The organism is Nakamurella flavida, from assembly GCF_030811475.1.
GTDB classification, from domain to species: Bacteria; Actinomycetota; Actinomycetes; order Mycobacteriales; family Nakamurellaceae; genus Nakamurella; species Nakamurella flavida.
The window spans coordinates 1,207,599-1,265,269 of sequence record NZ_JAUSQV010000001.1 but is presented as its reverse complement, the minus strand read 5'-3'; the positions used below and the strand labels follow the sequence as shown (position 1 = coordinate 1,265,269).

37 protein-coding genes (2 of these 37 cut by a window edge) are annotated in these 57,671 nt (G+C 72.4%); 25 read left to right on the top strand and 12 right to left on the bottom strand.

Translation table 11 applies throughout. From position 1 onward, the window contains the following. Together dinB and J2S58_RS05570 are read left to right on the top strand one after the other, a co-directional pair. Positions 1-941, top strand: partial view of a DNA polymerase IV gene (gene dinB / locus J2S58_RS05575; protein WP_205258448.1) — the 3' portion only. 523 nt of this gene lie to the left of the window's left edge; the window shows 941 of its 1,464 coding nt (coding positions 524-1,464); its start codon lies off the left edge, out of view; its stop codon occupies positions 939-941. 107 nt (positions 942-1,048) lie between these two features. After that, positions 1,049-1,435, top strand: coding sequence for a DUF3040 domain-containing protein (locus J2S58_RS05570; protein WP_205258449.1), 387 nt, complete (start codon positions 1,049-1,051; stop codon positions 1,433-1,435). Between the two features lie 620 nt (positions 1,436-2,055). Here the strand turns inward: J2S58_RS05570 and J2S58_RS05565 are convergent. The 3 genes from J2S58_RS05565 to J2S58_RS05555 form a co-directional block, all read right to left on the bottom strand. After that, positions 2,056-4,479: a transglutaminase family protein gene (locus J2S58_RS05565; protein WP_205258450.1), complete on the bottom strand. Its 2,424-nt coding sequence runs from the start codon at positions 4,477-4,479 to the stop codon at positions 2,056-2,058. After that, on the bottom strand, positions 4,479-5,735 hold the full coding sequence (locus tag J2S58_RS05560; protein ID WP_205258451.1) for a DUF58 domain-containing protein: 1,257 nt from the start codon (positions 5,733-5,735) through the stop codon (positions 4,479-4,481). The genes J2S58_RS05565 and J2S58_RS05560 overlap by 1 nt, the downstream gene beginning before the upstream one ends. An 85-nt stretch (positions 5,736-5,820) precedes the next feature. Beyond that, positions 5,821-6,861, bottom strand: coding sequence for an AAA family ATPase (locus J2S58_RS05555; RefSeq protein ID WP_306826516.1), 1,041 nt, complete (start codon positions 6,859-6,861; stop codon positions 5,821-5,823). 238 nt (positions 6,862-7,099) lie between these two features. Between J2S58_RS05555 and J2S58_RS05550 the strand changes: the two genes are divergently transcribed. Further along, a complete protein-coding gene (locus tag J2S58_RS05550) occupies positions 7,100-7,648 on the top strand; it encodes a GtrA family protein (RefSeq protein WP_205258452.1) in 549 nt (182 codons plus the stop codon). 35 nt (positions 7,649-7,683) lie between these two features. Here the strand turns inward: J2S58_RS05550 and J2S58_RS05545 are convergent, their stop codons facing one another. From J2S58_RS05545 to J2S58_RS05520, 6 genes are all read right to left on the bottom strand, one after another. Next, positions 7,684-9,369, bottom strand: a complete 1,686-nt coding sequence (locus J2S58_RS05545; protein ID WP_205258453.1) for a hypothetical protein — start codon at positions 9,367-9,369, stop codon at positions 7,684-7,686. Between the two features lie 890 nt (positions 9,370-10,259). Then, on the bottom strand, positions 10,260-11,321 hold the full coding sequence (locus J2S58_RS05540) for an NAD-dependent epimerase/dehydratase family protein (protein WP_205258454.1): 1,062 nt from the start codon (positions 11,319-11,321) through the stop codon (positions 10,260-10,262). Continuing rightward, the gene (locus tag J2S58_RS05535) at positions 11,318-12,136 is read right to left on the bottom strand and encodes a glycosyltransferase (RefSeq protein ID WP_306826513.1); all 819 of its coding nucleotides are present in this window, start codon (positions 12,134-12,136) and stop codon (positions 11,318-11,320) included. The genes J2S58_RS05540 and J2S58_RS05535 overlap by 4 nt, the downstream gene beginning before the upstream one ends. A 26-nt stretch (positions 12,137-12,162) precedes the next feature. After that, positions 12,163-13,371 (bottom strand): nucleotide sugar dehydrogenase, encoded by a 1,209-nt coding sequence (locus tag J2S58_RS05530; protein WP_205258456.1) that lies wholly within the window; start codon positions 13,369-13,371, stop codon positions 12,163-12,165. A 285-nt stretch (positions 13,372-13,656) separates the two neighbouring features. Continuing rightward, positions 13,657-14,919 (bottom strand): hypothetical protein, encoded by a 1,263-nt coding sequence (locus J2S58_RS05525; protein ID WP_205258457.1) that lies wholly within the window; start codon positions 14,917-14,919, stop codon positions 13,657-13,659. Positions 14,920-15,400: 481 nt separating this feature from the next. Then, entirely contained in the window at positions 15,401-16,195 is a 795-nt protein-coding gene (locus J2S58_RS05520) for a polyprenol monophosphomannose synthase (RefSeq protein ID WP_306826510.1), read from the bottom strand. A 504-nt stretch (positions 16,196-16,699) separates the two neighbouring features. Between J2S58_RS05520 and mraZ the strand changes: the two genes are divergently transcribed. From mraZ to J2S58_RS05440, 16 genes are all read left to right on the top strand, one after another. Then, a complete protein-coding gene (gene mraZ, locus J2S58_RS05515) occupies positions 16,700-17,131 on the top strand; it encodes a division/cell wall cluster transcriptional repressor MraZ (protein WP_205257631.1) in 432 nt (143 codons plus the stop codon). A 463-nt stretch (positions 17,132-17,594) separates the two neighbouring features. After that, entirely contained in the window at positions 17,595-18,596 is a 1,002-nt protein-coding gene (rsmH, locus tag J2S58_RS05510) for a 16S rRNA (cytosine(1402)-N(4))-methyltransferase RsmH (protein WP_205257630.1), read from the top strand. A 97-nt stretch (positions 18,597-18,693) separates the two neighbouring features. Continuing rightward, complete coding sequence (locus tag J2S58_RS05505; RefSeq protein WP_205257629.1) at positions 18,694-19,593, top strand: hypothetical protein; 900 nt, start codon at positions 18,694-18,696, stop codon at positions 19,591-19,593. Further along, complete coding sequence (locus J2S58_RS05500) at positions 19,590-21,752, top strand: peptidoglycan D,D-transpeptidase FtsI family protein (protein WP_205257628.1); 2,163 nt, start codon at positions 19,590-19,592, stop codon at positions 21,750-21,752. Before J2S58_RS05505 ends, J2S58_RS05500 begins: the two co-directional genes overlap by 4 nt. Positions 21,753-21,763: 11 nt before the next feature. Then, complete coding sequence (locus tag J2S58_RS05495; protein ID WP_205257627.1) at positions 21,764-23,398, top strand: UDP-N-acetylmuramoyl-L-alanyl-D-glutamate--2,6-diaminopimelate ligase; 1,635 nt, start codon at positions 21,764-21,766, stop codon at positions 23,396-23,398. Beyond that, positions 23,395-25,020 (top strand): UDP-N-acetylmuramoyl-tripeptide--D-alanyl-D-alanine ligase, encoded by a 1,626-nt coding sequence (locus J2S58_RS05490; RefSeq protein WP_205257626.1) that lies wholly within the window; start codon positions 23,395-23,397, stop codon positions 25,018-25,020. Before J2S58_RS05495 ends, J2S58_RS05490 begins: the two co-directional genes overlap by 4 nt. Continuing rightward, positions 25,017-26,111 carry a phospho-N-acetylmuramoyl-pentapeptide-transferase gene (gene mraY / locus J2S58_RS05485; protein ID WP_205257625.1) on the top strand — a complete coding sequence of 365 codons (1,095 nt, stop codon included), beginning with the start codon at positions 25,017-25,019 and terminating at the stop codon, positions 26,109-26,111. The genes J2S58_RS05490 and mraY overlap by 4 nt, the downstream gene beginning before the upstream one ends. A gap of 1 nt (position 26,112) precedes the next feature. Next, the gene (gene murD, locus J2S58_RS05480; protein ID WP_205257624.1) at positions 26,113-27,702 is read left to right on the top strand and encodes a UDP-N-acetylmuramoyl-L-alanine--D-glutamate ligase; all 1,590 of its coding nucleotides are present in this window, start codon (positions 26,113-26,115) and stop codon (positions 27,700-27,702) included. Then, on the top strand, positions 27,699-29,543 hold the full coding sequence (ftsW, locus tag J2S58_RS05475; protein WP_205257623.1) for a putative lipid II flippase FtsW: 1,845 nt from the start codon (positions 27,699-27,701) through the stop codon (positions 29,541-29,543). Before murD ends, ftsW begins: the two co-directional genes overlap by 4 nt. Beyond that, a complete protein-coding gene (gene murG / locus J2S58_RS05470; RefSeq protein WP_205257622.1) occupies positions 29,540-30,637 on the top strand; it encodes an undecaprenyldiphospho-muramoylpentapeptide beta-N-acetylglucosaminyltransferase in 1,098 nt (365 codons plus the stop codon). The genes ftsW and murG overlap by 4 nt, the downstream gene beginning before the upstream one ends. Continuing rightward, positions 30,634-32,115 (top strand): UDP-N-acetylmuramate--L-alanine ligase, encoded by a 1,482-nt coding sequence (murC, locus tag J2S58_RS05465; protein ID WP_205257621.1) that lies wholly within the window; start codon positions 30,634-30,636, stop codon positions 32,113-32,115. The genes murG and murC overlap by 4 nt, the downstream gene beginning before the upstream one ends. 89 nt (positions 32,116-32,204) lie before the next feature. Further along, positions 32,205-33,074: a cell division protein FtsQ/DivIB gene (locus tag J2S58_RS05460; RefSeq protein ID WP_205257620.1), complete on the top strand. Its 870-nt coding sequence runs from the start codon at positions 32,205-32,207 to the stop codon at positions 33,072-33,074. Positions 33,075-33,493: 419 nt separating this feature from the next. Next, entirely contained in the window at positions 33,494-34,042 is a 549-nt protein-coding gene (locus tag J2S58_RS05455; protein ID WP_205257619.1) for a hypothetical protein, read from the top strand. A 65-nt stretch (positions 34,043-34,107) separates the two neighbouring features. Beyond that, the gene (locus J2S58_RS05450; RefSeq protein WP_205257618.1) at positions 34,108-35,154 is read left to right on the top strand and encodes a COG1361 family protein; all 1,047 of its coding nucleotides are present in this window, start codon (positions 34,108-34,110) and stop codon (positions 35,152-35,154) included. After that, positions 35,147-46,843, top strand: a complete 11,697-nt coding sequence (locus J2S58_RS05445; protein ID WP_205257617.1) for a DUF7927 domain-containing protein — start codon at positions 35,147-35,149, stop codon at positions 46,841-46,843. Before J2S58_RS05450 ends, J2S58_RS05445 begins: the two co-directional genes overlap by 8 nt. Before the next feature lie 209 nt (positions 46,844-47,052). Then, entirely contained in the window at positions 47,053-47,787 is a 735-nt protein-coding gene (locus J2S58_RS05440; protein WP_205257616.1) for a DUF11 domain-containing protein, read from the top strand. A gap of 6 nt (positions 47,788-47,793) precedes the next feature. Here the strand turns inward: J2S58_RS05440 and J2S58_RS05435 are convergent, their stop codons facing one another. Both J2S58_RS05435 and J2S58_RS05430 read right to left on the bottom strand, forming a co-directional pair. Then, a complete protein-coding gene (locus J2S58_RS05435; RefSeq protein WP_205257615.1) occupies positions 47,794-48,483 on the bottom strand; it encodes a hypothetical protein in 690 nt (229 codons plus the stop codon). Then, a complete protein-coding gene (locus tag J2S58_RS05430; RefSeq protein ID WP_205257614.1) occupies positions 48,480-49,049 on the bottom strand; it encodes a dihydrofolate reductase family protein in 570 nt (189 codons plus the stop codon). Before J2S58_RS05430 ends, J2S58_RS05435 begins: the two co-directional genes overlap by 4 nt. A 378-nt stretch (positions 49,050-49,427) precedes the next feature. Here J2S58_RS05430 and ftsZ point away from each other — a divergent pair, with 378 nt between their 5' ends. The 6 genes from ftsZ (at position 49,428) to ileS (ending at position 57,356) form a co-directional block, all read left to right on the top strand. Next, positions 49,428-50,717, top strand: coding sequence for a cell division protein FtsZ (gene ftsZ / locus J2S58_RS05425; protein ID WP_205257613.1), 1,290 nt, complete (start codon positions 49,428-49,430; stop codon positions 50,715-50,717). A gap of 31 nt (positions 50,718-50,748) precedes the next feature. After that, complete coding sequence (pgeF, locus tag J2S58_RS05420) at positions 50,749-51,519, top strand: peptidoglycan editing factor PgeF (RefSeq protein ID WP_205257612.1); 771 nt, start codon at positions 50,749-50,751, stop codon at positions 51,517-51,519. 227 nt (positions 51,520-51,746) lie between these two features. After that, the gene (locus J2S58_RS05415; protein WP_205257611.1) at positions 51,747-52,337 is read left to right on the top strand and encodes a cell division protein SepF; all 591 of its coding nucleotides are present in this window, start codon (positions 51,747-51,749) and stop codon (positions 52,335-52,337) included. A gap of 90 nt (positions 52,338-52,427) precedes the next feature. Then, positions 52,428-52,718, top strand: coding sequence for a YggT family protein (locus J2S58_RS05410; protein ID WP_205257610.1), 291 nt, complete (start codon positions 52,428-52,430; stop codon positions 52,716-52,718). A 173-nt stretch (positions 52,719-52,891) separates the two neighbouring features. Then, positions 52,892-53,767, top strand: a complete 876-nt coding sequence (locus tag J2S58_RS05405) for a DivIVA domain-containing protein (protein ID WP_205257609.1) — start codon at positions 52,892-52,894, stop codon at positions 53,765-53,767. 292 nt (positions 53,768-54,059) lie between these two features. Continuing rightward, entirely contained in the window at positions 54,060-57,356 is a 3,297-nt protein-coding gene (gene ileS / locus J2S58_RS05400) for an isoleucine--tRNA ligase (RefSeq protein ID WP_205257608.1), read from the top strand. A gap of 284 nt (positions 57,357-57,640) precedes the next feature. On the opposite strand, the gene J2S58_RS05395 is transcribed toward ileS, so the two are convergent. After that, positions 57,641-57,671, bottom strand: the final stretch of a protein-coding gene (locus J2S58_RS05395) for a HEAT repeat domain-containing protein (protein ID WP_205257607.1). Its footprint extends 596 nt past the window's final position; only the last 31 of its 627 coding nucleotides appear in the window; its start codon lies beyond the right edge, outside the window — the gene reads right to left on this strand; its stop codon occupies positions 57,641-57,643.

The following is a 57,671-nucleotide window of genomic DNA, read 5'->3' as shown; positions in this document are numbered from 1 at the left end:
TCGCCAAACCGGACGGGCTGCTCGTCGTGCCCCCCGCCGAGGTGTTGTCCGTGCTGCACCCGCTGCCCATCCGGGCGCTGTGGGGGGTCGGCCCGGCCACCGCCGCGACCCTAGAGGCCATCGGCGCATCCACCATCGGCGCGCTGGCGACCACCGACCGCGCCCTGCTCGTCCGCACCGTCGGCGAGGCGGTGGGCGCGAAGTTGCACGACCTGTCCTGGGGGCGCGACGACCGGGTCGTCACCACCGAGTCCAGCGAGGCATCGCTGGGGGCCGAGAACACCTTCGCCCAGGACACCCGGGACCGGGTGGTGCTGGACCGGGAACTGCTGCAGCTGGCCGACCGCACCGGGCGACGGGCCCGGGCCGGCGGCATCCGGGGGCGCACCGTGGCCCTCAAGATCCGGTTCGACGACTTCACGACGATCAGCCGGTCGCTCACCCTGTCCACGCCCACCGACCACACGCCCACCGTCTACGACACCGCCCGGGCCCTGCTGGACCGGGTGCCCCTGGCCGGCCGACGCATCCGACTGCTGGGCGTCCGGCTCGAGGGTCTGGTTCGTGCCGACCAGGTCGTCGAGCAGCTCGCCTTCGCGTTCGACGACGCACCGTCCGACGGCGGTCCGGACACCCGGAAGGAGTTCTCGGACACCCCGAGGGGGTCCGGGTCGCGACCGTCCCGGTCCACCGCGGTCGGGTCGATGCCGGACCCAGCCGCGCACCCACGGTCGGCCCCGCCGGCCCCGCCCCGGCGCGCGGCGCCGGACAGGGTGGCTGCGGAGGGGGCAACGGACCTGGTCAGAGCCCGATTCGGGGCGGCGGCCCTCGGCCCGGCGACGCTGCTCGGACCGGCCGTGAAGCGCCGCCGCGGTCCCCACGCTCCGTCCACCGGTCCCTCGGTCCATCCCGACCGGGCACCGCAGGAGGATGAGATTTGAGCGTTTGCTACCGGTCCGTGGCGAGTGCTCGTATCCTTGACGTAGGCCGCTCGTCGGCGGCCGTTTCCCTGACCCACCAGCGTCGGTCCGGTGCCGGAGGAGGACCCATGCCGCTCTCCGAGCACGAGCAGCGCATGCTCGATGAAATAGAACGCGCCCTGTATCAGGACGACCCGAAGTTCGCCACGAGTGTGAACGTCGGCCGTATCCGCAGGCGTCGGCCGATCCTGGCCGGCATCGCGTTCCTCGTCGGTCTTGTCGCTCTCGTTGTCGGTGTCATTGCTACTCAGAGTCTGCTGGCCGTCGGTGTCGTGGTGAGTGTCCTCGGATTCCTCGCCATGGTCGCCGCCGTCGGGTTGTTCGTCTTCGGACAGCCCGGTGCTCGCGCCGCCGCGAAGGCGGGCAAGCACACCGACAGTCCGAGCGCCAACCCGACCCTGTCCAACCGCATGGAGGAGCGCTTCCGCAAGCGCTTCGACGAGCCCGGACAGTAGGAACACAGCGTCAGCACGCCCGTCCGGGGTCACCCGGACGGGCGTTCGCGCATGCCCGAGGGCTGGCCGGTCGCAAGATGCTTACCCGCAGAAGGGCGCCGTGCTGCAGCTGTCCGGCCGAACGCCGAGCAGTGCAGCACAGGGCCGGGGACAGCTGTGGTCGCACCGCCCTGGTCCGGACCCGGGCGGTGTTCGACACGGGCCCGGGACCGGCCGGAGACAGCCGCGCCGGACCGCTGCGTGAGCACAGCCGGTGCCCGTCCGCCCGAGTTCTGCTGGGCCCGCCCGGGCTCGACCGGAGCCCCCACCGGCCTCCTGCCCGGCCCGCCACAGCTCGTCCGGAGCCATCTCCGGCCGTCCGCCGGACCGCACCCGACCGGCGAGGTCCGGGACACCGGTGACGCCGAGGGTCCGCACCAGCGACGTCGGGACACCCGCTCAGCCGCCCCGCCGGCACGCGGGGACGGACAGCCAGCGCGGCGGTCCGGACAGCGAGCCGGACCGCCGCGGGACGGGCGGGCCGGCTTCGTCCTGATGGCCGACCACACGGTCCGCCGGGGGGCTCCGGCACTCCCGCCCGCCGTCACACCCGCCGCCGGTGGCGGCCCCTGAGGAACCGCTCAGTCGCGCAGCCCGCGCGGACGGACGGACCGGGGCACGAGTCGGTCCAGGACGGACAGTGGAGCGCCCTCGGACAGCCCTGCGCCGACAGCGGCCACGGCGTCGACCAGCTCCGCACCGGGCTGACCGTCGGTGCTCGTCACCGGTGTCCCGGCCGCCGGTCGGGAGCCGGGTGCGTCCAGGACGGCGACCCCGCCGCCGCCGTCGTCGGGTGAGCCGACGACCGGGTCGCCACCCGGTGCGGTGCGGCCCGGTCGGATCACGGCACCGGCCGCCGCGGGTCCGGCCCCGGGATCGGCGGAGTACCAGCCGTGTTCGACCGCGACGACGACCGTGCGCAGATGATCCCGCGCGGCGGCCCCGAGCCGGGCCGACTTGGCCAGCCGGTTGGCCGTGGCCCGGGCCGACTCGGCCGGTCGGGGTCCGAGGCCGTGGTCGATCGCCAGGTCCTCGATCTCCGCCCAGGCTGCCGTGGCGCCGTCGGGCCCCCCGAGGGCGGCCACGGTCAGATGCCGCCGTCGACGGAAGGACCGCAGGACGGTCGGGCCGGCGACGAGCAGTCCCAGCACCGCGATGGTCAGCAGCGACCACCACGCGCCGCTGGGGATGTCCACCCCGGAGCCGGGGGAGGCGGCCTGACCGGCGGTCGTCGGGGCGGCCGCGCCACCGGTGGGGATGTCCTCGTCCTGCCCGCCGTCGGGTGCCTGACCGGAGACCGACGGCGCGGCGGAGGTCGCCGACGGCGCCGCGGACGTCGTCGGGGCGGCGTCCTGGAAGCCCTGCTGGCCGCCCTGGCCCCCGCCCAGCGGCGTCGGGTCGAACCGCACCCACCCGGCGCCGTCGAAACGCACCTCGACCCAGGCATGGGCGTCGTGGCTGGTGATCAGCCAGCTGCCGTCCGCCTGTCGATCGCCCTGGGTGAAGCCCACGGCGACCCGCGCGGGGAGCCCGGCGGCCCGGGCCATCACCGCCATCGCGGAGGCGTACTGCTCGCAGTAGCCCTGCTTGAGCTGCAGGAAGTCGACCAGCGCGTCACCGCTGTTGCCGGTGGGCACCGACAGCGAGTAGACGAACCCGTTGGCCGGGTCGGTGAAGTACTGCTGCAACGCCTGCGCCTTGTCGAAGGCGGTGGGGGCGCCGGCGGTGATCCGTGCGGTCTCCTGGGCGACCAGGTCGGGCACCCCGCCGGCGTCGACCAGCCGGGCGTCCGGGGTGACGGTGTCGGTGCGCAGCTGGTCGGCGCCGGCCCGGCTGAGCACGGCCGTCATCCGGTAGCTGGGCGGTTCGCTGAGGTCGTCCCGGTGCACCGCGCCCAGCTCCTGGTCGTACGACCAGCCCGGATCCAGGCCGGTCACGCTGGTCATCCCGGCGTAGACGGGCAGGAAGCGGTCCCGGAACGACAGGTTCTGCACCGACAGCTCGGTCTGCTGCGGGATGCCGGTCTCCGGCAGCGAGCCGTCCGACAACGGCCCGGCGGACCAGCCCTCCCCCGGGGTCCACTGCTCCAGCCCGATCGTGCGGAGGTACTCGGGCTCGTCCAGACCACTGACCCGGAGCAGGTCGACGGGCTGGGAGCGTTGCAGGTCCCCCTGGAGGGACGCGAACGGGGACAACCCGATGCCGGCGCCGTTGGTGCCGTTGCTGCGGGGGATGCGGCCCTGCGTGCCGACCGAGGTCGTCGCGTTCGCGGCGAACAGGGCGATGACGGCGGCGAGCACGGCGATGGGCACCCCGACGGAGACCAGACCGGCGGCGGGGCGCCAGCCCGACCCCCGCCCCGAGTATCCGCACACCGCCAGCAGCAGCACGTAGGCCAGGACGGGCAGGACGAACGCGGGCCAGGGGAGGAGATCGTCGGCGATCGACGCGGGCACCGAGTAGAGGCACAGCAGCGGCAGGGCGACCAGCGCGGGCGTGCGGGCGGGCGCGACCAGGATGTCCACGATCAGCCCCGCCAGGCCGACCGACGCGCAGATCAGGAAGGTCAGCTCGGGGGTGGCGGGGGCCGGGGCGATGGACCCCACGATCTGTTCCCATGCCCCGCTCCAGAGATCTCGGGCCTCGGCGAGCACGCTCGCGTCGGGCAGCACCCCGCCGATGCCGGTGTAGGTGAACAGACCGGTCAGCGCCACGATCAGCGCGGCCAGCTGGACCAGCACCGTCACCACCGGGGGCAGCCGGATCAATCGACAGCCCACCCCGACGAGCCAGATGACGCCGAGCACCTCGACCAGCGGCCACAGCCAGCTGCTGCCGGCCACCGCCGACGGGAGGGCCGCCGAGCCGGCCAGCACGGCCAGCGCACCGACGAGCGTGGGCAGGGCGGCGACGTCGTCGGACGGCGCTCCACCCGGGGCCGGTGTCCGTGCCGGTGGTGTGGCCGGTCCGGCCGGGGAGGGGGCGGGCTGCGTCGGCGCGGTCATCACTGGGCTCCGGGGGTGCGGGCGTACTGGCGTCGGCGTTGGGCGGCGGGTGAACCGGTCGACCAGAAGTCGCAGGCCCGACGCCAGGCCTGGGCGAGGTCGTCCTGCGGGCCGATGCGGACGACGCGCCAGCCCTGGGTGCGGAGCAGGTCGATGCCGGCCGGCTCGGTGTCCGGGACGGATGCGCCCGTCCCGGCGGCGGCGAACGCGGCGGTGTCCAGGGCCAGGGCGATGGACCGGGTACCCGACCGCCGTTGGGCCGACAGCGTGCGCGCGGCCGCCTCGTCGATGTCGCCGACCACCGCGATGACCAGACCGGTGCCGCCGAGGGCGACGGGTCGGGCCGGGCCGTCGTCGGGCTCGAGGACGGCGAGCCCGGCGAGGACGTCGTCCGCGGCGACCCGGCCGTCGGCCAGGACGCGCCCGGTGTGGGTGATCAGACGGACCTGGTGCTCGGCCGACAGCAGGTGCAGGGACACCGATGCGGCGAGGGTCACCGCGGTCTCCAGGCTGGACGCCGCACCCGCCCCGCGGTGGGCGGCGGCACGGTGGTCCAGGTAGACGGTGGCGCCGCCGTGCGAGACGGGTTCCTCCAGCCGGACCATTAGGTCCTCGGAACGGGCCGACGCCCGCCAGTGCACGGTGCGGATGTCGTCGCCGCTGCGGTACGGCCGGACGCCGACATCGGGGTCGCCGCCGATCGCGCCGAGCAGGGCCCGATCGGCGGCGGCCGACCGGGACCCGGAGCTCGCCGGGCTGTCCGCCAGCGGGACGACCAGGGGGAGCACCAGCACGTCGCCGACCACGTCCAGCGTGCGGGTGCTCTCCCACAACCCGAACGGGTCACTGATCCGGACACGAGGGGGGCCGAGGGTGAAGCGTCCGCGACGGACGGCGTGCAGCCGGTACTGGGCCCGCGCGGTGCGCCCCGACCGCAACGAGGGCAGCAGGCAGCGCAGGCCGTCGGTGAGGTCCGGGGTGGGCGGTTCGCTGATCTCCATGGTGGCCGATCTCAGCGCGGAGACATTGGTGACGCTCAGGGTCACCGTCCCGATGCTCCCGGGATGCAGGGTGGCGGAACCCACCTGGTGTTCGGCGGCCAGCCGGAGCCGTCTAGCGGAGACCACGATCCACGCCACCACCGGCAACAGGGCGGCGAAGATGCCGATGCGCAACAGGTCCCGCTCGTCCAGCACGACCGCGCAGACCACGGCGGCCACGCCGCCGGCGAGCAGGCAGCGCCCGCGGGTGGTCATGCCCCGCAGCGACGCCGGGGTCCGGGGTGTCCGGCCGCTGCTCCGGCCGACCCGGCCGCTGCGGTCCGCCCGCGAGGACCCGCGGTCAGCCACCCGATCCCCGGGGGACCCGGACCCGGCCCAGCAGCATGCCGATGATCTCCTCGGCGGAACGGTGGTGGCCGTGGGCGTCCACGGTGAGCAGCAGGCGGTGGGCCAGCACGGGCACGGCGAGCCGCTGGATGTCGTCGGGCACCACGAACGTGCGGCCGTCCAGGGCGGCCGACGCCTTGGCCGCCCGGGCCAGGTGCAGCACGGCGCGCGGGGAGGCGCCGAGACGGATCTCGGGCACCGACCGGGTGGCCCCGACCAGTTCGACCACGTACTGGCGCAACGCCGGGGCGATGTGCACCCGTCCGACGGCCTGGATGAGCGCGGCCGTTCCGGCCACGTCGGTCACCGGGCGCAGGGCGTCCAGCGGGTCCACCCGGTCGCGGTCGGCCAGCATCGCGACCTCGGCGGCCGGATCCGGATACCCGATGGACATCCGGGCCAGGAACCGGTCGCGCTGGGCCTCGGGCAGGGGATAGGTGCCCTCCATCTCGACCGGGTTCTGCGTGGCCAGCACGAGGAAGGGCCGGGCCAGCTGGTAGCTGGTGCCGTCCACGGTGACCTGGCGTTCCTCCATGCACTCCAGCAGGGCCGACTGGGTCTTGGGGGAGGCGCGGTTGATCTCGTCGGCGACGACGATGTTGCTGAACACCGGGCCGGGCCGGAACTCGAACTGGGAGGTCTGCCGGTCGTACACGCTCACGCCGGTGACATCGCTCGGCATCAGGTCCGGGGTGAACTGCACACGGCTGACGGCGCCGCCGACGGACCGGGCCATGGCCTTGGCCAGGTTGGTCTTCCCGGTCCCGGGGACGTCCTCGATGAGCAGGTGGCCCTCGGCCAGGACCCCGATCAGGGCGAGCCGGACGACCTCGGACTTGCCCAGCAGGACGGTGGAGATGGCGGCGCCCAGGGCGGCCGCGGTGGAGGCGACCTCCTCGGGGGCGAGCTCGGCCGGTGCCGGTCGGTGTTCGGACCCGCCGGGGTCCACCGTCGCGGACCGACCGTCCCGTTCCACCTGGACCTGCTGTGCCACGGGTGTCCTCCGAGTCTGCTCCGGTGTTCTCCCCAGCCGCCCGACGTGCGGTCGCGCCGACTGGTGCGTCGTCCAGTCTGCCAGGGGTGCGCCGCGCGCGTCCCGGATGTCGGGACGGTCCCCACGGTGCGACGGGCCCGCACGGACCCGCGGGCCCCCCGTCGGTGTGACCGGACGGGCCGGGGAAACCCCGCGTCGCGACGGGGAGGGGCCGTTCCTCCGCCGTTAGGATGCGGAAATGATGTCCCCCCGCGCCCGGTCCCTGACGAGCCGGCTCGGCGGGCTCTGGCGGTCGCTCTACCAGCAGCTCGCGAAGTTCGGCGTGGTCGGCCTCATCGCCTTCACCGTCGACGTCGGACTGTTCAACGTCTTCTCCTACGCCGGTGACGATCCGCTGCTGGACGGCCACCCGATCCAGGCCAAGATCGCCAGCACCGCGGTCGCCACGGTCGTCTCGTGGCTGGGCAACCGCTACTGGACGTTCCGGCACACCCGTCGGCCCAACGCACCCCACGAGCTCGCCCTGTTCGTCCTCACCTGCACGCTGGGACTGGGCATCACGCTGGTCATCCTGTGGGTGTCCCGGGATCTGCTGGGTCTGGACTCGCCCCTGGAGGTCAACATCGCGGCCAACGGCGTCGGCCTGGTCGCCGCCACCGCGTTCCGCTTCTGGACCTACCAGCGCTTCGTCTTCACCCACCAGCGGGAGGTCCCGATGAGCGCCACCGAGGCCGTCGCGGACGAGGTCGCCCACCACGGCGACCACCCGGTGCAGTCCGGCCGCTGAGCAGCGGTCCGGCCCCGGCGCTTCCCCCCTCCGGCTCAGCGCACGCCGCAGACCACCAGCCCCGCCGCCGGAACCATGATCGCCAACGTCGTCCCCTCGGGGAGGACGGACGTGACCAGGTCCGGTGTGCCCGCGGTCAGGACGAGGTCCCGCTCCTGGGGGCTGCGCCGCCCGTCGGAGGTGATCGAGTACCGCAGCGTCGCGTCCGCGGACGACTGCACGGTGATGTCGGTCCTGGACCCGGGTGCGGTCAGCCGGATCGGGTCGGCGGTGTCGCTGACGGCGGTCACGCAGCCCGGGTCGGCGGCGGTGACCGTCAGGTTCTGCCCGTCGGCGACCGGGGCGAGGCCCATCGGCGCCGACGGGGTCGGCAGCGGCGTGCCGTCCGTCTCGGACACCTGCCCCTGCAGGCGGGCACGGAGCAGGTCCTCGGGGGTCGCCTCGTCGGCGGGGAGATTGCCGGCGGCCACCAGCTCGGTCAGCTTGGCCACGGTGAGGTCGGGGTTCTGCAGAGGTTCGACGGTCGTGCTGAGGATCGGTTCCCCGTCCCCGACCAGCTCGGCGGTACCCAGGATCAACGACCGCAGGGTCGTCTCCCGCACCCCGTCGTGCTCGGCGGTGTCCGCGAGCAGCACCAGGTTGTGCACGAGCACGGGCACGAGGAGGAGCACGCCGACCAGCGGTCCCACCCGTCGACCGAGCAGCCTCAGCAGATGCCACAGCGCCAGGATCAGGGCGGGCAGGACGAAGGCCATGCAGACGTAGAAGTACCGGGAGGACATCGCGGTGGCCCGGCCGAAACCGGACAGGCCGTAGAAGGCGACGCCGGCGAGCAACCCGGCCAGCGCCGGGATGCACCGCTCGCTGTCGGCCGACCGTCGGACGACCCGGAGGGTCAGCACGACCGCCCATCCCGCGGCGGCCACCAGCAGCACACCCGCCACCGGCCGCGGGAGGCCGGTCGTGGCCTCGATCGCCTCCAGGAAACCCCGGGCGATGAACTTCAGGAGAGCGACCGGGCCGGAATCCCACGCGGAGGGACCGGGAGCCGGTGGCAGCTTCTCCCCGATGAAGTACCAGGCCACGAAGACCGCGGTGGGGACACCCCCCACGACCAGGGGCCGCAGGAGCGACCGCGACCGGGCCAGGACCACCAACCCGGCCAGGGCGACGGCGGGGACGCCGATCCCGGAGCAGGCCAGGGACACGACGAGCAGCCCGGCCGCGACACCGTCCCGCCGGGAGAGCCGGGTGTCGGTGTGGTCGACCAGCAGCACGGCGGCCCACCCGCACGCGATGCTGCCGATGAAGCCGATCTGGAAAGTCCACAACAGGTTCTCGCTGCCCGCCCCGAGCAGGGCGAAGAGCAGGGCCGCCGCGGTGGCCAGCGGGGCCGGGACGCCGGACCGCAGGAACACCCGCCACAGGAAGTGGGTGAGCGAAAGGTGCACGGCGATGAGGATGATGACGAACGGCCACAGCGTGCCGAGGCCGACGGTGTTGCGCATGAAGGCGTACACCAGCAGCGGGACCGTCGACCAGTGCTCGTTGTGCGGGATGAACAGGTTGAGGGTCGGATGGGCCAGACCGCGGTTGACCAGGAACTCCCAGTCGTCACCGAAGAAGTACTGCTTCCGGTTCGACCAGAACAGCCAGCCCGCGGCGGCGATCAGGGTGGCCAGGTGGACGGTCAGCCACCGGCGCCGCATCAGTCGCGACATCCCTTCGGGCGTTGCTTCCGGGGTCGTCGACCCTCTGTCCGCATCCGGATCCTGTCGGCCCGCATGTACCAGCGGGGTGGAGCTGGACGGGGGACCGGATCGGGCGGAGGTCATGGTAAGGCGGCACCCTTCGCTCGGTCGCGTGGCCCTGTCACGCCGGACAGCAGTGGGTCCGGCGCCGTCCGCCCCCGGACGGCGCACTCGGCGCCCAGAAGCCCCCCGCGCGGGAGGCATTAGCGTTCGATCGCCGACGACGCCTGGCGACTCTAGTGGGCCCATCCGCGCCGGCGGTCCGATCGTAGTGCGGCGCGTCGGTCGCGCCGCGGGGACAGCACCAGGTCCGTAGGGAGAACTACCCGCACTTGCGTGGTGCGCGGTGCGCGGTGCGCTGCGTAGGTTGCCCCCGACCACGCGCAGGGCGCGGTTCTTGAGCTGATCGGATCCGAGGATGAACCGAGTCACCCCTCCCGGAGGAGGAGGTGCACGGTCTGCTCCGTTGCACTGGTCGCACACAGGCATCCTGCGTCGAGAAGAAGGGTCTGGACGTCTTCGCCGACATCCGGGAGTGACAGGACGGGCCCGAGCTCGGCCGGCCCGGCGGTGTCCGATCCCGGATGGTCCGGGTCAACAACGACCTGCAGGGCAAGGCGGGCTCGCAGGAAGGCTGCGTCGACCGGGATTCCGCCCGGGGCGGTCAGCGCGGTCAGCTTCGCCGTGCCCAGTGCCAGTCGTCGCCGGTGAATTACTGGCCGCGGTCGGGCACGAACGGGACGACGGCGGCGCGAGCAGGATGCCGAGATGGACGAGAATCCATCGGTCGGCACGTTCCGCGGCACCCGCCGGGACCGTGTCGACCGACACGATCCCGACTGGCGACGCGGAGATCACAACTAGATCGTGCCGTCCTTCATGGCCTGCTCGATCCACGGGATGACCTCGTCCAACATGTCCTCGAGCTTGGTGGTGGCCTCGAAACCGAGGGTCTCGCGGGCCTTCTCGACCGCGGGCACACGACGCTGCACGTCGTACTCGAACGCCGGCTCGTGCTCCAGGGTCATCGGCTTGTCCGGTCCGTTGACCTTGCGCCAGATGATCTCGGCCAGCTGCACGACGGTGTGCCCGTCGGCGGTGGACAGGTTGAAGTCGTCGTTGAGCGCCGCCGGGTTGCTCATCGCCTCGACGATGCCGCGGGCCAGGTCGCCACCGTAGGTGTAGTGCCGGATCTGGTTGCCCTCGCCGAGGATGTGCAGCGGATCCTGGCCCTTGACCACCTTCTGCACGAGGTCGGGGACGACGTGGCTCATCGCGAGCTTCACGTTGCCCGAGTCGATCTCGACGTCGCCGAGGGCGCGAGACTCGCCGATCCCGACGCAGTTGAAGGGCCGGACGATCGTGTAGGGCAGCTTGTACTGATCCCAGGCGGCGCGCGCGAAGTACTCCACGGCCAGCTTCTGGAACCCGTAGGAGGACAGGGGCGGCGGCACCTTGCGCTCGTCACCCTCACGGGAGGGCCAGGTCTCGGTGGACTCGAAGACCATCGAGGACGAGAGGTAGGTGACCTTCTTGAGGCGGCCGGCCTTGTGCGCGGTGATCGCGGCGTCGCAGGACGAGGCGATGATCCGCTCGTTCTTGGCGAGCAGGTCGTAGGCGTAGGTGTGGAAGTAGGAGATACCGCCGATGAGGGCGGCACCGGCGATGAAGTGGTCGCAGTCCACCAGCAGCTCGGTCATCAGCTCGGTGTCCTCGACATCACCCTTGATCAGGTTGTAATCGGGGTGGTCGTCGTAGGACTTGGAGACCGGGCCGTACTTCGAGTAGTTGTCGATGCCGACGACGGAGTACCCGCGGCGCAGGAGCTCCTCGACGACGTACCCGCCGATGAAACCGGCGGACCCGGAGACCAGGACCTTTTCCTTGGTGCCCGAGGCGGGACTTTCCGTGGGGGAGCTCATCGAGGATCCTGTCCGTTCTGTTGCGTGGTCGGGCGACCGGCCGGGGTGTCGGCGGCCGTGACGGGGGAACCGTCAGTGGGTGGGGTGTTCTCGGCGGTGATCGCGGTCGATTCCGACCGCAGGGTGGCCAGGTCCAGGCGGGGGCCGTAGGCGAACCGGTACCAGCGCAGGTAGGCCGGCATCCACTGCAGGAGCTTGAAGTTCGAGACCCCGGCCTGCCGGTCGAGCCAGATGGTGGGGATCTCGGCGACCGGACGGCCCATGCGCCGGGCCTTGGCGGTGAGTTCGAGGCCGATCTCGAAGCCGGCCCGGGAGTCGATGCCCACGTCCTGCACGAAGTGCCGGTCGTAGGCCTTGAAGGAGTTGGTCGCGTCCCGGGTACCGATGCGGGCGAAGGTGTGCAGCGACCGCCCGGCGAGCCGGGACAGGCTGGACTTGAACAGCGGGCCGCCGACCTGCTGGCCGCCTGGCATGTACCGGGACGCCGCGGCGACGACGACGCCGCGCTCGACGAGGCGGACCAGGTCGTCGATCTGGCGCGGGTCGTCGCAGCCGTCGGCCATGGTCACCACGACGGTGTCGGCCACGGCCACGTCGATGCCGTACCGGATCGCGTTGGCCGGACCGCGCCCGTAGGTGCTGACCGCGACGCGGACCCGGGGCTCGGCACGGGCCATCTTCTCGATGACGGGAACGGTGGTGTCCTCGGGGAAGTCGACGACGACGACGATCTCGCAGTCGAGCTGGACGGCTTCGAACACCCGGGCCAGCGGCGCCTCGATGTCCGGGCCCTCGTTGTACGCCGGAATCACCACCGAGACCCGAGGTCGGTGGGTCGGGATCACACCTTCACCCCGTTGCCCAGCATGTTCCAGATGTCGATCACCGGCTTGTCGGTGATCAGATCGCGGTACTCGCCATGCGGGGTGGCGATGATCAGCAGATCAGCTTGTTCGAGCACGGTGTCCAGGTCGGTGAGCGACGGGTCGACGGTGACGTGCGGATCGGTGGTCAGCACGGCGCCGGCCCGGAAGGAGAGCACCCGGCGCAGCTTGTAGGACAGGCTGGCGCGGATGTCGTCGGACCCGCCCTTGAACGCCATGCCCAGGATGCCGACGGTCATCGTGGCCAGGTCAAACCGCTGCTCGAGCCGGCTCACCACGTATAGCGGCAGACCTTCGTTCACGAGCATCGCGGAATGACCCAGGGAGAATTGGTTGTCACTGAACGCCGCCAGCTGCATGGTGTCCTTGAACAGACACGGCCCCGCGGCGAAACCCGCCCCGGGTAGGTCCGCGGCCCGCGGGTAGTCCAGGGACAGTGCGGCGCGGATCTTCTCGAAGTCCAGACCTCGGTCGTTGGCCATCATGTAGAACTGGTTCGCCGCCGCGAACTTGATGTACCGCCAGGTGTTGGTGAAGAGTTTGGCCAGCTCGGCCTCCTCGGGCTCAAGGGGCACCAGGGTGTCGGTGAGCTGGCCGAACAGCATCCCGGCCCGCTTGCGACCCTGCTCTGTGCGCGCCGAGATCAGCTGGGGCAGGCTGAACAGTTCGGTCATCGCCTTGTGCTCGGCGATGCGCTCGGGGCAGAACGCGACGTCGATCTCCAGGCCCAGGCCGGCGATCATCCGCTCCACCAGGGCGGTGACCCCCGGGTACACGGTGCTGCGGAGGACGAGCAGCTGTCCGTCGCGGAAGAATGGGGCACAGGTCGACAGGGCGCGGGGGATGGTCGTCGCGTCCGGGTTCAGGTGTTCATCAACGGGCGTCCCGATGACCACCACGATGTTCTCGGCCCGGCCCACGACAGCGGGGTCGGTGCTGGCCTCGAGCCGGCCGGCCGCGAGCGCGGCTTCCAGCATCGGACCGGCGCCTGGCTCCAGGAACGGCAGGCGTCCCGAGTTGATGCCCTCCACCGCCGTGGGGCTCAGGTCGTAGATGACTACCTTCGCGCCGCGGTCGGCGAACGCGATGGCCAGCGGGAGACCGACGTGTCCGGCTCCACCCACTACGACGACGTCGTGGGTGAACTCCAGTCCGACTGAGATCATGGGAACGAGCCCTTTCCAAGCGTCACGCCGCGCGTACGTGCAGATAAGACCCGGGTCCGGTACCCGGCTCACGCTGCCCTACGGAACGTTCGGCGCTGTGCCGGCGTCGCCGATCCGGCAGGATCAGCGCTAGGCGACTGTAGTGGATTGCCCGCCAGAATGATCCGAGCGACGTGACACGTCGGCTCGTCGACCGTGTCGAACCGGCGCCGGTTCGTCACTTTGCGTTCGGCCTCGAGGTCACCTGTTGACGATGAGGCCGGGCAGCTCGATCCTGCGAAGGGGTCACTCGTCGAACAGCGGGCACGGGAGTGTGAACCGCCACGCCAGTGGAGAGGCTCCCACCTGAACCTCCGGGAGGCCTGATGTGCGGCACACCTGACCAGCTCTATCCGTTTCCTGTGTCCAGGTCGGGGTATCGCTGCCACGCGTGTTGTCCTCGCTGCGGAAGGTGAGTGCCATGACGCCCAGGAGACCCAGCACCAGGACCGGAGCAATGCGAGATGCTCTGCCGCCGCGATCAGCGAGAACGCCGGCAAGAAGTGGAATGACGGCCGACAACAGCATCCCAGCGGACGTGCCCCATCTGAAGATCGGCGGGAGAGCCAGTTGTTCCGGGGTCAGTTCGCTGTAGTAGCCGGGCACCAGGTTGTTGAGTACGAAAGAGGCGATCCACGACGCAGCCGAAGCCAGGATCAACGCAAGGATCACCAGTCGCACCGTGCCTGAACCCAGGACGAAGGTCACAACGGCCCCGGCGATGAAGAGCGCCAGGCTCGCGTACGCGATCCACCACCCGAAGTTCTGCAAGGCTCGTCCGGTGTCGACCCTGTTACCGGTGAAGACGATGAGCGGAGCGTTGATCAAGTAGCCCTCGAGTGTCGAGAGGATCGGGGGGGATCCGGGTACGCGCGGGCGGTCGGTGGTCAGAAAGGTCCATAGTTGTCCGGCCATTCCCAACAGGAATCCACTAAACACGACCCTGGACCGGGTCGGTCGCCAGCAACGGACGATGCCTAGCGGGAGGAATATCAAGGTCTGGGGCTCCGTCATCGCCAAGGCGAAAGCCAGAAATGCGGTAGCGAAGGCGCCTCTGTTAGACCTGGGGATGGAGAGAAGCACCCAGGGCATCAGATACATCGCATACCAGTGGAAGTTGGCCAGGTTGCCGATGGGCTCGTAGCCGGCAAGCGGAAGCAGGATGGGAATGCCGGCCAAGCCGGTGCGGGCCCATCGCGAAGAGACGACATCTCGGGCGAAGTGATAGGTCAGTGAAGCACAGGCGCCGACGAGGACGCAGCTCAAGAAAGTGATGGCCATGCCGAACGCGGTCACGGGCAGCGTACTGACCACGAGGGCCGAGACAACCCGGGGGATGAAGTGCTGATAACCGGCGTAGGGTTCGAACAGGAGCGTCCACGAGCTGTCGGAAGTCCAGTTCTTGACGAAGAGCGCGCCGTCCTCCGCATAGAGGGAATCCCCCGCACCGGCGGGTAGGCGGAGCCATGTGAGCAAGGAACCCACCACCAACACCAGGGCGGTGATCACGCGATCGGTTGATGCCTGATGATGGGCCGGACGCGTGATCAATGCTCTGGTCGACATATCAGCACCCTCCGAAGAACGACACGGTCGAGCGATGGACCACCTGGGCCGGATGGGATGCCGGGCCACCGGCAAGCAATGTGCCGTGCTCGGTGCGAGTCGCGAAGGCTCCGGCGTCATACACCGTCGTCGGTCGAGTCCACAGAACATGAGGGGGCGGCCACCGGTGGGTGCATGAACTCCCTGCAGGCCACGTTCGCCCTCCTCGATCCCGTCGTTGAATCGAGTGCCGCGCTGACAACCGTGAACGGGCTCCCGGCGAGATTGCCCCGGAAGTCGGGACAGCGACAACACAACTGAACCTGGGCACGGTCACATCGCGCGACGCGGATTGGGCAGCGGCTCTCCGGGCGTGCACGGCACGATGGTCGACGGAGCTGCGCCGAGAACCCGCAGCCGCCTGGCACTGGATCAAAGACGTCCGTCACAGCTGTGCGCGACCCCCGCAGGGTGGTGTCGGACCGTCGGGCGTGAGGCGGTCCGTGGGCACTGTCACCAGCCCGCGGAGCTGACGCCAGCGGTGGGCGGCACCCCACAGGGTCACCTTGAGCAGGGCCTCGCGGACGATGTTGCCGCTCATCTTCGAGTCGCCGATCTCCCGTTCGGTGAACGTGATCGGCACCTCCACCACCCGGAAGCCCTCCTGGATCGCCCGCCAGGCCAGATCGACCTGGAAGCAGTAGCCGTGGGACTCCACCGCGTCCAGCGACAGCTTCTGCAGAACCTCGGCACGGAACGCGCGATAGCCACCGGTGATGTCGTGCAGGCCGACCCCCAGGACCAGGCGGGAGTAGATGTTGCCGCCGCGGGACAGGAACTCCCGGTGCTTGGGCCAGTTGACCACCGACCCGCCCGGGACGTACCGGGCCCCCAGCACCACATCGGCGTCCTGCAGCGCCTCGAGCAGCCGGGGCAGCTGCTCCGGCGCGTGCGAACCGTCCGCGTCCATCTCCACCAGCACCGGGTACCCGCGGGACAGACCCCACCCGAACCCGGCGATGTACGCCGCGCCCAGCCCGGCCTTCTCGTTGCGGTCCAGGACGTTGACCCGCTCGTCGGCCGCGGCGCGCTCGTCGGCCAGCTCACCGGTGCCATCCGGGCTGCCGTCGTCCACCACCAGCACGTGCGCCTGGGGGACGGCGCGGAGCAACCGGTCCAGGATGCGCGGCAGGTTCTCCCGTTCCTGATAGGTCGGGATGATCACCAGGGGGTGATCCACGTGCGGTCCGTTCACCGGTCGAGCCTCTCCGAACACCTCGGCGGTCAGCGCGCGCCCACCGGCCCCGCTCCGTCCGGTGTCCGGCGATCGGGTCGGCCGCGTCGCATGCTGACGATCGCCTGCCACACCAGGGCCAGCATCGCGGCCCCGGTCAGCCCCCATTCCACAGGGGCACCGAGCACGGTACTGGGTACAGGTAACTGGATCAGGGGCAACACTCGACGTCTGCCGGTCCGGGTGGAGAACCGGATGAGGGACTTGAGCGCGCCGGTGGGGCTCGGGGCTTTTGACCGCGGGGGCCGTGATGTCCCCGTGTGCCGGCGCCGGGACTCCGTCACGTAACCCCACTTCGCCCCACCGCTCCGAACTGCGAGGACGTCCCGGTGCGGGTCGGAACGGGAGATCCCGGGGGGGAAAGTGGCAGAAAGTGGGGTAGCGTGGCGGCAGCGGGGGACGGGTGGTGGGCAGCCATCGCCCGGCCGGCGTGAGGTGGGGGGTGACGGGATGCTCCAGGGCTTCTTCGGCACCTACACACCGCGGATGGACGACAAGGGACGGGTGACCCTGCCCGCCCGCTACCGGGAGCAGTTCACCGGTGGCGTGATGCTGGTCCGCGGTCAGGACCACTGCCTCTACGCGTTCACCGTCGACGGCTTCGCCGAGTTCGCCGAGGCCGCCATCAACGCCCCGATCACCGACGAACGGGCGCGCGGATACCAGCGCTACATGTTGGCCAACACCGACGAGCAGCGACCGGATGCCCAGGGGCGGATCTCCGTTCCCGCGAGGATGCGGGAGTACGCGGGGCTGACCAAGGACATCGTGGTCACCGGAGTCGGCCTGCGCATGGAGATCTGGGACGCGGCGGAATGGGAGGCCTACCAGGCCCGCCAGGAAGCCGCCTACGCCGCTCCGGAACCGGGGCTGTTGCAGTGAAGTGGTTCGGGCCCGTCCAGAACGGTGCCGGGTCCGGCGTTCTCGCACCGCCGTTCGCACGACCGACAACTCCATCGCCCCACCGGTGACATCCCGCCAGGACTCCCACCGGCACCCCCTGCCACCCGGCCTGCACCCGCCCCGCACCTGACGCGACTTCCCCCGCGCCAGGCGGGGGCGGGTGGGGACCAGGAGTCAGGGCAGAACGGATCGCAGTCATGGGCAGGAGCGGATGTCGACGCCGGCCGCGCCGGTGGCGGACCGGTCCGCTGTCCGCCTGCGTGTCAACGCATGTCACCCCAGTCCCTCTCGTACCCTCACCCTCCAGGGGGTACGAGTGATTTCTGCTGCACCGTCCTGTTCTGCCGCACCACTTCCCGTTCGACCCCGGAGCGATCCGGCGCCGAGCGGTCGCCCCGCCCGCACCGCCGTCCGCGCGCCGATCCGAGACCGGAGGACCTGGATGACGTCGCAGTCCGAGGATCCGGACCTCGCGGCGGTCCACCTCCCCGTGATGGCCGATCGGGTCGTCGACCTGCTCTCGCCGGCCCTGCGGTCGGACGCGGCCCACCCCGGGCCCCGGCTGTTCGTCGATGCGACGCTCGGCATGGGTGGCCACACCCTGCTGCTCCTCGCCGCCCACCCCGAGCTCCGGGTGATCGGCATCGACCGGGACACCGACGCCCTGCGCATCGCCCGCACCCGGGTCACCGCAGCAGGTTTCGCCGATCGTGTCACCTTCGTGCACGCGGTCAACGATGCCGTCGGCGAGGTCGTCGCCGAGCACGCCCCCGGTGGCCGGGTGCACGGCATCCTGATGGACCTCGGGGTGTCCTCGCTGCAGCTCGACGAGATCGACCGCGGTTTCAGCTACGCCCACGACGCGCCGCTGGACATGCGGATGGATCCCACCGGCGGGACGAGTGCGGCCGACGTCGTGAACACCTATCCCGCCGGTGAGCTCGTCCGGGTGCTCCGCGAGTACGGCGAGGAGCGCTTCGCGACCCGCATCGTCTCCGCCGTGGTCAAGGCCCGGGCCGTCGAGCCGTTCACCACCAGCGCCCGGCTCGTCGACCTGGTGCGCACCGCCATCCCGGCCGCCACCCGACGGACCGGTGGGCACCCGGCCAAGCGGACGTTCCAGGCCCTGCGCATCGAGGTCAACGACGAGCTGGGCGTGCTGCGCCGGGCCGTGCCCGCCGCACTGGACAGCCTGGCCGTGGGCGGTCGACTCGTCGTCATGTCGTTCCAGTCGCTGGAGGATCGCATCGTCAAGCGGCTCATCGCACCCCGCACCGAGTCGACCCTCCCGCCCGGCCTGCCCTTCGACATCCCCGGTCACGAGCCCGAGTTCGGGTGGTTGACCCGCGGGTCGCAGCAGGCCGACGAGACCGAGCTGGCCGCCAATCCGCGGGCGGCGGCCGCCCGGTTGCGGGCCGCGGAACGCCGGCGGGACGCGGCGTGAACCGGCGCGGACCCGGCCGGGCCACACCGGCGGCAGGACAGCACTTCCCGGGCGGGACACCCGCCCGGTCACCACGACAGGTCGAGGGGCGGGCACGGTGACCATCACCACGCGCGGGACCCGGGGGCGGGCCGGCCGGACGGGTCGACGGGCCGAGCGGAGCACTCCGGTCGGCCCGCCGGCCGGGACCACCGACGGATCCGCCGGAGTCGGGACCGGCGCCGCGGGCCGCTCGGCATCGGCGCAGCGGGCCTACGCCCGGCGGGAGCGTCGTCACCAGCAGGCCGGCGGCCGGTCGGGCCTGATGCACGGTGGCATGAGCATGGGTGCGGCGATCAGCCGGGCGTCCTTCGTGGTCGTCCTCATCGCCGCCCTCGGCTGTGGCATCGCCGGGGTGCTGTGGCTGACCACGATGACCGACGAGGCCGGTCTGCGGACCAGCCAGTCGCACGCCGACAGCAACGAGCTGCGCATCGAGATCGAGTCGCTGCGCGCCGACGTCGCCTCCCTGGACGCCACCCCCCGCATCGCCCAGGCGGCCGGTGCCCTGGGCATGGTCCCGGCCGGCGACGCCGCGCTCCTCGTCCTGGACGAGGCCGGCAACCCCACGGTGATCGGGACGCCGACCCCGGTCCCCGGACCGCCCGCCCCCGTCGTTCCCACCACGGCGCCGGCCACCACCGAGGCCCCCGCCGCAGCGCCGACCAGCGCCCCGGCGACCAGCGCCCCGGCGACGAGCACCCAGCCGGCCGAGCCGGCCGCGCCCGTCGTGCCGACCACCGAACCGGCGGCGGCACCCACCGAACCGGCAGCGGCACCGCCGGCCGAGATCGCGCCGACCACCCCGGCCGACACCGCCCAGGCTCCGGCACCCAGCACCCCCGCAGCGACGTCCGGCGGCTCCATCAGCGGCGGTGGCGGTTCCATCGGCGCCGCCACCGCGCCGGCACCCACGGCAGACGCACCCACCACAGCAGTGCAGGGGACCCAGCCATGACGGACACGCCCTTCGCCGACCGTGGCGCCCGCCGCGAACACGGCCCCGCGGCCGGGGGTCGCGCCACCGACGGTGCGGAGGAGGCCTTCGGACGCCAGGACATCCGGGGCCGGTCGGCGGACCCGCGGCGCACCACCTCCGGTCGGGCCACCGAGCCGCGCCGCGCGCCGTCCCGCGGTCCCGCGGCCGAGCGCACCCCGCGCACGGTGCCGCCGACCCCCCGGGCTCGCACCCGGCCCGCCGTCCGACCGGCCGGGGACGACGCCCGTCAGGGCGCCCGCCGCACCGGATCGCGACCCGTCGCCGATCCCGTCCGGAGCTCGACGCGCCAGCACTCGGTGCGCGGTCGTCGGCAGCGACAGGACCGCGGCAGCCGGGCGAACACCCGACTCCGCGGTCGCCTCGCGCTGTGGGCCCTGGTCGCGATGATGATGGTGGCCGGTGTCCGGCTGGTGGACATCCAGGTCGTGCAGGCCTCGACCTTCGCCGCGCAGGCCGCCTCGCAGTCGAACCGGGAGGTCGTGCTCCCCGCCCTGCGTGGTTCGATCACGGACCGCAACGGCACCCCGCTGGCCTTCACCGTGCAGGGCCGGGCCGTCGCCGCCCGGCCCGCGCTGTACGCCGACGACGCCCAGCGTCGTCAGGTCGCCGAGATGCTCGTCGCCGATCTGTCCGCCACCCTGCCCGGCCTGACCGTCGACGACATCATGACCAAGCTGACCTCCGGTCGGACCTTCGTCTACCTGGCCCGCGGCCTCATGCCCGCCCAGGCCGACGCGATCGTCGCCGAGCGCAACGAGATCTTCGACGTCGACCACCGCGATGCCCTGGTGATGGACCGGATGGACATCCGGCAGACCACGGCCGACTCGCCGTCGGCGGCCATCGTCGGCGGCACCGACTACGACGGCAACGGTGTCTCCGGCATCGAGGCGAAGTTCGACTCCCAGCTCGCCGGCGAGAACGGGAAGCGCACCGTCGACGTCGACGCGCACGGCCAGATCATCCCCAACACCGCCCGGGACGAGACGGCGGCCCAGGACGGCACCGATCTCCAGCTCACCGTGGACTCCGACCTGCAGTACGTGGTCCAGCAGAAGGTGGCCCAGCGGGTGGCCGAGACCGGCGCGAAGAGCGGCTGCGCCGTCGTCATGACGGTGAAGACCGGCGAGATCGCGGCCATGGCCTGCGCCGAACCCGGCAAGACCACCCGCGAGGTCGGCAACAAGGCGGTCACCGACACCTTCGAGCCCGGCTCGGTGAACAAGGTCGTCACGATGGCCGCCGCCATCGAGCAGGGCCTCATCACCCCGACCACGGTGATGACCGTGGACGGATCCATCAAGATCAACGACGTCACCGTCAAGGACGCCTGGTCGCACGGCCCGATCGACATGACGGCCACCGGCATCCTGGCCAAGTCGTCCAATGTCGGCACGCTGATGATCGCGCAGGAGGTCGGGCCGGACGCGTTCATGGCCAAGGCCAAGCTGTTCGGCCAGGGCGTCCGGAGCGGTGTGCAGCTGCCGTCGGACGCCAAGGGTGTGCTGCCTGACCCGTCGACCTGGTCCTCGAGCACCTTCGCGAACCTGCCGATCGGGCAGGGCGTCTCGATGAACCTGGTCCAGCTCGCCGGCATGTACCAGGCCATCGCCAACGACGGTGTGCGGATCACGCCGACCCTGGTGCGGTCGATGACCGAGAACGGCGTGGCTGTCCCCGTGCCGACCCAGCGTGGCCTCGCCGCGCCCGGGACGGCGGTCACCGTGATGAGCCCGGAGACGGCGCACACCCTGCGCGACATGCTCCGCGGCACCGTGCAGGACGGCGACACCGCGCACCGGGGGACGGCCCCGGCCGCGGCCATCACCGGCTACCAGGTGGCCGGCAAGACCGGTACCGCCCAGCAGGTCGACCCGGAGACGCAGGACTACTCGCAGACCGTCGTCACCACCACGTTCGGCGGGTTCGTCCCCGCGGACGACCCCGTCTACTCCATCGCGCTGATGCTCGACGCCCCGAACTCCAGCGGGCCGGGCGGCAGCAGTGCGGCTCCGTTGTTCCACGAGATCGCCGCGTACGCCATGCGTCAGGCCGACGTGCCGCCGTCGGCCACCGCCGCCCCGGTGTACGACCTGTACGTCGGTGCGGCCGGGTAGATTTCGCCCCCGTGCCTCCTCCCGCCCCGCTCCGCCCGTCGGCCGTCCCCGGCGTCCGGTTGTCGGAGCTGACGTCCGGCGTCGCCGACCCCGCCGCTGTCGGCACACCCGCCGGCGACGGCTCCGCCGGGTCCGCCGACCCCCTGGTCCTCGGGGTCACGCTGCGGGCCCAGGACGCCCGACCGGGTGACCTGTTCGCCGCGCTGCCCGGGACCCGGGTGCACGGCGCCGCCTTCGCCCGTCAGGCGGTCGCCGCCGGTGCGGTCGCCGTCCTCACCGACCCGGCCGGGTTGGCCGACCTCGCCGGGGTCGATGTCCCGGTCGTGGCGGTGCCCGACGTCCGCGCCGTGCTGGGCCCGCTCGCCGCCCGGGTGGTGGGGGACCCCAGCCGGACCCTCCCGGTCGTCGGCATCACCGGCACCTCCGGGAAGACCACGACGGGATACCTGCTCGAGGCCGCCCTGGCCGCCGACGGGACCCGCACCGGGCTCATCGGCACCGTGCAGACCCGGTTGGCCGGCGACGTCCTGCCCAGTGCGTTGACCACCCCGGAGGCCCCGGATCTGCAGGCGTTGTTCGCGGTGATGGTGGAGCGCGGAGTCGGTGCCGCGGTGATGGAGGTGTCCTCCCACGCACTGTCGTTGGGCCGGGTGGCCGGCACCCGGTTCGCCCTGGCCGTGTTCACGAACCTCTCGCAGGACCACCTGGACTTCCACCCGGACATGGAGTCCTACTTCCGGGCCAAGGAGCTGCTGTTCGACGGACGCGCCCAGCGCGGCCTGGTCGTCGTGGACGACGAGTGGGGCCGCCGCCTGGCTGCCGCCCACCCGGAGGTCGCCACGCTGTCCACCTCCGGCACCCCCGCCGACTACCGCGTGGTCGCCGACACCTCGACCCCGTCCGGGGCCCAGCAGCTGACCCTCCAGCTGCCCGACGGCCGCCGTGTCGAGGCCACCGTCGGCCTGCCCGGCCGGTTCAACGTGGCCAACGCCGCGGCGGCGCTGGCCGCGGTCGACCTGCTCGGCCGGGACGTCGAGCAGGCCGCGGCGGCATTGGCCGCGGTGGCCGTCCCCGGCCGGATGCAGCGCGTGGACGCCGGACAGGACTTCCTCGCCGTCGTCGACTACGCGCACAAGCCGGCGGCCGTCGGGGCGGTGCTGCGGGCCGTCCGCTCCGCGGTGACCGGGCGGGTGATCGTCGTGCTCGGCGCCGGGGGCGACCGGGACACCGGCAAGCGGGCGGTGATGGGCCGGGAGGCCGCGCACGGTGCCGATCTGGTCATCGTCACCGACGACAACCCCCGCTCCGAGGTGCCCGCCGCCATCCGCGCGCAGGTGCTCGCCGGCGCCCGTGAGCCCGATGCGGGTGGTGCCGCGGCGGCCGGGCAGGTGCGGGAGGTCGGCGACCGCCGGGCCGCCATCCGCGCCGCCGTGGCCGCGGCTCGGCCCGGGGACGCGGTGGTCATCGCCGGCAAGGGCCACGAGCGCGGGCAGGACATCGGCGGCGTCGTCCACCCGTTCTCCGACATCGACGAACTGGCCGCCGCGCTGGCCGGCCGGGCCGACGGCGGGACGGACGGCCCACCGCGCGGCGCATCGCCGGCCACCGGATCACCGCACGAGACAGCACAGGACGGACCCCGATGATCGCCATGGACCTGGCCCGAGTCGCCGCGGTGGTCGGCGTCCCCGTGCAGGACGGGTGGGCGGAGGTCACGGTCACCTCGGTCGAGTTCGACACCCGCCGGGTGACCCCCGGGGCGTTGTTCGTGGCCCTGCGCGGCGAGCGGGTCGACGGGGCCGCGTTCGCCGCCGCCGCCCGTGCGGCCGGGGCGGTCGCGGTGCTGGCCGCGGAGCCGGTGGAGGCGGGACTGCCGGTGCTGGCCGTGGGCGCGCCCGCCGCGGGGGAGCCGGAGAACGGGCCCGTGCTGACCGCCCTGGCGCACCTGGCCCGGGAGTCGGTGCGCCGGCTGGTCGACGAGCACGACCTCGAGGTCGTCGGGGTGACCGGGTCGAGCGGCAAGACCTCGACCAAGGATCTGATCGCCGCAGTGCTGGCGGCGGCGACCCCGGCCGGCTCGGAGGCGGTCATCGCGCCGCCGGAATCGTTCAACAACGAGCTCGGCCACCCGTACACCGCGCTGCGGGCCACTCCGGACACGCGCTTCCTGGTCCTGGAGCTGTCCGCCCGCGGGCCCGGACACGTCGCCTGGCTGGCCTCGATCGCCCCGCCGCGGATCGGTGCGGTGCTCAACGTGGGGTCCGCACACCTCGGCGAGTTCGGCTCGGTCGAGGCGATCGCCACGGCCAAGGCCGAGCTCGTCGAGGCCCTGCCGCCGGAGTCGGCCGGCGGGGTCGCCGTGCTCAACGCCGACGACGGCCGGGTCGCGGCGATGGCCGCGCTCACCGCGGCCCGGGTGGTGCTGGTGGGCGGTGCGCCGACCGCGACCGTCCGGGCCCAGGACGCCCGGCAGGACGACTCCGCCCGGTCGAGCTTCACCCTGGTGACGCCGAACGGCACCGCGCCGGTCAGCCTGCGGGTGGTGGGGGAGCACCAGGTCGGCAACGCGCTCACCGCCGCCGCGATCGGCGAGGCCGTCGGGATGGACGTGGCCACCATCGCCGCCGCGCTGTCCGCGGCCGAACCGGCCAGCCGCTGGCGCATGGAGGTCACCGAGCTGCCCGGTGGTATCACCGTGGTCAACGACGCCTACAACGCGAACCCGCACTCGGTGAAGGCCGCGCTGCGCGCGCTGGCCACCATGGGCGCCGCGGGTCGACGCACCTGGGCCGTGCTGGGCGAGATGGCCGAACTGGGCGACGGGGCGGCCGCGGCCCACGACGAGATCGGCCGGCTGGTGGTGCGCCTGGGCATCGGCCAGCTGCTGGTCGTCGATCCGCTGGAGGCGGCCCGCGAGGCGGAGCGGGCGGGCCCCGCCGTCCCCGGGATGTCCGGCTCCCTGCTCGCCCCGACCGCGCGGCGTTCGGCGGGCCGGGCCCTGTACCTGGGCGCGCATCTGGAAGGCTCCTGGGACGGGGAGGCGGAACTCGTCCCCGGTGTGGACCAGGCGGTCGACATCCTGCTGGGAGATCTCGCGCAGGGAGATGTGGTGCTGGTCAAGGCGTCCCGGTCGGTCGGGCTGGAGCAGGTCGCGCTGCGGGTCATCGAGGGCCTGCGGGCCCGGGCGGCTGCGCCCGCCCCCGACGCCACCAGCACGACCGGCACGACCAGCGCGACCGGCACGGACGGGACGGGTGACCGCGCGTGAAGACCATCCTCATCGCGGCGATCGTCGGCCTCGGCGTCTCCATCCTGCTGACTCCGTACCTGATCAAGGTGTTCTCCCGGCAGGGCTTCGGTCAGGAGATCCGCCAGGACGGCCCGCAGGCCCACCTGCACAAGCGCGGCACTCCCACCATGGGTGGCGCCGCGGCCATCGCCGCCATGTGGATCGGGTACCTGGTCGCGGTCGCGATCCAGATGATCGACGGCGGCGGCGGGCCCACCGCGTCCGGTCTGCTGCTGCTCTACGTCACCACCGGCATGGGCGTCGTCGGTTTCCTGGACGACTTCATCAAGCTCCGCAAGCGCCGCAACCTGGGGCTGAACAAGAAGGCCAAGCTCATCGGCCAGACGTTCGTCGGCGCCTCGTTCGCCGTGCTGGTGCTGCTGTTCCCGGGCGTGAACGGGTTGACCCCGGCCTCGACGGACATCTCCTACGCCCGCGACCTGACGTTCCTGTCCCTCGGGGCGGTCGGGTTCGTCATCGTGGCCATCCTGCTCATCGCGGCGTGGTCCAACGCGGTCAACCTGACCGACGGGTTGGACGGGCTGGCCGCCGGCGCCTCGGTGATGGTGCTCGGCGCCTACGTCGCGGTCTGCTTCTTCCAGTTCCGCAACGCGTGCTGGAACACCGGCCTGAGCGCCGCCGCCCAGGCCGGCTGCTACCAGGTGCGCGATCCGCTCGATCTCGCCGTGGTCGCCTCGGCGATGCTCGGCGGCTGCATCGGATTCCTGTGGTGGAACGCCCACCCCGCGCGCATCTTCATGGGCGACACCGGCTCGCTGGCCCTGGGCGGGATGATCGCTGGGCTGTCCATCATGACCCGTACCGAACTGCTGCTCGTGGTCATCGCCGGCCTGTTCGTCGTGGAGATCCTGTCCGTGGTCATCCAGGTCGCCGGGTTCAAGACCCGCCGCATCCGGATCTTCAAGATGGCCCCCTTCCACCACCACTTCGAGTTGTCCGGGTGGGCGGAGACCACGGTCCTGGTGCGTTTCTGGTTGCTGGCCGCGGTGTCCGCGGCGCTCGGACTCGGCCTGTTCTACGCCGAGTGGCTGTCGCTGACCGGTGGCTGAGATGACCGAGCCCGCCCCCGAGCCCACATCCGACCCCACCGCCGACCCGGCCGTTGCGGACACCCGGGTCACGGTGTTGGTCGCCGGAGCCGGTGTGACCGGTCGCGCCGTCGTGCACGCCCTGCGCGGACTGGCCGACGTCGTGCTCACCGGCGACCACGACGCCCCGCCGTGGCTCGACGAGGCGCCCGGCGTCCGTTGGGAGCAGGGCCTCACCGCCGTCCCGGACGGGGTCTCCATCGTCGTGGCCTCACCCGGGCTCCGGCCCTCCACCCCGGTGCTGCTGAACGCCGCGGCCCGTGGCATCGAGGTGATCGGCGAGGTGGAACTGGCCTGGCGGCTGGACCGCTCCGGTCGCCTCGGTGACCCCCGCCCCTGGCTCGCGGTCACCGGGACCAACGGCAAGACCACCACCACCGGCATGCTCGAATCCATCCTCCGCGCCGCCGGTCGCACGGTCACCGCGTGCGGCAACATCGGCTGGCCCGCGGTCGAGGCCGTCGCGGCCACCGATCCCGCCCAGCAGGTCATCGCCGCCGAGTTGTCCAGCTTCCAGCTCCACTCGGCGCCGACCCTGCGGCCGACCGCGGGGGTCGTGCTGAACGTCGCCGAGGACCACCTCGACTGGCACGGCTCGATGCAGGCGTACGGCCAGGCCAAGGCGCGTGTGCTGACCGGCGACTGGGCCGTCGCGGTCCTCGACGATCCGGGTGCGGCCGCCCTGCTGCGGGACGCGCCCGCGGCCCGCTGGATCGGGGTCACCGCCGCCGCACCCGAGCCGGGGCAGATCGGCGTCGTGGACGGCACGGTCGTCGACCGGGCGGTCGGTGGGGCGGCGGGCCGCGAGCTGTTCGCGGTGGCCGACGTCCGGCCGCCGGGCCCGCACAACGTCACCAACGCGATGGCGGCCGCGGCCCTGGCCCTCACCGTCGGGGCGACCCCCGACGAGGTGGCCCGCGGTCTGCGGGCGTTCGTGCCCGGCGGGCACCGCAACGTGCTGGTGTGCCGGCGGGCCGGCGTCGACTGGGTGGACGACTCCAAGGCCACCAACCCCCACGCGGCGGCGGCGAGCCTGCTGTCCTACCCCCGGGTGGTGTGGATCGCCGGCGGCCAGCTCAAGGGCGCCTCGGTCGACGATCTGGTGATCGCCGTGCGTGACCGATTGGCCGGTGTGGTGCTCCTCGGCGTCGACGCTCCTGTGCTCGCGGCCGCACTTTCCCGACACGCCCCCGATGTCCCCGTCCGGGCCGTTCCCGGCACCGACGATGGCGTGATGACAACGGTGGTGCGGCAGGCGGCGGCCCTGGCAGGGTCCGACGACACGGTGGTGCTGGCTCCGGCCGCGGCGTCGTTGGACATGTTCTCCTCCTACGCCGACCGGGGGAACGCGTTCTCCGCCGCCGCGCAGGCGCTGCCCGACGGTCCCGTCGCCGCCCCGGTGTTCCTCGATCCCGAGCAGCCCGGCGATGCCGACCGGTCCGACGCGCAGCAGTCCGACGCGCAGCAGGCCGGCGCGCAGCAGACCGGCTCGCAGCGGTCCGGTTCGGCGCGGGCCACCGACCAGGGCGGCCGGCGGGGCAAGCGCCGGTGAGCGGGCCGAGCCCGGCCGATCACGGCCCCGACTCGCCCGCCGCCCGCCGCTCCGCCGGTTCCGCCGTCGGTGATGACGACGGCGCCACGGCTCCGGGGTTCGTGCTGGACGACGACCCGTCCCGCAGCACCCACGGCACCGAAGACGCAGGCAACGACACCACCGGTCCCGGCGGGTCGCGGGTCGGCGCGCGGCCGGTCCGCCCGCGCGCGTCCGCCGGCGCCCGCGCCGGCCTGTTCGCCCGCGTGCGCGGCGGCAGCCGCACGGCCCTGCGTGCCGGTGTCGAGTGGCTCGACCGGCCGATGACCTCGCTGCACCTGATCCTGGCCGTCTTCGCACTGCTCCTCGGCTTCGGCCTGCTGATGGTGCTGTCGTCCTCGTCGGTGTCGGCCTTCGAGCGGCTCGGGTCCTCGTTCTCGATCTTCCAGAACCAGGCGACGTACGCCGCCATCGGCCTGCTCGGCTTCTTCCTCACCCAGTACCTGCCGGTGCGCTGGATGCGCGGTATCTCCACCTGGGCGGTCATCGGGTCCCTGCTGCTGCTGGTCGCCGTGCTCGTCCCGGGGATCGGCTCGCTGAAGTTCGGTGCGCGCAGCTGGATCGCGGTGGGTGGGTTCCAGTTCCAGCCCGCCGAGATCGGCAAGCTGGCCCTGCTGCTGTGGGCTGCGCACGTGTTGGCCTCCCGGCGCAACACGCTGGGCTCGGTCAAGGCCCTGCTCGTGCCCGTGCTGCCGGTGTTCCTGCTGATGGCCGCCCTGCTGATGGCCCAGCCCGACCTGGGTACCACCGTCGCGCTGAGCATCGTCTTCCTGGCCGTCCTGTACTTCGCCGGCGCCCCGGGCTGGCTGTTCGGTGTGGTCGCCGGAGTCGGTGTCGCCGGGCTCGTCGGGCTGGCCCTCGCGGCGCCCTACCGGCTGGCGCGGGTCACCGCGTTCCTGGACCCGGAGACCGCCGGGGACGCCGGGTACCAGCTGCGACAGAGCCTGTACGGCCTGGGCAACGGCGGCTGGTTCGGTGTCGGGCTCGGGCAGTCCCGGGCCAAGTGGAGCTATTTGCCCAACGCCGACTCCGACTTCATCTTCGCCATCGTGGGGGAGGAGCTCGGCCTGATCGGCGCCGGCCTGCTGCTCCTGCTGTTCGGGCTGCTCGCCTACACCGGCCTGCGGATCGCGCGGCGCAACGTGGACCCCTTCGTGAAGATCACCGCGTCCGCGGCCACCGTCTGGCTGGTCGGGCAGGCGGCGATCAACATCGGCTACGTCATCGGCCTGCTGCCCGTCACGGGCATCCCGTTGCCCATGATCTCCGTCGGTGGCACCTCGTTGATCATCACCATGCTCGTCTTCGGGTTGCTGGCGAACTTCGCCCGGCGCGAGCCGGAGGCCGTGGTCGCCACCAACGCCGGCGACGGCGGCCGCCTCGCCCGCTTCCTCGGCATGCGTCCGGACGGCGCCGCCGCCCTGCGCGCCCGCCGGGTGCAGCGTCGCCGCGACCGGGCGCTGCGGAAGGGCAAGGCTCCGGCAGCCGCCCGTTCCGTGGGGGCCACCGCCGCGTCGCCGGCCGCACCCGCGCCCCGCTCGACCCCGGCTCGGCCGGTCCCCGCCCGGTCGGACGGCGGCCGCGCGACCGCGGTCGACACCCGGCAGACCGGTCTGCGCCGGCCGTCGACGCAGCTCCGGGACACCGGGGCCCGGGACCCCCGGAGCCGTCCGGCATCCGCCGGCCGGCCGCCGGCGTCCCGGGGCACGGTCGGCTCCCGGGCCGAGACCGAGCGCCTCCCGCAGCAGCGGCCCGAACGCCGGCCGGTTCGCCCGTCCGCCCGCACGGACCGCACCCGATGACGAGCGTGCTGCTGGCCGGCGGCGGGACCGCCGGCCACATCGAACCCGCATTGGCCGTCGCCGACGCCCTCCGCGCCCACGATCCGTCGATCCGGGTGGCGGCCCTGGGCACCGCCCGGGGTCTGGAGACCACCCTGGTCCCGGCGCGCGGGTACGAGCTCGACCTCATCCCCGCGGTGCCGTTGCCCCGCAGGCCCAGTGCCGATCTGCTGACCCTGCCGTGGCGGCTGCGCGGGGCGGTACGGGCGACACGTGAGGTGCTCCGCGTCCGGGACGTGGACGTGGTCGTCGGGTTCGGCGGGTACGTCGCCCTGCCGGCCTATCTGGCCGCCCGGGGGCGGGTGCCGATCGTGGTGCACGAGGCCAACGCCCGGGCCGGGTTGGCCAACAAGATCGGCGCCCGGTTCGCGGCCGCGGTGGGTGCCGCCGTCCCCGGATCCGGTCTGCCCGGCGCGCAGGTCGTCGGCAACCCGGTGCGCGCCACCCTGTCCGGGCTGGATCGCGCCGCCCTGCGGGCGGAGGCCAGGGCCGCCTTCGGCCTGGACCCGGACGCCCCCACGCTGCTGGTCTTCGGGGGATCCCAGGGTGCGGCGCGGATCAACTCCGCCGTGTCCGGTGCGGCCACGGCCCTGGCCGCCGCCGGGGTCGGCGTCCTGCACGCCCATGGCCGGAAGAACGCGATCACCCTGCCCGACCCGGTGGCCGGCACACCGCCGTACGTGGCGGTCCCGTACCTCGACCGGATGGATCTGGCCTACGCGGCGGCCGATCTGGTGCTGGCCCGTTCCGGCGCGATGAGCGTCGCCGAGATCGGCGCCGTCGGCCTGCCCGCGGTCTACGTCCCCCTGCCGCACGGCAACGGCGAGCAGCGCCTGAACGCGGCCGCCCAGCTCGACGCGGGCGCCGCGGTGCTCATCGAGGACGCGGACCTCGACGTGGCCGCGATCGAGAGGCAGGTCCTCCCGTTGCTCACCGATCCGGTCCGCCGTGCCGCGATGACGTCGGCCGCGGGCACCGCTGCCGCGCATCCCGCCGACGGCGCCCTGGTCGAGATGGTGCTGTCCGCGGCGGCCGGCCGGAAGCGCCGCCGATGAGCGACCGGACTCCGGACGGGGACGCCGCCCCCGTCACCTCGACCGGGGCCTCACTGGCCCGCGCCTTCCTCGTCGGGGTGGGCGGCGCCGGGATGAGCGGCATCGCCGGCATGCTCGCCGAGCGCGGACTGCCGGTCGCCGGCTCGGACGCCCGGGAATCCTTGGTGCTGCAGGATCTGCGGGACCGGGGCGTCATCGGGTTCGTCGGCCACGACGGTGCCCAGCTCGACGCCCTGCCCGGTGGTCCGACCGCCGTGGTGGTGTCCACCGCGGTGCGGCCGGACAACCCGGAGGTGCTCGCCGCGCGGGAGCGGGGCATCCCGGTGGTCCGCCGGGCCGAGGCCCTCGCCGCGCTCATGGCGGATCGGCGCAGCGTGTGCGTGGCCGGCACCCACGGGAAGACGTCCACCACCTCGATGCTGACCGTCGCGCTGCGCGAGGCCGGACTCGACCCGTCCTTCGCGATCGGTGGGGAGCTGAACACGGCCATCGCCGGCTCCAGGCACGCACACGGCGGCGGCGGTGACGTGTTCGTCGCCGAGGCCGACGAGTCCGACGGGTCGTTCCTGTCGTTCGCCCCGCACGGCGCGATCGTCACCAACCTCGAGCCGGACCACCTCGACCACCACGGCACCGCCGAGGCCTACCAGGCGGTGTTCGACGCCTTCGTCGACCGGATCCTGCCCGGCGGGTTCCTGGTCGCCTGCGCCGAGGACGCCGGCAGTGCCGCCCTCGCCGGTCGCGCCCGACTCGGCCGGATCGTCACCTACGGCTGGGCCAACACCGGGGACGGGGTCACTCCGGACGGTGGGAGCGGGGGGCCGGACGTGCGCATCACCCGCCCGTCGACACTCGGTGCCGCGGCGACCATCTCGTTGGCCGACGGCCGGGCCTTCGACGTCACCCTGCCGGTACCCGGCGAACACATGCTGCTGAACGCGGCCGCAGCGCTGGCCGCCGGCGTGGAGCTGGGTGCGGATCCGGTGGCGCTGGCCCGGGGGCTCTCCGGGTACGGGGGTGTGCGCCGACGGTTCGAACGCAAGGGCTCGGCCGACGGCGTCGAGGTCTACGACGACTACGCCCACCATCCGACCGAGGTGCGTGCCCAGATCCGGGCGGCGCGGGAGATCGTCCCCGCCGACGGGCGGCTGGTCGTGGTGTTTCAGCCGCACCTGTACTCCCGGACGGCCGCCTTCGCCGCCGAGTTCGGGGACGCGCTGGGCGAGGCCGACGTGGTCGTGCTGCTCGATGTCTACGGCGCCCGTGAGGAACCCGTCCCCGGCGTCACGGGAGCGCTTGTCGCGCAGCACGTCCCGACGGCCGACCGGGCTGTGCAGGTGGTGTTCCACGCAGATCGCGCCACCGCGGCCGCCCGGGTGCTGCCCCTGCTGCACGCCCGCGACCTGGTGATCACCATGGGCGCCGGTGACATCACCTCGCTCGGCCCCGATCTGCTGGCCCTGCTGGAGGACCGATGAGCACCCCCACCCGGTCGACCCCCGGCGGTGCCCGTCGCGGCGGATCCCCGCGGCGACGGGGCCGCTCGCTCCGGATGCGACCGACGGACGTGACGGACACTGCCGACGACGCGTCGCAGGATCCGGACCCGGACCGGATCGACCGCACGGCAACACCTCTCGCCGACCGGGCCGACGGTGCGGACCACCCGGATGTCGACGACGACACCGGCGCCGCAGCTTCCCGGGGCGGGGAGCAGGTCGACCAGGCGCCCCCGACGCGGCCGCGACGAGTGGTCCGGCCGCCCCGCCGCTGGCCGTGGATCGTGGGCATGGTGCTGGCCGTCGTCGTGCTGATCGGCGGTTTCGTGACGGTGTGGTGGACGCCGCTGCTGGGTCTGCGGACCGTGCAGGTGTCCGGCGTGCAGGACGACGTCCGGGCCCAGGTGCAGGCGGCGGTGGATGTCACGGCCGGCACCCCGCTGGCCCGGATCGACCTCGACGCGGTCTCCGCCCGGGTCGCCGATGTGCCCTCGGTGGCCTCCGTGCAGGTCAGCCGCGGTTGGCCGCACGCGTTGGACGTCCAGGTCGTCGCCCGGGTGCCCGTCGCGGTCACCCAGGCGAACGGCAGCTGGTGGTTGATGGACGCGGCCGGTGATCCCTACGTCCCGGTGGATGCCGCTCCGGCCGGGCTGCCCGTCGTCGAGCTGGCCACCCCCGGCGCCGGCGACCCGGCGACGGTCGCCGCCCTGACGGTGGCCCAGGCCCTACCCGACGGACTGCGTACCCAGGTCGCCGCGGTGGCTGCGCGGACCGCGTTCGACGTGACCCTCCGTCTGGCCGACGGTCGCACCGTGGTCTGGGGCGATGCCGCGGACGCCACGCAGACGGCCCGCAAGATCGAGGTGCTGCCCGCCCTGCTGCAGCAGGACGGCACCGTCCTCGACGTCTCCGACCCCACCCTGGTCACGGTGCGCTGACCCGTCGGACCCACGGCCGGGCGACCGGGCCGTCCGGGGAGTGCCGGCGGGCCCCCGGTGCCCGACCGGTATCGCCGGGCACGGCTGGTGATCGACGCGCTCGACCGCGTCCGGGGGCGCCACGTTCGGCTGGATTCCCGCCGTTCGGACCTTCACCCAGGAACACCCCGTACCCGGGATCCTCCACCCAGAGTGAGATCCTGCTCGGGAACCATGCCTTCGGGGGACCGGCGGGGCGGAGGGCGTCCGGCATTCTCACCATGCGTGAAGAAGTCCGGTGATCAACATTCCTGGCGCAGATTGACGGGTATTTCGCTGCGTCGGGCGGTCCGTTAGGGTTCCGGTGCGAGGTCATTCCGCACATGTTTCACCGAATCATCACATCCTTCCTTTCCCTCCTTTCCTAAGGACTCCCAGGTATGTCTTCCCTCTTCTCGGCTGCCCCCACCGTCCGTTCCCTCCTGCGCACCGCCGTCGTCGGGTCCGCCGCGGCGGCGCTGGTCCTCGGGTCCGCCGCGGTGGCCTCGGCCGCCCCCGGCGACGTGTCCAACACCCAGGACACGCAGGCCAACGTCCAGGTCGACGGGATCATCATCCTGTCCGGTCTGACGCCGACGTTCACCCTGGCCGGTCCGTCCGACCAGCTGGCGACGGCAACGGTCAACTACACCGTGGAGACCAACAACCCGGGTGGGTACTCGGTGACGGTCATCGCCACCGCCCCCAACCTCCTGCCGGCCGACCAATCGGCGAACCCGGACGTCGTCCCCGTCAGTCTCATCACCGCGGACGACGGCACCGTCGCGGGTGGTCCGTTGAGCGACACCGTCCCGCTCGAGGTGCACAACCAGGGCCTCCGCTCGGCGCCCGGTGGCGACAACCTGTCGACCGACTACTCGGTGATCATCCCGCTGGTCAACGAGGACACCTACTCCGGCACGCTGACCTACGTGGCCACCGCCCTGTGACAGTGGGGGACGCGCCGCGTCGACGGGGACACCGACCCGGGCTGATCGCCCGGGTCGGTGTCGTCGTGCTGCTCGTGGGCGTGTTGCAGGCCGCCGCCGTCGTCCCGGCCGTGTCGGCCGGGACGGGTCGGCCGACCTCCGCACCCGCGGCGACACCGGCCGCAGGGCCCACCGCCCCCGGCGCCTCGGCGCGTCCCTCTGCCCCGGTCACCACCACCGCCCCCGCCGCGCCGTCCGCCACCTTCTCCCCGTCGGGTGAGGACTTCTCGCTGGGCATCAGTCCGCCCCGCATGGCGCTCACCAGTCAGGACGTCGGTGTGGCCAAGGAGGTGCTCGTGGTCAACCGGGGCAACCTCGGTGCCCGCGTCCAGGTCGACAAGCGGGACTTCACCGGTGCCGCCGACGGGTCCATGGTCTTCACCCAGGGCTCGGACTTCTCGGCGAGCGACTGGGTGACGGTGAGCCCCACCGAGTTCGACCTCCCGCCGGGCGGGAGCCAGATCGTCACCGCCACGATGACGATGCCCGAGGGTGCCGAGCCGGGCGACCACCAGGTCGGCCTGGTCTTCCTCGTCCCGTCCACCGCGACCGGCGGCAACGTCAAGATCGACCGGGGCATCGCCACCCCGGTGTACGTCACCGTGCCGGGCGACGAGGACGACTCGGTGCGTCTGGCCAACCTGGACGGGCCGGCGTTCGCCATCGGCGGCCCGGTGACCGTGACCGCCGATCTACTCAATACCGGTACGGTGCACCGCGACTTCCGGGGATCCACCTCGCTGACCCTCGGCGGTGCCGGGTCCACCCCCGGGTTCCCCGACTTCACCGTCGTCCGTGGTGCCGACCGTACCGTGAGCACCACCTGGGACCCGCCCCTGGCCTGCATCTGCCATCCCAGTCTGACCTTCGTCAACGCCGACGGGCGGGTGCAGACCGCCTCCATCCAGGTCATCGTGCTGCCGCTGCCGCTCATCGCCGCGGTGCTCGGCGGCATCGCGCTGGTGGTGCTGATCGTCCTCGTGTGGCGCCGCCGGTACCGCGCCTCCGTGCACCGGGCCGCCACCGCCCTGGCGAGCGCAGGACAGGGACATTCCGGACGGGGAGATGCCTAGGCCCGCACGGGCGGACGGCGCCACCACCCGCGTCCTCGTCCCGGTTCTGGTCGTGGTGCTGCTCGGTGCCCTGCTCACGGTGGTGCCGGTCACCGCCGCGTCCGCGGCCATCACCGGCACCGTGCTGTTCCAGAACTCGTTCGCCAACAACACCGTCGACGGCACCGGCACGCTGACCGTCCCGAAACCCGTCGGCGGAACGAACTCGGCCTGCCTGAGTGCGGCCGGCAACACCACGACCGGACCGCTGCTGAGCTGTCCCACCAGCACCGATGCGCAGGGCAACGGCAGACTCCGCCTGACGGCCGCCACGGGCAATCAGATCGGCGGGGTGTTCGGCGCGGCCAGCTTCCCGACGTCCAACGGCCTGGACGTCACCTTCACCACCTATCAGTACGGCGGTAATGCGGCAGACGGCATGACCTTCGTCCTGGCCGCCGTCGACCCGGCCAACCCGGCGGTCCCGACGGCCATCGGACCGGGCGGCGGCTCCCTGGGGTACAGCCCGTTCGGGTCGTTGGCCGGACTGTCGAACGCCTATCTGGGCATCGGATTGGATGTGTACGGCAACTACAGCAGCCCGAGCTTCTCCGGCAGTGGATGCACTCCGCCCAGCACCATCTCCGCGCAGGTCTCCAACGCCGTGGTGGTCCGCGGCCCGGGCAACGCGTCGACCGGCTACTGCCCACTCACCTCCACCTACGACGGCACCGCGGCATCCAAGGTGGCACTGCGCGCTTCGACTCGAGCCGCGTCGGCCGTGCCCGTGCAGGTCCTGATCAACCCCACTGCCACCACGTTCGTCTCCGAGACCGGGCAGAGCGCGGCGGCCGGGACCTACAAGGTCATCCTCACGCCGGCCGGTGCGACCACCGCGCGCACGCTCACGGGCACCCTGCCCTCGGTCCCCTCCACCTTGTACCCATCCACCAGTTGGTTGTCCTCGGCGGGTGTTCCGCGGCAGTTGGCCTTCGGCTTCATCGGCTCGACCGGTGGGTCCAACGACTTCCACGAAGCCGCCAACGTCCGGGTGCTGACCTTCAACCCGGTGCCCCAGCTCCGGGTGAGCACCACCAGCTACGCGGCCGCTTCGCCCAGCCCGGGCGGGCCCGTCACCTATGTCGCGACGGCCGGTGTGCAGACCGGGGCGGACGAGGGGGCCGCGATCTCGGTGACCCAGAGTGTCCCGACCGGCATCCGACCGGTGAGTGCCGCGGGCAGCGGCTGGGTGTGTCAGGCACCGTCCGGCCAGAGCGTCACCTGCACCACCAGCGCCACTTCCTTCCCCGCTGGGACCAGCCTGCCTCCGGTCACGATCAACGCCGTGGTGACCTCGGCGTCGGTGACGTCCGCCACCATCGCCACCTCGACGACCACGGTGTCCTCCACCGACGGCAACCCGGCCAGCGCGACCCCGACCGCGGGGCCGCTACCGGCCGCCCCCGGTGGGATCGCCGTCAGCCCGGTGATCGGGCCGATCGCCGGAGGGGGCTCCGTCACCGTGACCGGCAGCAACATCACGTCCGCCACAGCGATCGAGATCGGCACCACGGCAGAGCAGCAGGCCGGCACTCCGGTGACCCTCGTGCCGTGCTCGTCGACGGTGACCACGCGGTGCTTCACCGTGAGCGGAAACTCCCTGGTCATCGCCTCGATGCCCGCACGAGCCGCCGCGGCCGCCGTGACGGTCACCGTCGTGACGAACGGGGTCTCCGGAAGTGGGGGATACACCTACGCCGACAAGCCCGTCGCGGTGTCCACACCCACCGCGACGGCCGGGACCACCAGTGCCACGGTCACCTGGGTGGCGCCCGCCGACAACGGCAGCCCGATCACCGGGTACTCGATCACCCCGTTCCGGGCCGGTGTGGCCCAGACGCAGGTGGTCGTCGACGCCTCGACGACCACCCGGACGCTGACCGGCCTCACCGCCGGCAGTTCGTACACCTTCACCGTCACGGCCACCAACGCCTACGGCACATCGGCGGCCAGCCCGGCCTCGGCCGCGGTGGTGCCCTACGACCTGCCCTCCACGCCGACCGTCACCGCGGCCACGGCCGGCACCGGGCAGGCCACGCTGACCTGGACGACACCGGCCGCGAACGGCAGTCCGATCAGCGGGTACGTCATCACCCCGTACATCGGGAACGTGGCCCAGCCCGCGGTCGGCTTCGACGCCACGACCACCACCCGGACGATCACCGGCCTCACCCCGGGGACGGCCTACACGTTCACCGTGGCCGCGCAGAACGCCGCCGGAACCGGACCGCCCTCGGCCCGCTCGAGCGCCGTCACGCCGAACCGGTCGCCCAGCCTGCCGTTCACCTCGGTGCCGGCCGGTGAGGTCGGGGTGGCCTACGCCCAGCAGCTCACGGTGGACAACGGGACCTCCCCGTTCACCTGGGCGATCAGCAGCGGCACCCTGCCGGCCGGGATCAACCTGGCCGCGGCGACCGGGCGGCTGGCCGGCACCCCGACCGCCGCCGGATCCTTCCCGGTCACCGTCCAGGTCACCGACGCCAGCGGGCAGACCGCGAGCCGCGCGGTCACCCTGGTGATCGGGGCCGCACCGACCGTCACCTTCGCCCCGGCGGGCGGCGAGGTCGGCGTCGCGTACAGCCAGCAGCCCACCGTCTCCGGCGGTACCGGCCCGTTCTCCTGGGACATCACCGCCGGATCGCTGCCGGCCGGGTTGACCCTCGACCCGGCGACCGGCACGGTCCGGGGCACCCCGACGGCGGCCGGCAGCAGCACCGTCACGGTGCGGGTGACCGACGGGTTCGCGCAGACCGCGTCCCGCACGGTCACCCTCGCCATCGCCGCACAGCCGACGCTGCCCGCGACGCCGCCCCCGTCCGGCCAGGTCGGGGTGGCCTACTCGACGACGTTCACCGTCACCGGCGGCACCGCCCCCTTCAGCTGGGCCCTGACGGCCGGGTCGCTGCCGACCGGACTCACCCTGAACAGCTCGACCGGGCAGCTCACCGGCACGCCGACGACGGCGGGTTCCTCGACGTTCACCCTCGCCGTCACCGACGCCTTCGGGCAGACCGCCTCCCGCCCCTACACGGTGACCGTCACGCCCGGCCCGCTGGTCATCACCACCACGGCGGACTCCGCGAGCACCACGCCCGGCGCCACGGTGACCTGGACGCAGACCATCGCCAACACCAGCTCGACGGCGTTCACCGGGGTGCAGGTCCGCACCTCCCTGTCCGCCGTGCTCGACGACGCCACGTACCTGACCTCCACGGCGAGCGCGGGCACCCTCGGGTACGCGGCCCCCACCCTGACCTGGACCGGCAACCTGGCCGCGGGCGCGACGGTGACGGTGACCTTCTCGGCCCGGGTGAGCAATCCCGACGTCGGCGACAAGGTGCTCACCGCCGCGGTCACCTCGCCGACCCTGGGCACGAACTGCGCGACCGGCGCCGCCGACCCCCGCTGCACCGCGACGGTCACGGTCGCCGGCCTGAACATCGTGAAGACGGCGGACGTCGCCACCACGACCCCCGGCGGTACCGTGCGGTACCGCATCGACGTGACGAACACGGGCCAGACCGCCTACGGCACGGCCGATCTCACCGATGACCTGGCCGGGGTGCTCGACGACGCCACGTACCTCGTCGACGGGTCGGCCACCACGGGCTCGCTGAGCGTCTCCGGTTCCACCCTGTCCTGGACCGGCGCGCTGCCCGTCGGGGCGAGTACCACCATCACCTATTCCGTGCGCGTCAACGATCCGGTCGCCGGCAACCGGTCGCTGACCGGCGCGGTGGTCTCGCCGACGGCGGGCAGCACGTGCCCCGCGGGCGGCGGCGCGGCCCAGTGTTCCCCGGTGGTCACCGTCCTCGTGCCGGCCCTCGCCGTTTCCACGACCACCGATGTCACCAGCACCACCCCCGGCTCGGTGGTCACCTACCGGACGACGGCGGCCAACACCGGGCAGACCGCCTACACCGGGGCGAGTGTCACGATCGCCCTCGACGACGTGCTCGACGACGCCGACCTGACCGGCACCTTCACCGCACCCTCGGGCACCGTGTCCTACGACCCCGTCGGTCGGCGGGTGACCTGGACGGGCGACCTCCCGCTCGGCGCGTCGGTGGTCATCACCGGCGCGGTGACGGTGCGCGATCCGGACACGGCCAACCGCACGTTGGTCTCCACCACCTCCTCGTCGGCACCGGGTAGCACCTGCCCGGTCGGCAGCACCCGGTCCGCGTGCACCACCTCGGTCTCGGTCCTGGTTCCCGCGCTGACGATCACCCAGGCCGCCGACACCGCCAGCACCACACCCGGCTCGGTCGTCCGGTACACGGTGACGGCGACCAACACCGGGCAGACTGCCTACCTGCCCGCCGCGGTCACCGTGGACCTGACCCGCGTGCTGGACGACGCGACGTACCAGGGTGACGCGGCCGCCTCCAGCGGGACGGTCGGGTACACCGGTCCGCGGTTGACCTGGACCGGGAACCTGGCCGTCGGCGCCACCGCCACCATCACCTACTCGGTCGCCGTTGCCACCCCGAACACCGGGGACAAGCTGTTGGTCAGCGCGGTCAGCTCGCCGGCGGCGGGCAGCTCCTGCCCACCCGGCGGCACCGCGGCCGGGTGTGCCACCAGCGTCCCGGTCCTCATCCCCGGACTGACCATCACCACCACCGTGGACACCGCCACCACCACCCCGGGATCGGTCGTGTCGTTCCGGGCCACGGTGGCCAACACCGGCCAGACGCCCTACACCGGCGCCGTCGTCACCCTGGACCGGAACGACATCTTCGACGACGCGACGCCCAACGCCGACTCGCGGGTCACCACGGGCGATCTGCAGATCCGACCCGACGGGTTCGCGATCTGGACCTTGAACCTGGCCCCCGGGTCCACGGCCACCATCACCCTGTCCGTGACCGTGAAGGACCCGGACACGGGCAACCGCCTGCTGCGGCCCGTGCTCACCTCCGACGCGGCGGGGAGCAACTGCCCGACCGGCGGCACCGCGGCCGCGTGCACCAGCCGAACCACTGTCCTGATCCCCGGACTGACCCTGACCAAGACCGCCTCCGCGACCACCGTGACCCCGGGGGACCGGATCGACTACACCGTCCGGGTGGTCAACACCGGCGAGGCCGCCTACGGCGCCGCCTCCTTCACCGACCCGCTGGCCCAGGTCCTGAGTGACGCCCGGATCACCGCCGGCCCGCTCGCCTCCGCCGGCACGGTGACCGTCACGACGAACGGTGTCGAGTGGACCGGTGCGTTGCAGCCGGGGGAGTCGGCGGTGGTCACCTACTCGGTCACCGTGCTGGACCCCGACCCGGGCGACAAGTTGATCACCGGCACCCTGATGTCGACCACCCCGGGCAGCAACTGCGCGGCCGGCACCACCGACCCCCGGTGCACCGCTGCCGTCACCGTGCTCGTCCCCGCGCTCACCATCACCAAGAGCGTCGGGAGCCCGACCTCCGTGCCCGGGGGGACGGTCACCTCCACCCTGGTCGTCACCAATTCCGGGCCCACCCCGTACACCGGCGCCACGGTCACCGATGCCCTGGCCCGTGCCCTGGACGACGCCGTGTACGACTCGGATGCCACCGCCACCTCCGGGTCCGTCACCGTCACCGGGTCGACCCTGACCTGGACCGGTGACCTGGCGGTGGGAGCGAGCGCCACCGTGCGGTACTCCCTCACCGTCAACGCCGCCGACGTCGGGGACGACCACGTCACCACCGTGGCCACGTCGACCGCGCGGGGGAACAACTGTGGGGCGGGCAGCGCGGACCTGCGCTGCACGACGGATGTCCCGGTGGCCCGGCTGACCATCGTCCGGACCCAGGACCGTGCCACCGCCACGCCCGGGTCGGTGATCAACATCCCGGCGACGTACACCAACACCGGCGCGGTGCCGTACTTCGGCATCACCGTGACCCACCCCCGCGGGGACTCCGCCGACGACGTGTACGCCACCGGAGACGACTCCGCCACCTCCGGTCAGTTGGCCCGCACCGACACCGCGATCACCTGGACCGGCGACATCCCGGTCGGCGGCTCGGTCACCGTGTCCATCACGCGGACCGTGCGCGACCCCGATCCCGGAAACAAGATCGCCACCGCGACCATCTACTCCGACGCGCCGGGCAACAACTGCCGCCCCGGCAGTACCGATCCCCGCTGCACCTACCGGATCGACATCGTCATCCCGAAGCTGACGATCACCAAGACGGCCAGCACCACGGCCGCCCGCCCGGGGCAGTCCGTGACCTACACGGTCACGGTGGACAACACCGGACAGACCCCCTACACCGGGGCGACCGTCGGTGACTCCCTCGTCGGTCTCCTGGACGACGCCGCGTACAACAACGACGCCGTCGCCTCCGGGGGAACCGTGAGCTACGCCGCACCCGTGCTGACCTGGGTCGGCGACCTGGCTGTCGGGGCCCGTGCGGTGATCACCTATTCGGTGACCGTGCCGGTCACCCCGTCCGGGGACAAGACCATGGTCAACACGGTGAGCTCCACGGCGACCGGCAGCAGTTGCCCACCGGGCGGCGGCGGCGCCGGCTGCCAGGTCACCGTCCTGGTCCTGACCCAGGCCCTCACGATGACCAAGACCGCGGACGTGCGCACCACGACCCTGGGCAGCACGGTCGTCTACACCCTCACCGTGACCAACACCGGCCAGATCCCGTACAGCGCCGCCTCGTTCGACGATCGGTTGGCCGACGTGCTGGACGACGCCACCTTCGACCCGACGCGGGTGACCGCCACGGCGGGGTCCACGTCCTTCGCCGGCGGCGTGCTGAGCTGGAGCGGCGCACTGGGCGTCGGGCAGTCCGCCACCGTGACGTACCCGGTGGTGGTCCGCAATCCCGATCCCGGGAACAAGCTGCTGCTCAACACCCTGTCCTCCGGTTCGGCCGGGAGCAACTGCGCCGTCGGCAGCACCGACCCGCGGTGCACGGCAACGGTCGTGGTCACCGACGCGGTCACCCTGACCCTGACCAAGACGGCCGACGTGCGCAGCACGGTGGCCGGGGCGGTCGTCCGGTTCACGGTCACCGCGGTCAACTCCAGCGACTCGGTCATCAGCGGCGCAGACTTCACCGACCCGCTCGCCGGCGTTCTGGACGACGCGGACTACCGCGGTGACCTGACCGCCAGCAGCGGGACGGCCTCTTCCACCGGCGGCAACGTCCGGTGGACCGGATCGGTGCCGGTCGGCGGCACCGTGACCGTCACCTACTCGGTCGCCGTGCACACCACCACGACCGGCGACCAGGTGCTTCGCGGCACCCTCACGTCCACGGCACCGTCGGCGAGCAACAACTGCCTGGCCGGGAGTACCGATCCCCGGTGCACCGAGACGGTGACCGTGGCGGGCCTGGTGATCGAACAGCACTACCTCGAGACCTCCACCACCCCGGGCTCTCTCGTGCACCTGACCGCCACCTTCACCAACACCGGCAGCGCCCCCTACACGGGCATCACGATCTTCAGCCCCAGCGGGGACACCGTGGACGACGCGGTCCCCACCGGTGACCAGACGGCGAGCTCGGGCAGCCTGACGCTCGACGGCACCGGCATCACCTGGTCCGGGAACATCCCGGTCGGCGGTGTGGTGACCGTGACCGGCACCCTCACGGTCAAGAACCCCGATCCGGGCAACAAACTGCTCACCGGCACCCTGGTCACCGACGCGCCCGGCAGCAACTGCCCGCGGTCCGGGACCGACCCACGCTGCACCGCCGCCCTGCCGGTGCTGTTGCCGGGGCTGACCCTGACGCTCACCGGGTCGGTCACCACGGCCACCCCGGGCAGCCAGGTCGGCTACACCATCACCATCGCCAACACCGGTCAGACCCCGTACGCCGGGGCGACGGTCACCAACCCGTTGGCCGGACTGCTCGACGACGCCACCTACGACAACGACGCGGTGGCCAGCAGCGGTCGGGTCACCTTCGCCGACACCCGCCTGACCTGGACCGGCGATCTCGCCGTCGGGGCGACGGCGTCCATCACCTACTCGGTGACCGTCCGCCGACCGGCCGTCGGCGACAAGATCCTCTACAGCATGGTGCGGTCCTCCGAGGTCGGCAGCACCTGCCCTCCCGGCAGCAGCACCCCGGCCTGTCTGACCTCGGTCACCGTCCTGCTGCCCGCGCTCACCGTCACCGCCTCCGCCGACCGGTCCTCGACGGTGCCGGGGGCGGTGGTCACCTACACCCTCACCGCCACCAACACCGGACAGACCAGCTACCGGGCCGCCCGGTTCACCGCCCCGATGACCGGGATCCTGGACGACGCCATCTATGCGGGGGACGCCGCCGCCACGAGCGGCGCGGTGACCGTCACCGCCGCCGCACTCACCTGGACCGGCCCGCTGGCCCCGGGGGAGGCGGCGACCGTCATCTACTCGGTCACCGTCGGCCCGCCCGGCGCGGGCGACCGCCGCCTGGTCCAGGCCCTCACGTCGACCAACCAGGGCAGCACCTGCACCCCGGACGACGACGACCCACGCTGTGCCACCTCCGTGCCCATCGCCGGGCTGCGGATCCTCAACCGCGCCGCCGTCAGCACCACCCTGCCCACCGGCGTGGTGCGGACCACGGTCACCTTCACCAACATCGGTCAGGTGCCCTATGTCGGGGTCACCCTCACCGACAGCTTCGTCGACTCGCTGGACGACGCCACCTACAACGGCGACGCGACCGCCTCGTCCGGCAGCCTGATCATCGTCCCGGGCTCCGGCCAGGTCGTCTGGACCGGTGACGTCCCTCTGGGCGCCACGGTCACGGTCACCGGATCGGTGACCGTGAAGAACCCCGATCCGGCGAACCAGGTCGTCGGCACCCGGGTCGCCACGGACGTACCGGGCAGCAACTGCCCACCCGCGGGGACCGACCCCGACTGCGTCACGTCCGTGCCGGTGCTGACCCCCGCGCTCGTGCTGTCCACGACCGCCGACACCGTCACCACCACCCCGGGGTCGCTGGTGGGGTACACGGTCACCATCACCAACTCCGGGCAGACGCCCTACACCGGCGCCCAGGTCCGGACCCTGCTCGACGGGATCAGCGGTGACGCGGTCTACCAGGGGGACGCGGTCGCCAGCTCCGGAACGGTGGTCGCGGCCACGGCCGCCCTGGTCTGGACCGGCGACCTCGCCGTCGGCGGGTCCGTGGTGATCACCTACTCGGTCCGGGTGGACAACCCGGACCTGGGCGGCAAGGTCCTGCGTACCCGCGTGGTCTCCGACGAACTCGGCAGCAGCTGCCCCACCGTCCTTCCCGGAACCACCGCACCGGTCACCTCCCGGGCCCCGGGCGCGAGCTGCAGCAACGAGGTGACGGTGCTGGTCCCCGCCCTGGTCCTGTCGGTGGTGGCCGACCGGACGACGACCGAGCCCGGTGACGCGGTCGGATACACCGTCACCATCGCCAACACCGGCCAGACCAATGCCCTGGGGGCGCGGGCCACCGTCGACCTGGCCGGAGTCCTGGACGCCGCCGCGCTGGACGGGCCGCCCGCCGCCACCGTCGGACAGGTCACCGTCGGGGCCACCACCTTCACCTGGACCGGGGATCTCCCGGTGGGCACCACCGCGGTGATCACCTACCGCGTGGTGGTCGCCGACCCCGCCGCCGGCGACCGCGCGCTGACCACCGCCCTGAGCTCGCCCGCGCCGGGCAGCACCTGCACCGAGACCGTTCCCTGTCTGTCGGTGGTCGCCGTGCTGGTCCCCGGGCTTGATGTCGCCCTGACCGCCGATGTCGCCACCACCACCCCCGGCTCGCAGGTCGCTTTCACGGTGAGCATCACCGACACCGGGCAGACGTCGTACTCCGGCACCACCGTCAGCGTGCCGTTGGCCGGTGTGCTCGACGACGCGACCCTGGTGGACGGGCTGTCGGCCACGGTCGGGATCGTGCAGGCGGACGGCGACACACTGGTCTGGACGGGCAGTCTCGCCCCCGGTGACCAGGTCGTCATCGGCTTCGCGGCCCGGGTCGCGGACCCGGTCCCGGGCGACCGGGTGCTCACCGCGTCCGTCCTCGCCCCGGCCGCCGGATCCACCTGTCGCCTCGACAGCGTCGACCCGCGCTGTGCCGTCGCCGTTGCCGTGCTGATCCCGGCCCTGACCATCACCACCACGCCGAGCGCACCGACGACCACCCCCGGCGGCGTGGTCGGCTACAGGCTGCTGATCACCAACACGGGGGAGACGGCCTACGCCGGAGCCGCCGTCTCCGAGTCGCTCGCCGGTCTGCTGGCCGACGCCAGCTACAACGGCGACGCCACGGTGACCGGGCCCGGAGTGGTCGGCTACGCGGAGCCGGCCGTGACCTGGACCGGTGACCTGCCCGTCGGGGCCAGTGCGACGGTGACCTTCTCGGTCACCGTGCTCGACCCCGACCCGGGTGACAAGAACCTGACCGCGGTGGTCACCTCGACGGTGCCGGGCAGCAGCTGCCTGCCCGGTGGCTCCGCCGTCGGCTGTTCCTCCACGGTGCTGGTGCTGGTACCGGGGCTGACCATCCAGACCTTCGCCGACGCCACGGCCGTGGCCGCCGGACAGCCCGTGCGCTACACGGTGCGGCTGACGAACACCGGGCAGACCCGTTACGAGCCGGCCACCGTCACCGATTCGCTCGCCGGCGTTCTCGACGACGCCGTCTGGGCCGACGACGCCACCGCCACCACGGGCACGGTCGACTTCGCCGACGGCACCCTGGCCTGGACGGGCGCGCTCGGGGTGGGAGAGTCGGCCACGATCACCTACTCGGTGATCACCCGCTTCCCCGCCGCCGGTGACCGGACCATGGCCACGGCGGTTTCCTCGGCCTCCCCGGGCTCGACCTGCCCGACCGCGGCGAGCCCGGGATGTTCCACCCTGGTCACGGTTCTCGTGCCTGCGCTGACCGTCGCGAAGGCGGCGGACACGGCGGCCGCGGTGGCCGGGGGTGCCGTGCGGTACACGGTGACCGCCGTCAACACCGGCCAGGCCGACTATCCCGCCGTCGAGCTCGTCGACGACCTGTCCGGGGTGCTCGACGACGCCGGGTACCGAGGTGACGCCACGGCGACCGTCGGCACGGTCACCGTCGTCGGCACCGATCTGCGGTGGGACGGAGCCCTGCCCGTGGGCGCGTCCGTGGTCGTCACCTACAGCGTCGACGTCCCGGTCGATGTCGATGACGGGGCCGTCCTGGTCAATCGGGTCACCTCCACCGCCACCGGGTCGACCTGCGTGACCGGGAGCGAAGCGGGTTGCGTCACGTCCACGCCGATCGCCGCCCGTTTCCTCACCCTGACCGGACTGACCTCGTCGATCACCCTGCGCGGACTGCCCGACAGCCAGGTCACCCTGGACGGCGCCGTGGTCATGACGGTGCTGACCAACAGCGCCACCGGTTACCTGGTGACCGTGCGGGCGCGGGGTGACCGGCTGACCGGCACCACCCCCGGCAACACCGACACCATCCCGATCGGGCGGGTCGGTGTCCGCGGCACCGCCCAGGGCGGAGACTTCGCGTCTCTGTCTGCCGACACCCCCGTGGTGGTCGGCGAGCGGGCCGGCCCGGCCTCCCCGGGTGGTGACGCGGTGAGCAACGACTACCGGGTCGACATCCCGTTCGTGGACCAGGACACCTACTCCGGCACCCTGGAGTACATCGTGGGTGCGCCGTGATCCGTGGCCGGGCGATCGCGGGGGGGCGGCACACCCTGATCCGACACCCGTTGGGGGACAGTGCAGACACCCGGACGGGGGTCGATCTCCGGACCGGCGCGCAGGACGACGAGAGGTGGATCGAGATGGTCGACGACCGGTACCCGGCGCCCCCGCCGGCATCACGTCCCGGGCTGCGTCGGACATCCCGTCGCGGTGTCCGCCCGGGGATGTGTGCCGCGGCCGTGCTGGCCCTGACGGGCTTCACCCTCTTCATCGGGCCGGCAGCCTCGGCCGAACCCGCCACCGCCGGCACCACGGTCGCTGCCGAGTCCGCAGCTGCCGAGCCCGCAGCACCCGCAGCACCCGCAGCTCCGGCACCCGCCGGCCCGCAGCTCAGCATCGCCGTGGACGACGGTCGTGACACCGCCGCCGAGGGGGACCAGCTCGCGTACACCGTCACGGTGACCAACCTGGGCACCGACGCCGTGGCGGGCCTGCGGATCAGCCAGCTGCTGCCGACCGGGACGACGTTCGTGTCCGCGGACCAGGACGGCGTGCAGGACGGCGGAACCGTTGTCTGGCAACAGGATCTGGCGGCGTCAGAGGTCTTCACGGCCCGGGTCGTGGCCACCGTGGGCGCCCCTGCGGCGGGAGAACTCCGGCTGGCCGGCGTGGCGTGTGCGGCCCTGGCGGCCGATCAACCGCCCCTGGTGTGTGCGTCGGACTCCGACCAGCTCCCCGCGGGCGCGGCGGCCGACGCCGCCCAGGCCGCCGCGGCCGGCGCATCCGGTGGGGATGCTGCCGCGGTCATGGGAGACGGGCCGCGCTGGTGGTGGTTCGCCGGCGGTGCCGGAGTGCTCGTCCTGGTCGGTGCCGCGACCGCCCTCACCGTCCGCCACCGCCGCTCGGATGTCGCCACCCCGCCGGCCGCGCCGGTCGAGGACCGTCTGCCGGTCGGCTGAGCGCGGTCAAGCCGGCAGCGGATCACACACGAACCAGGGGAACGCTTCTTGCGCCATCCGTCGGTCCACCGTGCCCTGGGCATCGGTGTCGAACGCGGAGTACTGGACCGTGTCCGGGGCCGGCCCGGCGAGGGAATCCCGGGTGAAGCTCACCTGGCGCAGGCTGTTCTGCAGGCCCCGTCCGGACGGGAGGTGCAGCACCGTGGGATCGCGCGAGTACGGCAGGGTCGCCGCGGTGGACGTCCAGCCGTCCGGGAGGTCCAGCGGGTCGACGGTGGTGCTGGCGGTCGACGGCGCGGGCGGGGTGGTCTCCAGCACCAGGACGGGTGCGCCGGCGGCATCCCCCGTCGTCCTCAGCTGACCGCCCGTCGCGGCGTTCGCCCGGACGGGCAGGATCGTCGGCCCGAGCAGGACGGCGGCGAGCAGCAGACCGTTCACCCACCACGGCAGCCACGGCCGGCGGGAGCGCGCGGGCACACGGAGACCGGTGCGCCGCCGGACGAGTCCGTCGACGAGCGCGGCGGCGACCAGCACCGCACCGATCGCCACGGCGGCGGAGGAGACCAGCAGGATGAAGCCACCGCCGATGTTCGGTCCGCCCCACTGCGCGGGCACCACGCGCCGCAGCACGCGGTCCACCACCACCCATCCCAGGCCCACCCCGACCAGGACGTGACCGACCGCCCGGCTGCTCACTCGTCGTCGGACGGCAGTGGCGCGGTGGCCGGCCGGTAGGCCGCGACGATCACCCCGCTGGTCAGCAGGGTGGTGCGCAGCAGGGTGAAGGCCATGGCGGCCTTCGGCAGGGGAGTGGTCAGCGAGTCGCCGCCCTGCAGGAGCGGGTGGATCCAGAACCGCACCTCGTCGACCAGGCCCGCGGCGACGAGCTGCGCGGTCACCGAGCCGTACCCGTACTGCAGGATGTCGGCGCCGTCCTGCGCCTTGAGTGCGCGGACCGCGCTGATCAGGTCGCCCTGCAGGACCTCGGTGTTGTTCCACTCCGGATCGGTCAGCGTCCTGGACGCGACGTACTTGCGCACCGAGTTGAAGTAGGCGCCCCCCGTGGTCGGATCGTCACCGCGCGCCGGCCAGGCCGCCGACATGCCGTCGTAGGTGACCCGGCCCATCAGCAGGGCGTCGGCCTCGCCGGTCTGCGCCCCGGCGTACTCGGCGGCGTCCTCGTCGAAGTAGGGACCCGTCCACGACGGCTCGGCGATGACGCCGTCGAGGGTGATGTAGGTCGAGTTGATCAGTGCGCGCATGACTGCTCCCCGCGGGTCGTGCCGGTCCGGTCCGGCCCGATCCTCACAGGCGGCCCGGATCCCCGCCACGGCCGGGCGAGCATCCGGGATGCGGCCGGTGGTGTGGGCGCGGTCACGCGGCACGACGCGCGGGAAACACCGGCGCGCCTCCGCGTGGTGCGCCGCCCCCGGACCTACCTTCAGTCCAGCACTGGTTGACATAACTATAACCGTCTGGTTGAGGTCGAGAGTTCGCGACACGCCGGAGCAGTCGCCAGCACCACGCACGTCGGGCACCACCAGCACCACACCAGCAGTCAGCACCAGCCGGACCAGCACAGCACCAGCAGTCAGCACAGCACCAGCCAGCCAGCAGGACCTCCAGAAAGGGCCCAGGGGATGACCCCTCCGCACAACTACCTCGCCGTGATCAAGGTCGTCGGGATCGGCGGCGGCGGCGTGAACGCCATCAACCGCATGATCGAGGTCGGCCTGCGCGGGGTCGAGTTCATCGCCGTGAACACCGACGCCCAGGCCCTGCTGATGAGCGACGCCGACGTCAAGCTCGACGTCGGCCGCGAGCTCACCCGTGGCCTCGGCGCCGGCGCGAACCCGGAGGTCGGCCGCAAGGCCGCCGAGGACCACCGCGAGGAGATCGAGGAGGTGCTCAAGGGCGCCGACATGGTCTTCGTGACCGCGGGCGAGGGCGGTGGCACCGGGACCGGTGGCGCGCCCGTCGTCGCGTCGATCGCCCGCCGGCTCGGCGCGCTCACCATCGGCGTGGTCACCCGGCCGTTCAACTTCGAGGGCCGCAAGCGCGGGAACCAGGCCGAAGAGGGCATCAAGGCGCTGCGCAACGAGTGCGACACCCTCATCGTCATCCCGAACGACCGGCTGCTGCAGCTCGGCGACATGGGTGTCTCGTTGATGGACGCGTTCCGGTCCGCCGACGAGGTGCTGCTCAACGGCGTCCAGGGCATCACCGACCTGATCACCACCCCCGGCCTGATCAACGTCGACTTCGCCGACGTCAAGTCGGTCATGGCCGGCGCCGGCACCGCCCTCATGGGCATCGGTTCCGCCCGCGGCGAGGGCCGCGCCATCCAGGCCGCCCAGAAGGCGATCAACTCGCCGCTGCTGGAGGCCTCCATGGACGGGGCGCACGGCGTGCTGCTCTCCATCGCCGGCGGCAGCGATCTCGGTCTGTTCGAGATCAACGAGGCCGCCACGCTGGTCCAGGAGTCCGCGCACGAAGAGGCCAACATCATCTTCGGTACGGTCATCGACGATTCGCTGGGCGACGAGGTCCGGGTGACGGTCATCGCCGCCGGCTTCGACTCCACCCCGCAGATCCTCCCGCCGACGGTCGACCATCGGACCGCCCGGCAGCCCGCTCCGGCGCCGGCCCCCCAGGCCAGCCCGTACCAGTCGGCGCAGCCGAGCCAGTCGGCGCCGTCGTATGCCTCCGCGCCGCGTCAGGCGTCCGCCCCGCCGCAGCAGCCGGCCGCCCCGGCGTACGAGGCGCCCCGCGCCCCGGCCCCGAGCTACTCCCAGCAGCCGCCCGCGCCGGCCTACCCGCCGGCGCAGACCCCGCCGCAGCAGCAGTCGGTGGGCAGCCGCTACGGCAGCACCCGGCAGGTCCCGGTGGACGAGGACGACGTCGACGTCCCCTCGTTCATGAAGCGCTGACCGGGTCCGCCGAACTCCTGACGGACAGCTGATGCCCCCCGCACCCTCCCGATCCGGACCGGCCACCCGGCCGGTCCGGATCCGGCGCGTGCTCACCACCCGCGCGGGTGGGGTGTCCCGTCCGCCGTACGACTCGTTCAACCTGGGTGCCGCGGTCGGGGACGACCCGGCGGCGGTCGTGGCCAACCGGTCCCGGTTGGCCGAGGTCAGCGGGGTCGGCCGCGGCAACCTGGTGTTCATGGACCAGGTGCACGGCACCCGGGTGCGCGGGGTGGACCGACCGACCCCTCCGAACACCTCGGTCACCGCGACGGACGGCCTGGTGACGACCACGGTCGGCCTGGGTCTGGCCGTCCTGGTGGCCGACTGCGTACCCGTACTGGCCGGGGATCCGGTCGCCGCGGTGATCGGCGTCGCCCACGCCGGACGCAAGGGCGCCGCGGCCGGGATCGGCCGGGAGTTGCTCGAGCAGATGGTGGCGGCCGGAGCCGAGGTCGGGCGGGTCGAGGTGCTGCTCGGCCCGGCCGTGTGCGGGTCCTGCTACGAGGTACCGGCAGCCATGCGCGACGAGGTGGAGGCGGCCCTGCCCGGTTCGGCCACCACCAGCACGCGGGGGACGCCGGCGCTCGACCTGCGGGCCGGGATGAGCGCACAGCTCCGGTCCGCCGGGGTGGCCGGAGTCCGGACCGACCCACGGTGCACCGTCACCGATCCGGCATTGTTCAGCCACCGACGGGCCACCGCGGAACGACCTCCGCGGCCGACGGGGCGGCTCGCCGGCCTGATCTGGATGGAACGGTGACGCCCCGCGCCCGGGCGGCTCCGACCGGGTCGACGGAGGCGAGAAGTGGTGTGTCGCACCACTCTTTGCCGATCACCGACAGCTAATCTCGACGCAAGACTTCGGTCCCTCGGGACTGTGTTCCACAGCGCATCACCCGCACGAGAACCACCCGCACGACCGGTCCGCGCCCCATCGGGGTGCGTACCGCACGACTGTCGAAGTACCCGAGGAAGGATGCACAACTCATGGGATCGTGGAAAAAGGTGGGAGCCTTCCTCGGACTCGTCCCGGACGACCAGCGTCGTTTCGACGGTCCGGACGACGGGTACGCCGACGAGTACTCCGAGGAGTATTCGGCCGAGTACCGCGAGGATCGCGCCGACCGTGGCAGCCGGTACGACGCCCCTCAGCACGACGGGCAGGTCGAGCGGCCCGTCCACCAGAACGCCGCCGCCCGTGGGGCCGACCGCTTCGGCGCCGACATCGAGACGCAGGGAGCCCTGGCTGTGCAGACCCGTCCGGAATGGCGCCGCGAGCCCGAGGCCGCCCCGTCGTCGGCCCGTCCGGTCACGGTCAAGCTGACCGGGTTCAGCGAGGCCCGGGTCATCGGCGAGAAGTACCGCGAGGGTCAGCCGGTGATCCTGGACATGACCGAGATGGACGACGCCGGCGCGCGCCGCCTGGTCGACTTCGCCGCTGGTCTCGCGTTCGCGCTGCACGGTTCGATCGACAAGGTCACCACCAAGGTCTTCATGCTGATGCCGCCGGACACCGACCTGTCCGACGTCGCCGCTCCCGGTGCCATCGCAGCGACCTACGCCGCGGCCGGTCGCTGACCGGTCCGGCATCTCCCCGAGGCCCGTCACGACCCACCCCCTGCGGCGGTCGCTCGCCGGGCGGGGTGGGGATGCGGTACAAGTGATGGTGTGAGCTATTTCTGGGCCGCGATCTATCTGGTGCTCTGGCTGTTCCGGCTGGCGCTGCTGGGTCGGATCGTCATCGAGTTCGTGCGGGTGTTCGGGCGTACCTGGCGACCCGTCGGGGTTCCGGCCGTCGCGATGGAGGTGCTCTACAGCACCACCGATCCGCCGGTCAAACTGTTCCGGCGGGTGATTCCGCAGGTCAAGCTGGGCGGCGTAGGGTTCGATCTCTCGATCCTGGTGCTGTTCGTCGTGGTCTTCATCCTGATGACGGTGGTCGCGAACCTCGCGACCTGACGGGCGGGTCCGCCCCGGGCGCGACCGCTCGCGGCGCGATCACCCGGGGCATGACCATGCCGCGGGGGAGCATGTCGCCCGCGATTCGAACCACCTGTCGGGTGAACGACACCAGCCGTACGACACGCTGGCCGCGTCTGACGCAGGCCGCATCACGAGCAAGGAGAACAGCCATGGGGTTGACCCCCGCCGACGTGCACAACGTCGCGTTCAAGAAGCCGTCCATCGGCAAGCGCGGTTACGACGAGGACGAGGTCGACGCCTTCCTCGACCTGGTCGAGACCGAGATGACCCGGCTCATCGAGGCCAACGCGGACGGCAGCGGGTCCGCCGCCCCGGCCGCCCCCGCCGCCTCGGCGCCCACCGCCACCTCGTCGCCGGCGGCCTCGTCCTCCGATGAGGCCGGCCAGCCGACCCACACCCAGGCGGCGCGGCTGCTCGGGCTGGCCCAGGAGACGGCCGACCGGCTCACCTCCGAGGCCCGCACCGAGTCCGAGACGCTGCTGACCGACGCCCGCGCCAAGGCCGAGGCCCTGGTGGCCGACGCCCAGGAGAAGGCCGACGCGCTCGCGGCGAAGTCGGCGGCCGACGCCGACGCGACCGTCGCCGACAGCCAGGCCCGCGCCGATGCCCTGGACACCGAGTCCAAGGCCACGTACGCCGCGGTCACCGGTCAGCTGGAGGCCGAGAAGGCCACCCTGCAGACCACCATCGCGGACCTGCGCAGCTACGAGCGCGAGTACCGGACGCGGCTCAAGGCGTGGATCGGCGAGCAGCTCGAGCAGCTCGACGAGGTCGGCGCGGCCCCGGTCACGAACGTCCGCACCTCGGACTCCGGCGCCGACACCGACGAGGCCGGGTCCCTGGTGGATCAGGACGGTCACAGCGACAGCGCGGACGCCGTGGTCGACGCGGATCGCGGCGCGACCGGTGACACCGACGAGGCCGGTTCGCTCGTCGATGCCGACGGCAGCAGCGACAGTGCGGCCGCGGTCGAGGCCGCCGCCGAGCCGGTCACCGTCACGAAGACCTTCGGCCGCCGGCGGTAGTCCCAGCATGACGCACGCCCGTCCGCCCCGGAATTCCCGGGGCGGGCGTTATGCTTGCCACGGCGTCGACCCGGCCATCACCGGCGAGCCATCCGGAAGAACGGGACCCCCGGCAGGGTCGGTCCTCACTAGACCCGGACGGGTCCGGCCCGTCATCGCCGGGAACGAGCGGCTCGCGCTGTATCCGGCGCGGGCAAGCGGGGTGGTACCGCGGGATCAGGTCGTCACCTGATGTCGTCCCTGCACGGTGCGGTGACCGGTCCGTCGGTCGCCCCGGGCAGAGGGATCCACCATGAGCGACGACACGACACCGACGACCGGCGCAACCACCACGGTCGGGGCATCCGTGTACCCCGCCCCCGGGACCACCGGCACCAGTCGGGTCGACGCCCACCCCGACTTCCCGGCCGTCGAGCGCGACGTGCTGTCGTACTGGGCCGCCGACGACACGTTCCAGGCCTCGGTCGACCAGCGGCCGGCGGGCGAGGACGGCAGCAACGAGTTCGTCTTCTACGACGGCCCTCCGTTCGCCAACGGACTGCCGCACTACGGTCATCTGCTCACCGGATACGTCAAGGACCTGGTGCCGCGCTACCAGACGATGCGCGGGCGGCGCGTGGAGCGCCGCTTCGGGTGGGACACTCATGGGCTGCCCGCCGAGGTCGAGGCCGAGCGGCAGCTCGGGATCAAGCACAAGGCCGAGATCGAGTCGATGGGCATCGAGCAGTTCAACGACGCCTGCCGCACCTCGGTGCTGCGGTACACGCACGAATGGCAGGAGTACGTCACCCGGCAGGCGCGTTGGGTCGACTTCACCCACGACTACAAGACCCTCGACCTGGACTACATGGAGTCGGTCATGTGGGCCTTCAAGACCCTGTGGGACAAGGGTCTGATCTACGAGGGCTACCGGGTGCTCTGGTACTGCTGGCGCTGCGAGACCCCGCTCAGCGCGACCGAGACCAAGATGGACGACACCTACCGTTCCCGGCAGGACCCGGCGGTCACCGTCGCACTGCGACTGACCTCGGCCGATCCCGTCCTGGACGGGGTGTCCGCGCTGATCTGGACGACCACGCCGTGGACCGTCCCGTCGAACCTGGCCGCCGCGGTCAACCCCGACGTCGACTACGTGGTGGTGGAGCCGGCTGCGGAGGCGCCGTCGCAGGGCCGGTTCCTGCTCGCCGCCGCGCGGGTCGCCGCGTACGCGCGGGAGCTGGGCGAGGAGCCGACGGTGCTGGCCACCTACACCGGGGCCCAGCTGGTCGGCACGCGGTACCGCCCGCCGTTCGACTTCTTCGTCGCGACGCCGGACGGGCCCGGGCTCGGTGGTCCGAACGCGCACCAGATCCTGGCCGCGGACTACGTCACCACCGAGGACGGCACCGGGGTCGTGCACATCGCGCCGGCCTTCGGTGAGGAGGACAAGGCCGTCACCGACGCCGCCGGCATCGACGTGGTCAACCCGGTCGACGCCCGCGGCACGTTCACCTCCCTGGTCCCGACGTACGAGGGCCTGCAGGTGTTCGAGGCCAACGTGCCGATCATGGCCGACCTCAGGGAGGCCGGGCTGCTGGTGCGTCGGGAGACCTACGAGCACCCCTACCCGCACTGCTGGCGCTGCGACACCCCGCTGATCCAGCGGGCGGTGTCCTCGTGGTTCGTGGCCGTGACGAAGTTCCGCGACCGGATGGTCGAGCTCAACCAGGAGATCACCTGGGTGCCCGCGCACATCAAGGACGGCCAGTTCGGGAAGTGGCTGGAGGGCGCCCGCGACTGGTCCATCTCCCGCAACCGGTTCTGGGGTTCGCCGATCCCGGTGTGGACCTCGGACGATCCGGCGTACCCGCGGGTCGACGTGTACGGATCGCTGGATGCGTTGCAGGCCGACTTCGGCGTGCGGCCGGAGGATCTGCACCGCCCCTACGTGGACCAGCTGACCCGGCCCAACCCGGACGATCCGACGGGCCGCTCGACGATGCGCCGGGTGCCGGAGGTGCTGGACTGCTGGTTCGAGTCCGGGTCGATGCCGTACGCGCAGGTGCACTACCCGTTCGAGAACAAGGAATGGTTCGACGGGGCACTGGACGGGTCCGGCGGCCACTACCCGGGCGACTTCATCGTCGAGTACAACGGGCAGACCCGCGGCTGGTTCTACACGCTGCACGTGCTGGCGACGGCGTTGTTCGACCGCAAGGCGTTCGAGACCTGCGTCGCCCACGGCATCGTGCTCGGTGACGACGGCGCCAAGATGAGCAAGTCGCGGCGCAACTACCCCGACGTCGGTGAGGTGTTCGAGCGGGACGGCAGCGACGCCATGCGCTGGTTCCTGATGTCCTCGCCGATCCTGCGCGGCGCCGATCTGGTGGTCACCGAGGCCGGCATCCGGGAGAGCGTCCGGCAGGCGGTGCTGCCGCTGTGGAACGCCTGGTACTTCCTGTCGTTGTACGGGAACGCCGCGGGCCGGGCGGGCACCCTGCGCACCGACTCCCCGCACCAGCTCGACCGGTACGTGCTGGCCAAGACGGCGCAACTGCGCGACACGTTGACCGCACAGCTGGACGTCTACGACATCGCCGGGGCCTGCGCGAGCGTGCGCAGCTACCTGGAGGTGCTGACGAACTGGTACGTGCGACGGTCGCGCCAGCGGTTCTGGGACGGTGACGCCGATGCCATCGACACCCTGCACACCGTGCTGGAGACGGTGACCAGGCTGATGGCGCCGCTGCTGCCGCTGACCGCCGAGGCGATCTGGCGCGGACTGACCGGCGGGCGCTCGGTGCACCTCGCGGACTGGCCGGCGCAGACGGTCGGTGGTGCGGGGGTTCTGCCCTCGGATCCGGCCCTGGTGGCGGCGATGGACGAGGCACGCGAAGTGGCGTCGGTGGCGCTGTCGCTGCGCAAGGAGTCCGGTCTGCGGGTGCGACAGCCGTTGGCGGCGTTGACGGTGGCGCTCGCGGACCCGGAGCAGCTGCGCGAGTTCACCGCGTTGCTGGCCGATGAGGTGAACGTGCGGGAGGTCCAGCTCACGGAGCTGGCCGAGCTCGACGGCCGGGTGAGCCGGCGGTTGACTGTCAACGCCCGGGCGGCCGGGCCGCGGCTCGGCAAGGGCGTGCAGCAGGTGATCAAGGCGTCGAAGGCGGGGGACTGGACGCTGGAAGCCGACGGAACGGTGACCTGCGGCGGGATCCCGTTGCAGGACAACGAGTTCAGCCTCGAGTTGGCGGCGACCGGCAACGCGTCGGAGGCGGTGGGGGTGCTGCGCGGCGGTGGGTTCGTCTCGCTCGACACCCAGCTGGACGACGATCTGCTCGCCGACGGGATCGTGCGCGACATCGCCCGTGGCGTGCAGGATCTGCGCAAGAAGCTGGGTCTGGAGGTGTCCGACCGCATCCGCCTCGAGGTGGGCGCGGCCGACGCGACGGTGCGGGCTGCGGCAGGCGGTCGGGAGAGCTGGCTCGGTGAGCAGGTTCTCGCCGTTGAGGTGATCGTCACCGATGTCTTGACCGGAGAGGGGGCCGACACGGCCCAGCTCACCGTGGGCACCGGCCTGGACGCGCCGGTCGCGGTGCGGGTGACCCGGGCCTGACCGTCGGGAGGGGCTGCGCGGATCGCATCTGCGCGGCCCATCGGCTGTGGGTGCGTGGATGACATCCGTGCGGCCCACCGGCTGGGTCCACCGGTCTCGGTGTCAGCACGGGATCGGTCTGTGTGGTCCCGTTCGTGTGATCCCGTTCGATGACTGGACGGGCCCTGCGGACGGGCGTTTCGCGGCGCCGGGCGTCGACTCCGGGCGATACGAGCCCCGGGCTGGGGGTCGATCCGGCTCACCGGCCGGCTCCACGTCCGACTGAGCCTGGACGTGCTGCCCGCTCAGGATTGCTCGGTGTCGAGGAAGGCGAAG

Coding starts and splice junctions, on each gene's coding strand:
- J2S58_RS05570 (WP_205258449.1), top strand. CDS start 1,049: ATGCCGCTCTCCGAGCACGAGCAGCGCATGCTCGATGAAATAGAACGC.
- J2S58_RS05565 (WP_205258450.1), bottom strand. CDS start 4,479: ATGACCGCGCCGACGCAGCCCGCCCCCTCCCCGGCCGGACCGGCCACA.
- J2S58_RS05560 (WP_205258451.1), bottom strand. CDS start 5,735: ATGACCACCCGCGGGCGCTGCCTGCTCGCCGGCGGCGTGGCCGCCGTG.
- J2S58_RS05550 (WP_205258452.1), top strand. CDS start 7,100: ATGATGTCCCCCCGCGCCCGGTCCCTGACGAGCCGGCTCGGCGGGCTC.
- J2S58_RS05545 (WP_205258453.1), bottom strand. CDS start 9,369: ATGTCGCGACTGATGCGGCGCCGGTGGCTGACCGTCCACCTGGCCACC.
- J2S58_RS05540 (WP_205258454.1), bottom strand. CDS start 11,321: ATGAGCTCCCCCACGGAAAGTCCCGCCTCGGGCACCAAGGAAAAGGTC.
- J2S58_RS05530 (WP_205258456.1), bottom strand. CDS start 13,371: ATGATCTCAGTCGGACTGGAGTTCACCCACGACGTCGTCGTAGTGGGT.
- mraZ (WP_205257631.1), top strand. CDS start 16,700: ATGCTCCAGGGCTTCTTCGGCACCTACACACCGCGGATGGACGACAAG.
- rsmH (WP_205257630.1), top strand. CDS start 17,595: ATGACGTCGCAGTCCGAGGATCCGGACCTCGCGGCGGTCCACCTCCCC.
- J2S58_RS05500 (WP_205257628.1), top strand. CDS start 19,590: ATGACGGACACGCCCTTCGCCGACCGTGGCGCCCGCCGCGAACACGGC.
- J2S58_RS05490 (WP_205257626.1), top strand. CDS start 23,395: ATGATCGCCATGGACCTGGCCCGAGTCGCCGCGGTGGTCGGCGTCCCC.
- murD (WP_205257624.1), top strand. CDS start 26,113: ATGACCGAGCCCGCCCCCGAGCCCACATCCGACCCCACCGCCGACCCG.
- murG (WP_205257622.1), top strand. CDS start 29,540: ATGACGAGCGTGCTGCTGGCCGGCGGCGGGACCGCCGGCCACATCGAA.
- murC (WP_205257621.1), top strand. CDS start 30,634: ATGAGCGACCGGACTCCGGACGGGGACGCCGCCCCCGTCACCTCGACC.
- J2S58_RS05455 (WP_205257619.1), top strand. CDS start 33,494: ATGTCTTCCCTCTTCTCGGCTGCCCCCACCGTCCGTTCCCTCCTGCGC.
- J2S58_RS05445 (WP_205257617.1), top strand. CDS start 35,147: ATGCCTAGGCCCGCACGGGCGGACGGCGCCACCACCCGCGTCCTCGTC.
- J2S58_RS05440 (WP_205257616.1), top strand. CDS start 47,053: ATGTGTGCCGCGGCCGTGCTGGCCCTGACGGGCTTCACCCTCTTCATC.
- J2S58_RS05430 (WP_205257614.1), bottom strand. CDS start 49,049: ATGCGCGCACTGATCAACTCGACCTACATCACCCTCGACGGCGTCATC.
- ftsZ (WP_205257613.1), top strand. CDS start 49,428: ATGACCCCTCCGCACAACTACCTCGCCGTGATCAAGGTCGTCGGGATC.
- pgeF (WP_205257612.1), top strand. CDS start 50,749: ATGCCCCCCGCACCCTCCCGATCCGGACCGGCCACCCGGCCGGTCCGG.
- J2S58_RS05415 (WP_205257611.1), top strand. CDS start 51,747: ATGGGATCGTGGAAAAAGGTGGGAGCCTTCCTCGGACTCGTCCCGGAC.
- J2S58_RS05405 (WP_205257609.1), top strand. CDS start 52,892: ATGGGGTTGACCCCCGCCGACGTGCACAACGTCGCGTTCAAGAAGCCG.
- ileS (WP_205257608.1), top strand. CDS start 54,060: ATGAGCGACGACACGACACCGACGACCGGCGCAACCACCACGGTCGGG.